This window comes from Peptoniphilus sp. BV3C26, from assembly GCF_000478985.1.
Classification (GTDB): Bacteria; Bacillota; Clostridia; order Tissierellales; family Peptoniphilaceae; genus Peptoniphilus_B; species Peptoniphilus_B koenoeneniae.
In genome coordinates this window covers 1-57671 of the sequence record NZ_AWXB01000058.1, presented here as the reverse complement: position 1 = coordinate 57671, position 57671 = coordinate 1, and the positions used below count along the sequence as shown (strand labels likewise).

Sequence of the window (57671 nt, the reverse complement as noted above, 5' to 3'; positions counted from 1 at the left end):
CAAAAATATGGCCAAGACCACGTTTCACAAATAGTAACTTTCGGAACCATGGCAGCAAGGGGAGCCATTCGTGATGTAGGTCGTGTAATGGGAATTTCCTATTCAAAAGTTGATTACATTGCAAAGCAAGTACCCCAACAATTAAATATGACCCTAGAAAAGGCCCTTGAAATTTCTTCAGAACTTAGAAATTTATACGAAGAAGATCAGGTAAAAAAACTTATTGATACGGCGCTAAAAATAGAGGGGCTTCCAAGGCACACTTCAACCCATGCGGCAGGAGTTGTAATTGCAGATAGACCTATAACAGATTATGTACCCCTTGCAAGAAATGATGATATCATTTTAACGGAATTTAATATGACAGAGCTGGAAGAACTTGGTCTTTTAAAAATGGACTTCTTAGGCCTTAGGACCTTAACAGTTATAAGAGATGCAGTAGACATGATTGAAAAAAATTATGGGGAAAAAATAGACTTTAAAGACCACTCCTATGATGATAAAAATGTTCTAAGACTTTTTGAAAAAGCCAACACCCTTGCAGTATTTCAATTTGAATCTCAAGGAATGAGAAATTTTTTAAAAGAGCTTAAACCAGATGCTTTTGAAGATTTAGTTGCAGCAAATGCCCTATTTAGACCAGGACCCATGTCGCAAATTCCAAAATTTATAGAATCGAAGCACGATAAATCTAAGATAAATTATATTCATCCTGCCCTGGAAGATATACTTTCTTCAACTTATGGTTGTATAGTTTATCAGGAACAGGTTATGCAAATTGTGCAAAAAATAGGGGGATACTCCCTGGGAGAAGCTGACATTTTAAGACGTGCCATGAGCAAAAAAAAGATGTCGGTTATGGAAGAAGAGAGAAAAAACTTTATTTATGGAAAAGTTGATGAAAAGGGAGAAATTTTACTTACAGGAGCTCTTCGAAATGGCCTTGATGAAAAAAGTGCCAATGCAATTTATGATTTGATGATAGATTTTGCAAACTATGCCTTTAATAAATCCCACTCCCTTGCCTATTCAGTAGTTGCTTATAGGACGGCCTATTTAAAATATTATTATCCAAAAGAATTTATGGCGGCACAGATTTCATCTTTTATGGATAGACCAAAACAAATTGCCCTTTATGTTGAAGAATGTAAAAGACTTGGCATAAAAGTCCTGTCTCCCCATATAAATAAGAGCTTTAAAAAATTTACTGTAGAAAAAGATTCTATAAGATTCGGCTTAAGTGCAGTAAAAAATGTGGGAGTAAATTTTATTGATGCAATAGTTGAAGCAAGAAAAAGCGGAGAATTTATTTCCATGACGGATTTTGTCAGAAGGGTTATAAAAATAAATTCCAATGCTATAAATAAAAGGGCCCTTGAGTCTTTAATAAAAAGCGGCGCCTTTGATTGCTTTAAGGGCAACAGGGCACAATATATGGCAGTTTATGAAAAAATTATAGATTTAATTACAGGCATAAAGAAAAATAATGTGGAAGGTCAATTTTCCATGTTTAAAGCTTCAAGTGACGAAGATAATTTGCCTAGACTTAAAGATTTTTCTCAATCTATGAAACTTGAAATGGAAAAAGAAATTTTAGGAATTTATGCATCGGGTCACCCCTTGGACTCCTATAGAAGTGCAATACAAATAAATTCCGACACTTCTACAGTTTTGATAAATGAAGAAGGGAAAAATAATGATAAGGTAAAAATTGCTGGAATCATAAAAACCAAAAGAAAATTGGTAACAAAAAATAATAAACTTATGTGTTTTGCAAGTTTGGAAGACTTTTACGGCAATGTGGAATTAATAATATTTCCAAATGTTTTTTCCCAATTTCAAGATTTGTTTGAAGAGGGAAAAGTCCTTGCCATTGAAGGATATATAAGTCTAAGCGATGTGGAAGAAGCAAAAATAATTGTGGATTCTGCAAGAAAAATAGACCTTGAAGAAAATAAAAGACTCTATATTTCAGTGGAAGATATAAATTCTGAAAATATAAATTCAATAAAAAATATTTTAAGAAGATATAAGGGCAAGGTCCCGGTTATAATTTACGATGAAAAAAGTAAAAAGCCCTATGGAGTTTCAAAAGATATGTGGATATCTCTTGAAAACTTTGATAATTTAAAAATAGAGCTTTTAAACTATTTAAATAATAATGACAATAAAATAATTGTTAAGTAGGTGTTTTATGAAAAAAATAGGAATACTTTGTTCCGGAGGAGATGCTCCGGGAATGAACAGCGCCCTTCGTGCAGTTGTAAGAAGTGCAATTTTTGAAGGAATTGAAGTTTTTGGAATAAAAAATGGATATGAAGGTTTAATAGACGGTAGTCTTGTGCCTATGGTAGAAAGTTCCGTTGCAGATATAATTCAAAAGGGAGGAACTATTTTAGGAACCTCCCGTTCTGAAAGATTTACAAAAAAAGAAGGAGTCTCCCAGGCCCTTAATGTTTTAAAAGTTTATGGAATAGAAGGCTTAATAGTCCTTGGAGGAGATGGGTCCATGAGAGGAGCATATAGCCTCTACAAGGAAGGTTTCCCTGTTGGCCTTATACCATGTTCAATAGACAACGATATGGACTATACAGACTATACTGTGGGCTTTTGGACGGCAGTTGATACTGTTACTGATGCCATTTCAAAAATAAGGGACACAACAGACGCTCACAACAGGGCAAATGTTGTAGAAGTAATGGGAAGAAATTGTGGAGATATAGCTCTTTATGCAGGAATATCAGGAGGAGCTGAATCAATTTTAGTTCCAGAGAATAAAGCAGACATAGATGATATAGCAAGAAAAATGCTCATGGGAAAAAATAGGGGCAAAAGACACCACATAATCCTTGTGGCAGAAGGGCTCGGCCATGCCCACGAAATTGCAGAAAAACTCCAAAAAATAACAGAAATTGAAACAAGGGTAACAATTCTTGGCTACATTCAAAGGGGAGGAAGTCCCTCATCAGTTGACAGAGTTTTAGCATCTGCAATGGGTAACGTCTTAGTAAAAAAAATGATTGAAAATGATGAAAATAAAGCCCTGGCTGTAGGAATAAGAAACGGAAAAATCTTTACAGAAGATTTTGAAAGAGCCTTTAATAGAAAAAAAGTTTTTTCAAAAAACTTATACGATATAATGAAAATAGTATCAATTTAAAATAAAAAGAGGTAAAAATGTCACTTAATATAGTTTTTTATGAACCTGAAATCCATTGGAATACAGGAGCCATAGCAAGGACCTGCGGACTTACTCACTCAAAGCTCCACCTAATAAAACCCCTTGGATTTTCCACTGACGATAAGCATTTAAAAAGAGCAGGCTTAGATTATTGGCACCTGGTAGATATAAGTTATTATGATTCCTATGATGAACTGTTAAAAAAATATCCAGACAGTAACTTTTATCTTGCCACAACAAAAGCAAAGAAAAAATATACAGATGTAAAATATAAGGACGGAGATTTTATAGTTTTTGGACCTGAAACAAGGGGATTGCCAGAAGATTTAATATTTTCAAATTATGAAAAGGCTATAAGAATTCCTATGCTTAAGGACTTTGGAAGAAGTTTAAACCTTGCAAACTCTGCAAATATAATTTTATTTGAAGCCCTAAGACAACTGAACTTTTTAGACTTAGAATGATTGGAGAAAAAATGATAGAAGCAAACACAATATATTTTGACTTTGACGGAACCTTGCACAACACAATGAAAATATATAAAAGCGCCTTAGATGATGGAGTAAAATTTTTAAAAAATTTAGGAATAGAACCTAAAAATTTAAGCCCTGAAACTTATCACACTTGGCTTGGCTATAATGCAGGAGAAATGTGGAAAAAAGTCTTACCAGATGCTGATGATGAGATAAGAAAAAAAGTAAAAATCCTTGTAGGCAAAAAAATGCAGGAAAATTTAAATGAGGGAAAGGGAACCTTATATGATGGAGTTGATGAGACTCTTTTAGAACTAAAAAAGAGAAATAAAACTTTAGTCTTTCTTTCCAACGCAAGAACTTCCTACTATGAAACAGTAAAAAAAGTATTTAAACTGGAAAAATATTTTGATGATTTTTTAACATCAGAAGCCTTTAAAGAGATTCCCAAAGAAGAAATTATAAAAAGAACAATGAAGAAATACAAAAGGAATTATATAGTAGTGGGAGACAGGTTTTTTGACATACAGGGTGGAATAAAAAACGGCTTGGACACAATATTTTGTAATTACGGTTTTGGAGAAAAAAAAGAAGGAAAAGAAGCAAGTGCGAGAATTGATGATATAAGAGAACTTTTAGAAATAATTGAATAATAAAAAAAGAGGATAGAATTTTTGAAAGAGAAATCAAAAATTTTATCCTTTTTTATTAAACAACTTTTAAGAAAATTTCAGCCATGGCAAAATAAATTAAAAGAGCTGCTGAGTCTATTATTGTAGTAATAACGGCAGAAGCCATAATGGCTGGGTCTATGTTTACTCTTTTTGCAAAAAGAGGTAAAAGAGCCCCTAAGAATTTTGAAAATACAACAGTAAAAAATACTGTAAAAGAAATTAAAAAGGCAATTCTTGGTGAAGATGAAGTAAATAAAATTACCCTTAAAAAATTCACAACAGAAAGAACCGCTCCTGCAATAAGTCCAACTCTCATTTCCTTAAAAATAACTTTTAAAGCATCAGCCATGGTAATTTCACCAGTTGCCATTGCACGAATAACAACAGTTGAGCTTTGAGCACCGCAATTTCCTCCAGTATCAGTAATCATGGGAATGAAAGTAGTAAGGATAATGAATTGAGAAATAATTCCGTTAAACCTATCTACAATATGACCTGTAACCGTTGCTGAAATCATTAAAATCAAAAGCCAAGGGATTCTGTTTTTTGCCAGTTGCCAAGGAGTTTGATCCAAATATTCATCATCGGAAGGATTAATAGCAGCCATCTTGTGAAAGTCTTCTGTGGCTTCTTCTTCGACAATATCCAAGATATCGTCAAAAGTTATAATGCCGCAAAGTCTGTGTTCGCCGTCAACAACGGGAAGAGCAAGATAGCCATATCTTGTGAACTTATCAGCAACTACTTCCTGGTCATCAAGAGTGTTAACAAAAATAACATCATCAGTCATTATATTTTTTATAAGTTCATTTTCATCACTTATAACTATTGTCCTTAAAGATACAAAACCAAGGAGCATTTTATATTCATTTTCAACATAGCAAGTGTAAATAGTTTCCTTATCTATACCTGTGGTCTTAATGTATTGAAGGGCTTCCTTAACAGTCATCTCAGGTCTTAAGCTTACATACTCTATAGTCATTATAGAGCCGGCAGAATCTTCAGGATATCTTAAAAATTCATTTACAAGTTTTCTTGTGTCTGGAGTGGAATTTTTAAGAACTTTTGTTACAACATTGGCAGGCATCTCTTCCAAGACGTCAATCATATCGTCAAAATACAATTCTTCTAAGATTGAACGAAGTTCTTCATCAGTTATGGAATTTACAATTCTAAGTTTGTTATACATTTCCATGTATGAAAAAACATCAGCCCCCATTTCCTTGGGAAGCATTCTGAAAATTAAAAGCATGGTCTTATCGTCAAAGTCTTCGATAATCTCTGCAATATCAACAACGTTCATTTCAGCCATTGTGCTTTTAAGTTCTTTTAAGTTTTTTTCATCAATGAGTTTTTTAAAATATTCTCTATTTTCCGAGTATTCACTATAGTCCATAAGTCACCTCCATAGTTTTTGTCCATATCCATTCTAACAGTAAAGATAAAAAAATAAAACTCCGCAAGAAGCGAAGTTTTAAATTAATTTAATTTATTTGCCATGGATTTAAAGAAAAGACCAACAATTTGAGAGAACCTATTGAGCTTTGTAATATAGGCAAAATCATTTCCATAAATAATTTTTTCCTTAGGTAAATCTTCTGGGTTTCCAGTAAAGACACCTAAGACATTAATGCCCTTAAGCTTAGCATTTAAGACTTCTTTTGAAGTATCGTAAAGGGCAAAATCATCAGTGTAATCTCTAACATCCAACTTTTTTCTTCCGAGAATGGCAAGATTAACTTCATCATTAGGTCTTCCATCAGATAAGACAATTAAAAATTTTCTATCTTCCTTGTTTTTATCAATTAGATAATTCATAAGCTTTATAGCAAGGCCATCCCTGTTTGAGCCTCTTGCCTGGTAAGAAAAAATATCCTTATTTTTTGAAATATCGTCATTATAGTTTCTATATTCACGAATGGTAAGATAATTAAAAAGATTATTAAAGGCTAAAACCCTATTTTTAATTTTCAACTGACAAAGGGCAGAAGAAATAATATAGGCTTGAATGGCAACCTGAGCTTCTCTTTCATTTTGACTGGCAGAAGAATCCAGCAAAATGTCCACAGTAATTTGTCCCTTGTCATCAATAAAATTCTTTTTAAAAACTTTTGGGTCCTCAATATAATTTATTTTCCAAAGTTTTGAAACCTCAAGAGAGCCGCTTTTTGAATAAAGACTGTATTCTTCACTTTCCTTTAAGAGAGAATTTTTTATAACTTCTCTTAAGTTTCTGATTCCACGAAGATATTTAAGCTTATTTTTTTCAAACTCACTATAATTTTCCTTAAACTTTTCAAGGCTTATTTCCTTGTAGTAAGTGTCCTCTTTAAACTGGCCCTTGGTCCAATAGATTTTAATATTGGAATGGATCCCCTTAGAAATGCTGTTTTCAAGTTTTTGAATTTGATTTTTCCCAAGAGAAAGCTGACCGTAATTTTTTTCTATTACAGAAAGAAAATCTTCATTGCCGGCACTTCCATCCTTTTTATCCTTAACAAGCTTTAAATTTTCATAATTTTCTTCAAAAAATTCAGAAGAGCCTATGTTAAATTTTTCCAATTCATAATCTTTTAAAAATTGAGAATTGGATTTAGAAGAAGTCTTTAAACCAAGAGTCTTTCTACTTTTAATTTTTTCCTTAGTATCTTCTATTTTTTCTTTGGAAAGAGTCTTATCAAGATGAAAATATTTAAGATAAATTCCACTTAAAAAATCCATAAGCTCATTAACATCTTTAATGGAGCTTTTGAAAATTAAATTTAAAATTTCAACTATATTTTTGTGAGCCTTGGGATAAATTCCCCTTTCAAACTGAAAATAAGAAAGAGTAAGCTCATGGGCAAAAGAAGTGTTTCTTGTAAAAGTTAAAGTTTTAAAAATTTCATCACAATAATTTTTCCTAATGGAAATAAGGCCAGGTCTTTCCTTAAAAAGCTCTTCCTTTAAATTTTTATCAAGAGTTAAAAAGGCAAGACATAAAAAATCATCTTTGTTATTAAATTTTAAAAAAGTGCTTCTTGCAAAATCAACAAAATAATCCATTTGATATTTTTTAAAAGCATAGCCTAAAAGACAAACTTGGTAAAAAGAATCGGGATTAAAAATTTCATAGCCCCTTGCAAGATAATTTTCAGACACCGTCCAAAACAAATTGTCCCGGCGGTCCTTATTAATTTTCAAAAAAATCCTCCGGTTTAATAGAAAAATCAAAAAGAGTTTTGCAAGTATCCATAACAATTTCCTTTTCATAGGGATCAAAAGCCTTGTCCATTATGCCCATTTCAAGAGAAGGAATAAGGCCGAGACCAATTTTCATAAGTTCAAGAGAAGCAATCATCCCTCTTAAATCTATGGTCTTTGAAGAAATTTCTGAATTTAAAGACTTATCCTGCAAATCTAAAAAGAGTCTTGCAAATCTTTCCAAAAATTCCTCTTTTAAATTGCCCTCTTTTTTTAAAATTTTCTTTAAATCTTCAAACTTTATCCTGGGCATATCAATAACTAAAAATCTTGAAACCAAAGCCTCATTTAAATCTCTTGTACCTATATAACCGTAGTTCATAGTAGCAATAAATCTTGTAGCTTCGTGTAATTTTAACTTATCATAGCCAGGAACATCTATTACCCTTCTGTAATCAAGAGCCGAATGGATAGCAGAAAGGCTTTCATTTTTCGCCATATTAATTTCATCTAAGATACCAAAGCCACCGTAAAATCCACATTGATAAATAGGACCCTTTTTTAAAGTAACCCTACCATCCTTAAAAGTATCAGATCCTATTAAAGAATCAGAATCAGTACTTACATTAAGAGAAATCGTCCAAAGGGGTCTTGAAAAAAGAAGAGCTAAATTTTCTGCCAAAACATTTTTTCCCGTTGCCTTAGGGCCACTTAAAAGCAAATGGTGGCCGGATAGGATCCCTGCTATTGCCTTTTCCCAAACCTCTTTACCGTAGTATACAAAACGTGGATCGGGAATACGGTCCTTAAGATTTTCTTCCAATTTATAAAAAGCCTTAAATTTATCAACTTCTTTTAAGAGGGATTCATTTACTCCCTCATTTATTAAAATATCTTTTAACATTTTTATCCTCCGATAAAATATTATAACAGAAATAAAAAGACCTTATATAGTTTTAATCTTGTAATAAAGTCTTAATAAGGAATCTGACAATTAAATGTTATAATTAAATTAATAAAAAATAGGAGGAGTGTAATGAAAAATTTTAAAAGACATTTGTCAATGTTACTTGCCTTTATAATGCTTGTAACAATAATACCCTTTAAAAGTTTTGCAGCAAATAATGTAAAAATTTATAATGTAAAAGTTACTAATGGAGAATTTGATTTAATGGATTCTTACATTAAAGATGAAGATGAAAGTAAAAAAATAACTTTCAACCAATTTAGAAGAGAATATAGTCAAGATCCTTGGAGTCAAGGTTGGGGAACTTATGATAACAATGGGCTTTCATACATCTATGATGATGGAAATAGGAATACTTATAAAATAATTGTTCCTTCAAAAAATGTTTATTATGGTGGAAATTATATTCTAGTTCTAAAAAATGGTAGGGCTGTTGATCAATTGCATATTAGTGAAGTTAATACAAGATTTGATAATATAGGTTCCGAAGAATATTTAAAAGAAAATACAAAATTTGAAGTTGAAGAGGGAATTTTATATCTTTATCTACCAATGCTTGCTAACGGACAAAAAGGAATCTATAAAATTGATGACAAAGAAGCCCAAGAATTTTATAGAGATAAAATAGAAGTTGATCGTATTTATAACTATGGCTATGACTATAGATATGGTCAAAGACCTGAATTAAAAAATCACACGGCAGAAATAACCGTAACTGGAAAAGATAAAAAAATTTCATACACAGTTAAGTATAATCCAAGTTATGATTCTTTGAGAATCAACTATGCCTATATAGTAGGAAATAATCTTGTTTTAAACATTACTTCTGACTTTGGAATAAATGAAAGAGGGATCCAATATAGGCCAAGAGGTGATAGAGATTACAAATATGTTGATGACAATCATGGTCTTGGATATTCCTCAAGCAATAGATATCTTTTAGGAAGTTATAACGAAAACTATTATGACCCCAATAAGATTTATGACAAAAATGATTATGTTATAAAAAATGTTTTAAAGCCATCTATTCAAGAAATAATGGTAACAGACAACGGCGGCGCACGAAGATATGCAGAAATACAAATAAACTCTGAAGATGATACAAAAGTTTTATATGGAACAGCACCAAAGCAAGTTTCAGACTTTTTAAATAAGATTAAAAACGGCATTGATGTTCCAAGAGTTAAAACAAAGGATTTAATCATCCTTAAAAAGGGTGAATACCTTGATACTTTTAGAGAATTTGGAAATGAAATAAAAGATACCTTTAGAAATTTCAGTCAATATGAACTTACTTTCTCTTCACCACAAATTAATAATTTCTCTTCAAACTATCAAAAATTTGACAGCGTGGGAAGATATGAAATTGAAATTTCAAGGACAAACTCTTCAGATAAATTTAAATTTACAGTTCTTGTAATTGATGGAAAAAATAATGTTTTAAATTATGAACTTGTTAAAAATCCAAAGGCAAAGAAAGAAACCTTTAAGCCTATGGAAGCTTTTAAATTTAACACATCAGACAAGAAAGATCCAAATCCAATAGGATACTATGCAATCTATGACGGAAAATATTACAGAATGAATGATGACATCAAATTTAAAGCAGGAGAAACAAAGGCAAAATTCACTGTAAGAGATATTATAAACAACAGAGACATTCAAGTAGAAATTGAACAAACAATGCTACAAACAATGACAAAAGCTGAAGCAAGAAATAAATTTACAGATATTTTCGGACACTGGGCTGAAGATAAAATTGTAACTATGGTTGCAATGGGTGTAATAAACGGATATCCTAACAACACCTTTAGACCAGAAAATAAAATTTCAGATAGAGAAGCTCTTTCAATGCTTGGACTTTTTGCTCAAACTCTTGATGAAAACAAAGTTAATAAAGTTGTAAATGAAAATCCTTATTTCTCATCATCAACATGGGGAAATGAAAATGTAAAATATGTTCTTCAAAGAATTCCTACAAATATTTTCTCAGGAAAGAATCTTGAAGATAATATTACAAGAGAAGAAGTTGCTTATGTAATGGCTCATCTATTTAAATATAACAACACAGGAAGCGACAAGGGCCTTTCAGACGTTTCAAGTTCAGCATACGCTCAAGAAGTTAGACAATTAATTTCTGCAGGAACTATAAGCGGATATCCTGAAGGAAAATTCAAACCTAAGAACAACATTAAGAGAAGCGAATTTGCAACAATGTTATTCTTTATTCCAGGAATCAACTTTGATTTTGTAAAATAATAAAAAATTAAGAAAAGGCGGACCTTAGGTCTGCCTTTTTTCATATGTAAAAAATAAATTTTAAAAATGCTTCACGTAGAGCGTAAAAAAATATTTTATAAAAAATTTTGTTTTTTTTCTCCCACCAAATTCACGCGGACCGGTAAACCGGTCCCTACAGCCCACAAAGGCCCACGCACAAATTTATTGTAATTTAATCCAAACATGAAATCCACACGCGAATGTGGGGTAATTTTATGCGAAGAGATTTCAAAAGATTAAAACCCTGCAATCGAATGTAGGGACCAATTTATTGGTCCGGCGGCGAAGCCGAATAATTTGAAACAAAATAAAAAAATGAAAAAGAAAAGTTGTGGAAAAAATATAAATTGAAAAAATTAAAAAAATAAAAAGATGCTCTACGTAGAGCGTAAAAAAATATTTTATAAAAAATTTTGTTTTTTTCTCTCACAAAAGACACGCGGACCAACAGCAAATATCTGCTATTGGTCTGGTGGAGAATCCGAATAAAAGAAAAAAACATAAAAATAAAAGACTCTAATGAGTCTTTCATTTTTTAGAGATTTATTATGCATTAGTTAGTCCGGTTAAAAATTAATGGACTTAAGATATTTGATTGGATAAATAACAAATCTTTTACAATATGTATTATTTATCCGGTAAAATCGGCTATAATCTGGTATTTTATTTGTATTAATTTATTTTTCATGGTTAATATAAAATATAATTTATGAGAGGTTCAGATTTATTTTACCTATCAAATAGCTTAAATATATGATAGCAATTATCACTAATCTTGTCAATCATTTTTTTTTAAAATTTTTGAAAATTTTTTATTTTAAATTTTATGATAGAAAATTGTTTTTATCCTTAATAGGGGTATATATTTAAAAATAAAACAAATTTGATGAGGAGAGAAAAAAATGAAGATTTTTCCTATAAAGGCCTTTGAAGATAATTATATTTGGCTTATTGAAAAAAATAATGGAGTAATTATTGTTGATCCTGGTCAAAGTAAAGATCTTTTAAATTATTTAAGGGACAAAAAGCCATATGGTATTTTACTTACTCATAACCATTATGACCACACAGGAGGGGTCATGGACATTAAAAAAGTTTATGGAGATATTTTGGTATATGGTCCAGAGGAAACTAGCCTTATAAACGATGTGAACCTTTCTGACGGAGATGTTTTTAGCCTTATGGGTTTGAATTTTTCAGTTATGGAAACTTCTGGGCATACCCATGGTCACCTTTCTTATTTATTTGATGACAATCTATTTTGTGGAGATGCTCTTTTTATGGCAGGATGTGGTAGGGTTTTTACAGAAGATTACCAGTTGGCTTTTAAGACTATTGAAAAGTTTAAGGGTCTTAGTGATTTTATAAAGGTTTATCCGGCTCATGAATATAGTCTTCATAATTTGGATTTTTCTAAAAAATTTATGCCCAGTGCTAGGGTGGATGAAGAGTATAAAAGGGTTAAGGCTCTTAGGGAAAACAATAAGGTAACTTTACCTACTAGCATAGGTCTTGAAAAGGAAATAAATCCTTTTTTTAGGGCTAAGAATTTTGAAGATTTTGTAAGACTCAGAAAGGAAAGGGACAATTTTTAATAAAAAATAAAAAAACGATGAGATTTTAATTTTCTCATCGTTTTTTGAATTATAAAAATCTTTATTTATCATCTTTCATTGAGCATGAACCCTTGTCGCAACCACAGCCACAGCCGCAGTCACAACCTTTAGTTTTTTTGACATGCTTTATAGCAAAAACTACTACGATTAAAAGGATGATACCTATAATCCAAGTTACCATTAGTTAAGCACCTTCTTATTTTTTAAATCTTTTTCATATAGATTTTCTTTTGTCCTGTCAGGTCTGAATATGAAGTATAGATAAACTATAAGGATAACCAAAGCTACTCCTGTTCCTAAGCTGAAGGCTTCTTTTAATACAAGAACTCTTCCGAATTGATAAATCATAAGAGCTATTGTATAAGAGAAAACGATTTGGTAAGCAGTTGCAAAGGCAAACCACTTCGCTGAACCCAATTCGGATTTTATTGAACCTAAAGCTGCAAAGCAAGGAACTGTAAGTTGGTTAAAGAATACAAAGGCAAAAATAGTTACAGGGTTAAATTGTGTGCTTAAAAGTTGTATAAGGGGAGCAACGTTATCTTCAACATCTCCAAGACCTGCAACAACTCCATAAGTTCCAACAACAACTTCCTTTGCAACAAGACCTAAAATTGTAGAAACAGTAGCCATCCAGTTTCCGAAACCTAAAGGTTTAAAGATAAAGGAAAGTTTCTTTCCTACAAAAGCAAGGATTGAATCTGCTGAAGCATCATCCCAAGAAAGAAATTGACCGCTTGTAGAAATATTTTGTAAGAACCAAATAACAATAGTCATAAGAAGGATTATTGTTCCGGCTTTTATAACGAAAGCCTTGCCTCTGAAATATGTTGCACGAAATACATTGTAGGCACTTGGCATATGATATTCAGGAAGTTCCATTACGAAAGGAGCAGGATCACCGTGGAATAGGTTTGTCTTTTTAAGCATAATTCCTGAAAGAATTACGGCAGTAATTCCTCCGAAGTACCAAACTGGACCATACCACCAAACACCTGGGAAAAATGCTGCAAAAAGTGCTATGATGGCAGTTTTTGCACCACAGGGCATAAAGGATGAAACCATAATTGTCATACGCCTATCATTGTTGTTTTCAATGGTTCTTGTTCCCATAATTGCAGGAACTGAACAACCTGTTCCGATTAAAATAGGAATAAATGATTTTCCTGAAAGTCCAAATCTCCTAAAAATTCTGTCCAAAATAAAGGCTATTCTTGACATGTAACCGCAGTCTTCCAAGATTGCTATACAAAGGAAAAGAGCAACAATTACAGGTAAGAATCCTAAAACAGCTCCAACTCCTGCGACTATACCATCAACAATAAGAGATGTAAGCCAAGGAGCAGTACCAGCACCTTCTAAAAACTTTTGAACGTTTCCTCCTACAATTTCTGCAAAGAATACATCATTTACCCAGTCAGTTACAGGACCACCAACGATTTTTACGGCAAAGTAATAAATACCTATCATTAGAATTGCAAAAATTGGAATTGCTAAAAATCTGTTGGTAACAATTTTATCTATTTTGTCAGATGTTGTAAGTCCTAGATTTTTTTTCTTTACTGAATTTTGAGTAAGCTTTGTTACAAAGTTATATCTGTTGTCAGTGACTATTCCTTCAGCATCGTCATCATAAGCTTCTTCAAAATCATCTCTTATTTCTTTAAGTCTTTTGCTTTCTTCAGAAGTAAGAGAATAATCTTCTAAGACTTTTTCGTCTTCTTCAAACATCTTTACAGCCAACCATCTTTTTGAGATATGGTCTCTAATGGAAGAAAAGTTTTCAATTTCCTTAAAAGCTTCTTCAAGTTTAGAATCAAAAGTTATAAGTTCTTCATTTTTAGTTGCTGCAAGCTTTCTTGCTTCTTCGATTAAAGTATTGATGTTTTTGTGGTGAAGAGCTGAAATTTCAACTACTTTACACTTTAAAATATTTTCAATTTTTTTTTGTATCTATTGTATCCCCGTTTTTTTCAACAACATCAATCATGTTAAGAGCTAAAATAAGAGGAATTCCTATCTCTATAAGTTGAGTTGCAAGATACAAATTTCTTTCTACATTTGAAGCATCAACAACATCTATAATTACATCAGGATGTTCATTAAGTAAAAAATCTCTTGATACAACCTCTTCAAGGGTATAGGGAGAAAGAGAGTATATACCAGGAAGGTCAGTAAAAAATACATCCTTATCATTTTTATAGCGTCCGGTCTTTTTTTCTACAGTAACTCCGGGCCAGTTACCTACATATTGATTAGCTCCGGTCAAAGCATTAAACAAGGTTGATTTACCACTGTTTGGATTGCCGGCAAGAGCAATATTAATTGTCATTTTCTCGTCCCAAAACTTGTTCAATTTCAATTAACTCAGCATCATCACGTCTTATACTAAGTTCATAGTTACGTACGTTAATTTGTACAGGATCTCCAAGAGGGGCAACTTTTCTTATAAAAATTTTGCTTCCCTTAGTAAGCCCCATGTACATAATTCTTCTTTTTAAAGGACCCTTGCCATTGATTTTTGTAATTGTGTAATAATTACCAACGACAGAGTCTTTTAAAGTAAGTTTTTCGTCCATTTTTATAACTCCTCTACAATTATTTTTTTGGCGATATCTTTTCCAAGAGCAAGTCTCGAATCTTTAATTTTAACTATTAAATTTCCGTCATTTTCAAAAACAACACGAACTTTAGCTCCCTTTACAAAGCCTAAATTGGCTATATGAGCTAAAATTTCATCCTTTGTTTTTTTATCTTTAATCATGGCAACTTTAAGATCCACATCCTTAGGAGCCATTATAAGACTAATCAAAACATCACCTCATTATTTAAAATTTAACTTTTAAAAGAATTTATTTAAATTTATAAAAAATTCCGAAATGCCTTTTAATAAAATTATCAATATTAAAAGGCATTAAATAATGTACTATAAGTGATACATAAAATAAGTGATACATAAAATCAATGATATTAATTATATTTTAGAATAAAAAATAAATAAAATTTTATAAAAAAGAAATTTTAATTTATAATATTTAAAACAAATTAAAAAAATATTTTTAAAATATAATTATATTTATTAAATAGGAGAAAAAATGAAAGGAATTAGTGCAAATTTAATAATAGCTTTAGGCTGTATTATTCCAGGCCTTATGACAGGGCTTGGAGCAATACCCATATTTTTTACAAAATCAGTATCACAAAAGGTCCTGGATGTACTTTTAGGAGCGGCAGCGGGAGTTATGCTTTCGGCGACCTGTTTTTCCTTAATACTTCCCAGCATAGAATATGGAGGAGGAGATTTAAAAGCAGTATTAATTGCATCGGCGGGTATATTTTTAGGGGCTTTAATGCTGGATATGATTGATAAGTATGCACCCCATGAGCATTTAATAGATAAAAGAGTTGAAGGGAAAAATACTGAAAGTTTAAAGAAAATTTGGCTTTTTGTAATTGCCATAACAATTCATAATTTTCCCGAAGGACTTGCAACAGGAGTAGGATTTGGAACGGAAAATATTTCAAATGGTATAGCAATAGCTTTAGGAATAGGACTACAAAATATGCCTGAAGGAATGGCAGTAGCCCTTGCCCTTGTAAGAGAAGATTATTCAAAGAAAAGCGCCTTTTTAATTGCATTATTTACAGGGCTTATTGAACCCCTTGGAGCTTTTTTAGGCTTTGGTTTAGTATCTATATTTAGACCCTTAATAGGATTTATCCTAGCCCTTGCAGGAGGAGCTATGCTTTTTGTAATAAGCGATGAAATAATCCCCGAAACCCATTCCAACGGTTTTGAAAGGGAAGCAACATATGGGATTATAATAGGCTTTATAATAATGATGATTTTAGACATACTTTTAGGATAAAAATAAGGAGGAAAAAATGAAAGACAAAAGATTTAAAAAAATTTATGGCCAAGGATTTGTAGACAATCTAAATATCTTTATAGATTTGGAAACTGGAGTAAATTATTTGTCCTTTGTAAACGGATACGCAGGAGGTCTTACACCCCTTCTTGATAAGGACGGAAAAGTAGTAATAACAGATCCAAGGGAATATGAAGATTAAAAAATAAAAATGCTTCACGTGAAGCGTAAAAAATATTTTGTAAAAAATATTGATTTTGTTTTCTCGCCATAGAGTCTTATAGAAGTTTTGTAGGGACCAACTTTGAAGACCTAACCCGATTTTTGAAAAAAATCGTGGTAGGTCTCATGCAACTATTTGCCCAAATCTTTGATTTGGCTGCAAATATCTGCTATTGGTCCGGCGGCGAAGCCAAATAAAAGAAAATAAAAAAACGAAAAAGAAAAAATATGGATAAAAAGTTTATTGAAAAATAAAAATAAAAATGCTCTACGTAAAGCATAAAAAACAAATTAAAAAAATGCCGAAAACTCGGCATTTTATTTTTTTATATTTGCTTTTTGTATTTACTTTTTTAGGATTCCTGAAATCCCCATAGCTCCAGGTCCGCCGTGACAGGCAATAACAGAGCCAGTATTAAACCAATCATAATCTTCAATCTTATGAAAAGAAAGAAGAGATTCTATATTTTTAATATGACCTTCGTTTAAATCTGGGACTTTCACAAGTCTTATGGAACCTTCTTCAAAATCATTTTCTCTGAAAAACTCATTTATCAATTTTCTATAGGCAATTTTAAAAGATCCCATATATTTTTTTCCTGCAACTAAATAGCCATTTTCAATATTTATAGTTGGAAAAATTCTTAAGAGAATGGCTCCTAAATATGCGGCGTTGGAAACTCTGCCTCCCGCCCTTAAAAATAAGAGGGTTTGAGGTAAAAATATAAAGCGAAGTCTTTCTCTTACATCTTCCACAAAAGCAATAATATCCTCGGGACTTGCATCTTTATTTTTTTCAATAAATTTTGCCGTTTCAATCACTAGGCTGCCAAGGCCCACGCTTACATTTTTACTATCTATTAAATAGACATTATCAAAGTTTTCAGCAGCAAGTCTTGCAGAATTAAAGGACACTGTTGTTACGGAAGAATAGGCTATATAAATAATTTTTGCATCTTTATTTTCCTCATTTATTTGTTTAAAAACTTTCTCAAAGTCACCAGGAGTTGCTCCTGATGTTGTGGCTAAGGATTTTTCCTTGTCATAGTAATCGAAAATTTTTTCAACTTGCACATCTTTGTCATCATAGGTTTTATCTCCCATAGTTACGTGCATTTGGACTATTTTTATCTTATATTTATCTAAATATTTTTGCGGCAAATCCGATCCACTTTCTGTTACTAATATATATTTATTCATAGTAACTCCCCGAATTCTATTAATATTAATTTTACAATTGTTTAAAAATTTTAAAATTTAAAATAATTGTAATATAGAAAAATTTTTCAAGCAAGGAATTTTATTTTATTTAGTAAAAAACAAACTTTATCTTAGATATTTTATACAAAAAGAATTATAAAACTAACTTTAAAAAATCGTGAAAATGTTTTACACTGTTCAGACCACTTACATGTTATTAAAATCAAAATTTTTAAAAACATAAAAAAATAACTATTTATAAAAATTTTTTTGATATTTATTTTTATAGAAGATAATTAATATAAGACTTAATAAGTATAGATATGATTTAAAAAACTTTAAAAAACTTATTGCTATATAAAGCCTTTATTGCGATGATGTGATGGAGATCACAAAAACAATATTTTAAACGAAAATTTAAAGTTATAAGCATTTTTAATGTTTATTTAAAATTTATATAAGTTAAAAGCTATACATTTTCGGACTTTAAAGCAAGATTTCGACAAATAAATAGAAAAATGCCATGTTAACATTTTCATTTAGTGTTATAATGAGATTAGCTCTAAGGAGTTAAAAATTTTTTTATAGGAGGGAACTATGGAAAACAGAGTTAAGCCAAAGGGATCGGCACTAATACCTTTCATAGTATTTATTGCATTTTATTTAGGCACAGGTTTTTATCTGAATGCTACTGGTGTAGAACTTGCATTCTACCAAATCCCGGCCCCAATTTCCGTAATTGTAGGTATTATCGTTGCCTTCATCATGTTTAAAGGAAGCGTTGATGACAAGTTTGAAGCCTTTATTAAAGGCTGTGGTGACGAAAACATCATTATCATGTGTATTATTTACATACTTGCAGGTGCTTTCGCATCAGTTTCAAAAGCCATGGGTGGTGTTGATTCTACAGTAAACTTAGGTATGAGCGTTATACCGCCGCAATTTTTAACAGCAGGTATATTTTTAATGGCTGCTTTTATTTCACTGGCAACAGGCACTTCAGTAGGTACAATTTCAACAGTTGGACCTATAGCAGTAGGTCTTGCTACTAAAGCCGGCCTTGATATGCCTCTTGTTCTTGGTGCACTTGTTGGTGGAGCAATGTTTGGAGATAACTTGTCAGTTATTTCAGATACTACTATTGCCGCTACAAGAACTCAAAATGTAGAAATGAGAGATAAGTTCAGAATGAACTTTAAAATCGCTCTTCCTGCAGCAATTATAACTTTTGTTTTGCTTTTAATTTTTGCAAGACCTGAAGTTATAGTTAAACAAGATAATTTGGAATACACCTTTATTAAGGTTGTACCTTACTTAGTAGTTTTAGTTGCTGCTATAGCAGGTATGAACGTATTCTTAGTACTTATGGCAGGTATTATTTTATCAGCTGTTATTGGTGTAGGTACTGGTTCCATTGCCCTTTTAGATGTTTCAGCAAACATTTGGGGTGGATTTACAGGTATGTTTGAAATCTTCTTACTTTCTATGTTAACAGGAGGACTTGCTTACATGGTTAGAAAAGAAGGTGGAATTGAATGGATTATTCAAAAGACAAAGAATTTCTTAGGTGGAGAAAAATCTGCTGAAGTAGGTACTTCAGTATTGGTATCTTTACTTGACGCTGCAGTTGCAAACAATACAGTTGCAATTATAATAGCAGGTCCTGTAGCCAAAGAATTTTCTAATGAGTTTAAGGTTGACCCAAGACGTACTGCATCACTTCTTGACACTTTCTCTTGCGTAATGCAAGGATTTATACCATATGGTGCTCAAGTTCTTATTGCAGCAGGTCTTACTGAAGGAGCAGTAGCACCTTTCCAAATTATGCCATATTTCTGGTATCAATTTATACTTGCTATTGTTGCTTTAATCTCAATATGGGTTCCATTTACTAAACCAAAAGAAACTTGGAACTTTGAATATGACATGAGGCAAGACGAAGCACAAAAATACATCGATCAAGGTGTAAAACCGGAAGATGTAGCACGTGTTTAATATTTTAAATTTATAGGAGGAAAAAATGAATTCAAAAGACGAAATGAAAAAATTAAACTTTGACACAAAGTGTGTACACGCAGGTTATGTAAAGAATGATGTTGGGGCACTTGCTTGTCCTATTTACCAAACTTCAACCTTTATATTTGATTCTGCTGAACAAGGCGGAAGAAGATTTGCTCTTGAAGAAGACGGATACATTTATTCTCGTTTAGGAAATCCTACAAACGCTCAAGTTGAAGCAAAGGTTGCCATGCTTGAGGGCGGTGAAGCTGCCCTTTCAACTGCTTCCGGAATGGGTGCTATAACTTCAGCAATTTGGACAAACTTAAAAGCAGGAGACCACGTTCTTGCTGCAAAAACTCTTTATGGATGTACATTTGCATTCTTAGAACATGCTCTACCAAGATTTGGAGTAGAAGTTGATTTTATAGACATGGCTAACTTAGATGAAGTTAAGAGTCACTTAAAACCGAATACAAAGATAACTTATCTTGAAACTCCTGCAAATCCAAACATGGATATTTCAGATATTGAAGCAATTGCAAAATTGTCTCATGAAAACAATAAAGAAGGTCTTGTAATTGTAGACAACACTTATTGTTCACCATACATTTCAAATCCACTATCTTTAGGTGCTGATATAGTTGTTCACTCAGCTACTAAATACATCAACGGTCACGGCGATGTCATTGCGGGATTTGTTATTGGAAGCCAAGAAATGATAACTAACATTAGATTTGTTGGTCTTAAAGATATGACAGGTGCAGTTCTTGATCCATTTGCTGCATACCTAATCAACAGAGGACTAAAAACACTTCCACTAAGAATGGAAAAACACTGTGCAAACGCAATGAAAGTTGCTGAATTCCTTGAAAATCATCCAGCAGTAGAAAGTGTTGCATATCCTGGACTTAAATCATTTAAATACTATGATCTTGCTAAAAAACAAATGAAACTTCCTGGTGCTATGATTTCTTTCGAACTTAAAGGTGGAATCGAAGCTGGAAGAACTTTAATGAACTCTGTTAAACTTTGTACATTAGCTGTATCTTTAGGAGATGCTGAAACTCTAATTCAACATCCAGCTACAATGACTCACTCTCCATATTCTAAAGAAGAAAGAGAAGCTGCAGGCATCACAGATGGTATGGTTAGACTTTCTGTAGGTCTTGAAAATGCTGATGACATTATTGCTGACCTTGAACAAGCTCTTGGACAAATTAAATAAGATTTGTTAAAGCTTAAAAAAGCAAATTAAATTAAAAAATTCGGTCTTTATTTAGTCTATTGGATTAAAATTAAAGACCGATTTTTTTATAGGGTAAAAATTTTTTAAAAAATTGCAAAATAATTGTAAAGAAATTTATCAATTGTAAAAAAATCTTGTATTAATGGGGTAAAAGTGGTTTAATTACAATAAATATCATAGTTAAAAAGGAGAAATTTCTTTATAGATGAATAGATTAAAAAAGAATGTATATTTAATACAATTATTACCTTCTTTAGTTTTAACAATATTTGTTATGTTTATATCAAGTTATGGCTTTAAAGATGGAATATTTTTTTCGTATTTTAAAGAACCCTTAATAATTTTATACAATTTTATTCCAATTTATCTTTTTGTATTAATTTTAAGTTTTTTATTTAAAAGTGAAACAATAGGATTCGGAGCAACAAGCCTTATAAGTCTTTTACTTGCCTTTACCAATGGGAAAAAAGTTTTGTATAGGTCTGAACCTCTTTATTTTTCAGACTTTAAATTTATAAAAGAAGCTTTTACCATGGTTAAAAAATATAAAGTTGCACCGGACAAGCAAGTTCTTATAGGCTTTGTCTTAGTTTTGGTACTCTTTGTATTTTTAATAAAATTTTTTAAAAATAACAAAGCTCTGTGGCGGTTCAGATTTTTACAATCCATAATTTTAACTTGCCTGCTTTTTATTTTTACAAATATTTATATTTTTGATGAGAATGTATACTCATCTCTTGGATCTCAAAGCAATTTAAATCTTTGGATACACCTTGATTCTTATGAGTCAAAGGGTTTTGTATATCCTTTTTTACACTCTATAAAATCTGCGGTAGGTTATAAATATAAAGACTTCAATGAAAAAAAGGCTGAAGAAATTTATTCAACTTATAAAAGCAAAGGAATACCAGATGAGAAAAAAGTAAATATTATTGCAATACAACTGGAATCCTTTAAGGATTTTTATATGTATAGAAATTCTAATCTTGAATTTACCCACGATCCCTATAAATATTTTCATGATTTACAAAATGAATCTATTTATGGGCAGACTATAGTTAATGTTTTTGGAGGTGGAACTTTTTATACTGAATCCAGTGTAATAAGTGGATATAGAAACACGCCGACCTATGATATACCAAGAAAAACTTATGCGAGATATTTAACAGATCAGGGCTACAAAATTGAAAGCTCCCATCCTTTTGTAGGAACTTTTTACAACAGGGTAAATGCTTATAAATCCATTGGTCTTGGGACTTTTTATGACATGGAAAACACCTTCAGCAAAATGAGTGATGACATTTTATTTGATAGGGAATATTTTAATTTTATTTTAGATAAGTTTGACGAGAACAGAAAAAACGGACCTTATATGAGCTTTAATGTAAGTTATGAAGGCCATGGCCCTTATAATGAAGAAGAGGGGCCTCAAAATGAAGCTTTAGTTTGGAATGATAATTATACAAGAGAAGATTTTAATTATTTCAACAATTATTTAAATCTTATGGAAGACACATCAAATCAACTTGAGATTTTAATAAATCATTTAAGACAGGTTGAAGAGCCAACTGTATTAATATTCTGGGGAGATCATTCTCCATCAATGCAAGAGCAAAACAGACTTTTTAAAATTTTTGGTATAAATGACAATTTGGCAACTGTTGATGGATTTTGGAATAATTATTCAACTCCTTATATTATTTGGGCAAATGAAAAGGCAAAAGAAGTAACTGGAAATGCTTTTAGGGGACAGGGTCCTGATCTTGATCCTTGCTTTTTGTTTAATTATCTTTTTAAACAGTTAGGTTATGAGGGAGATTGGTACAATCAATATCTAAGTGATTTTACAAGAAATATAGATGTTATAAAACCTCACTTTTTAAAGGTCAATGGTCAATTTCGTCTAAATGGAGATATGGAAACAGACAAGAAAATTCAAGAATTTTACAACATGGAATATTATCGAATGAAGGAAAAAGTTGAAGAATAATATTTAATAAAAAAAGGGATGATTTTAAAATCATCCCTTTTAAAATTTAAATTTTATTTTAAAAATGCAAGATAGGCTTTCATTGTCATATAGGCATCGGCCTTTGAAAGTATCTCATAAGGTGCGTGCATGGAGAGCATAGCAGTTCCGCAGTCAACTACTTCAGCGCCCTTTCCTGCAAGAATATAGGCGATAGTTCCGCCGCCACCTTGATCTGTTTTCCCAAGTTCTGAAGTTTGCCAAATAACATTGTTATCGTTAAATTTATTTACAACTTCTCTTAAAAATTCAGAGTTTGCATCATTGCTGCCGCTCTTTCCACGAGCTCCAGTATATTTTGCTATAGCAACACCGTATCCACTTAAGGCTGCATTTTTATCATCACTTACTTCTTTAAAGTCCGGGTCTAAGGCAACAATAACATCAGCTGAAAGAACTTTTGAGTTTGCAATGGAACGTCTTAAAAGTAAATCTGAATAATTTTTTTGATTTGCCAAAATTTCAGCAAGGGCATTTTCAAAAAATGCAGAATTCATGGAAGTGTTACCCACTGAACCGATTTCTTCCTTATCTACGAAAAGGCCCACTGCAGTAATTTTTGGATTTTCAACTTGAAGAAGGGCGTAGAGATTTGCGAAAGAGCAAACCCTGTCATCTTGACCGTGACCAGCTACCATAGCTCTGTCGAAACCAACATCTCTTGCTTTTGATGCAGGCACAACTTCAAGTTCTGCAATTGCAAAATCTTCTTCAACCATATTATATTTTTCATTTAAATATTGAAGAACAAATTTTTTTATGGGATTTTCTTTTTCCTTTGAACCGTAGCTGGAATGACCTACAATAACATTTAAACTTTCTGCAGTGATTGCTTCACTTAAAGGTTTTTTGTTTTGATCTGCACTTAGGTGGGGAAGTAAATCTGTTATATAAAAAATTGGATCATTTTCATCTTCTCCAATGGCAATTTCAAATTTTTCATTGTTTTTATTTATTATTATTCCGTGAATTGCTAATGGAATAGTCGGCCATTGATACTTGCGAATACCGCCGTAATAGTGAGTTTTAAGAAAGGCTAGTTCACTGTCTTCATAAAGGGGATTTTGTTTTACATCAAGGCGGGGAGAATCTATGTGAGATCCTACAATATTCATACCTTCTTCTAAGTCATCTCCTATTACAAAAAGAGCAAGGCTTTTATTTTTATTGTTTACATAAATTTTGTCACCCTTTTTAATTTTATTTTTAAGAGCTTCTTTAAGTTCAATAAAACCCTTTTCTTTTGCTTTTTCAATTATAAAAGAAGTGGCTTCTCTTTCAGTTTTTGCCTTATCTAAAAAATTTTTATAATCTTCACCGTAAGCATAAATTTTTTCTTTTTCATTTTCGTCAATTTGTTGCCATACTGATTTTTTAATTTTTTCCAAAATAAGTCTCCTTTCAAAACAATCATATTTTCTTATAGAATACACTTTAATTTAAGTTGAGTAAAGTTAAAGAAAATTATAATTAAAATGCAAAAATATTTGATATCTCTTAAACTTTGTGATAATATATAAAATTTACTTTTTTTAATTTCAATGTTATACTATAAATAGGCCATTTAAGGAGGTTAAAATGTTTGAAATTGGAGATAAAGTAGTATATCCCATGCACGGCGCCGGAATAATTGTAAATATAGACATTAAAGAAGTACTTGGCGAAGAAAGAAAATATTATATTCTCAGAATGCCCATAAACGGAATGAGAGTTATGGTTCCTGTAGAAAATGCTAAAGACCTTGGAGTTAGATATATTTATGGCCCTGCTGAAATGAATAAAGTTTTTGAAACATTAAAAGATGATGCTGAAGAAGATTTGCCATCAAATTGGAACAGGAGATACAGGTTTAATATGGAACGTATTAAGTCGGGAGATCTTACTGAAATTGCAAAAGTAGTCAGATGTCTTACTAAGATGGATGAAGAGAAAACTTTATCAACTGGAGAGAGGAAACTCCTTAATAATGCTAAACAAATCATAATATCCGAGATGGCCCTCGTTTATGATAAAAGCGTAAGCGAAATTGACAGCCTTGTTGAAAAGGCTATTTTAGCATGAGGAGGTAAAGACCATAAATAAAGAAGTATTTAAAAAAATTTTTAGGCTGCTTTGGTCATTGGTTGGCGCAGGCTTCGGTTTAATTTTAATTACCATTTTTAGATTAATCGGGCTTGAATTTTTTGATGGAAGGGCAAACTTAATTTTTAGGATATCCTTAATTATTTTATTTGCAATTATATTTTTTATAACGGGGCCCAAAATCTTTAAAGGTTTTGAGTCTTTACAGGATTTCTTGGAAGAAGAGTTAAAGGGTAGGAGCCTACCGGAGCTTATTTGGGGGCTTTCAGGTCTTATAATAGGTTTATTAGTTGCCTTTTTTATTTCCCAACCAATTTACAGAATACCAATACCATATCTTGGAAGTGTACTTAGTATTTTAGTTTATGTAATGTTTGGCTTTTTAGGGGTAAGACTTGCAGTTCATAACAAGGAAGAGCTTACGAACAGAATTAAAGAAGCCCTTCAAAAACCCTTTGAAAAAAAAGAAACTTTAAAACTTCCAAAAATAAGCGGCAAACCAAAAGTCTTGGACACATCTGTTATAATTGACGGCAGAATCAAAGATATTTGTGATAGTGGATTTTTAGAGGGGCCTGTAATAGTACCGGTATTTGTCCTTGAGGAACTTCAACACATTGCAGATTCTGCAGATAATTTAAAAAGAACCAGAGGAAGACGAGGTCTGGACATTATTCATGAAATGCAAGAAGATAAAGTTATTGAAATTATAGTTTCAGATTTAACTTATGATGACATAGCTGAAGTTGATTCAAAACTTTTAAAACTTACAAAGGATGTAAAGGGAAAAATTGTTACAAACGATTATAATTTAAACAAGGTGGCAAAAGTTCAAAACATAGAAGTTTTAAATATAAATGAACTTGCAAACTCTGTTAAACCTGTTTATTTACCTGGTGAAGAAATGTCCGTTTCCATAGTTAAAGTTGGAAAGGAATTAAATCAAGGTTTATCCTACTTAGATGATGGAACAATGATAGTTGTTGAAAATGGAAAAGATTATTTAGGCAAAAGCATAAAAGTTGAAGTTACCTCAGTACTACAAACTTCAGCAGGAAAGATGATTTTTGCAAAACCAAAGGCGGCTTAGCCGTCTTTTTTTATATTTTTTAAGATAAGCAAAATTAAAATATTTATACAAATAACTTATAATAATTGTATTAAAAAATTAAATTTTATATAATTTACAAGAAGGTGAAAAATGAAAAATTTATTTGATATATTAGTTGAAGCAAACAAAAAAGCGAAAGATAAATACGCAATTTTAACGGAAAAAAATAAATATACTTTTGCAGAATATTTGTCCAAGGCAAAAAAAGTTGCAAATTTTTTTAATCAAAGAAGACTTTGATTTAAAGAAACCCTTTCTTGTACTTATAGATGACAATGAATATGATTTATTTGCTTTTATGGGCATCTTAGGAGCGGGAGGATATTATGTTGCCATTAATTACAAAACTCCCAAAGAAAGACTTGAAGAAATAATAAAAAGATACGACTTTGCAGGCATCTTATCTTCAAAAGAAAGTTCAATTTTTTCAAAAGACATAAAAGAGATAATTGAAACTAATGAAGAAATAGACATGAAGTTTCTAAATAAAAGCATAAGGACATCCCCTGCTTTTGGTATGTTTACATCTGGATCAACAGGAAGCCCAAAACTGGTTTTAAAAAGTCACGGCTCTATAATTGATCAGTGCAGAAACTTTAATGAAGAATTTAATTTTACAAGGGAAGATATTTTTGGAAATCAAGTTAGCTTTGAATTTGATTCTTCCTGTAAAAGTATTTTTTTGTCGATTTATAACCTTGCAGCTATAGCCCTAATACCGCCTAAATATTTTATGTTTCCCAAAAAAATCCTTGATCTTATAAATTATTTTCAAGCAAGTGTTTTAATTTGGTCTACTTTTGCTTTAAGAATTATGGAAAATTTTAAGGCATTTTCTTATAAAAAAATACCAAGCGTAAAAAAAGTTATGTTTTCAGGAGAAATTTTACCAAAGAGAACGGCGATTTATTGGATGGAAAATTCTCAGGCAAAATTTTACAATCTTTATGCTCCTACTGAAGTAAGTTTTAATTGTCTTTATCATGAGATTTCAAAAGATGATGATCTTTTAAATATTCCTGCTGGAAAAGAAGTTCCTGGATCTAAAATATATATCTTAGATGAAGAAAACAAACCTTGTAAAGAAAATGAAGAAGGACAAATTTTTGTTGGAGGAGAAGGACTTGCCTTAGGTTATTATGATGATTTTGAAAAAACAAATATGACCTTTGTTCAAAATCCTCTACAAAATAAATATAGGGAAATTTTTTATAAAACGGGTGATTTTGGACTTATAAAAAATGGGGAAATTTATTTTAAGGGCAGAATGGATAATCAAGTAAAACACTTAGGATATAGAATAGAACTTGGAGAAATTGAAAATAGAATTAATGCCTTAGAAGGAATTGACATAAGCGGAGTTTTATTTGAAAAAGAAAAAGAATTAATAAGCGTATTTTATCAAGGTCAAATCGATGAAAAAAATATGTTTAGGCTCTTAAAAGATAAATTGCCAAGACACATGATGCCAAAAAAAATAATAAGACTTGACGTAATGCCATTAAATAGAAATAATAAAGTAGATAGAAATAAATTAAAAGAATATTTAGGAGAAAAAAATGACTAATTTAGACAAAATTATAGAAATTTTAAAGGATGTAACACCAGATCCTAATGCTGAAATCGAAGAAGATACTGAACTTATTGAATCAGGAGTAATAGATTCCTTTGATACTGTAAGTTTGATTTTGGAACTTAACGATGAATTCGGAATCGACATAGGAGTTGAAGACATCTTACCTGAAAATTTTGAAACTCCAAAAACTATTTTAGAACTTGTAGAGCATTTTTTTAGGAGAGCTTGATTGAATTTTACAAATCCCATTCTTTATTTAGGGTTAAGTATTTTTGTAGTTTTATATTACACAATTTTTAAAAAATTCCAGTGGTTATTTTTACTTCTGGCAAGTCTTGTTTTATATTTTGTCATGGAAAAATCCATGGCAATTTATATTATTATAACTAGTATAAGCATTTATTTTTTAGGTGTAAAAATACAAAAAATAAACGACCTCTACCCTAAGAAAGATAGAAAAAAATATTCAAAAAAATATTTAATAAGTGGGCTTTTAATTAATTTTGGAATACTTTTTGGCTTAAAATATCTGGGACTTTTAAAAGTATTTAAAATTGAAAGCTTTGATTTTATGTCAATTATTCCGCCCCTGGGAATATCTTTTTACACTTTCAAGGCAACTTCATATTTAATTGATCTTTATAGAAGTAAATATGATGCTGAGAAAGATTTTTTTAAATTTGCAACTTTTGTAAGTTATTTTCCAGCTCTTTTACAGGGCCCTATTGATAAATATGATGAACTTTCAAATACCTTATACACAAAGAAAAATTTTGACTATGAAAATCTTGTAAGAGGTTTTTATTTAATTTTATTTGGTATTATGAAGAAAACCGTAATAGCGGATAGATTGGTTGAACCTATAGGAAATGTTGTAAAATCTTACACTTCTTATCAAGGTTCTGTTTTATTTTTTGCTATGTTTGTTTTTGGAATTCAAATTTATGCAGATTTTTCCGGCGGTATAGATATGGTTAGGGGTTTTTCAAAAATCTTGGGAATTGATCTTGCAGAGAATTTTAATAATCCCTATTTTGCAGATTCAGTTGCAGAGTATTGGAGAAGGTGGCACATGAGTTTGGGAGCTTGGATGAGAGAATATGTATTTTATCCTATGAGTCTTTCAAAGAGTTTTGCTAACATAAATAAAAAATCAAGGAAAAAATTTGGACCTAAATATGGGAAAATTTTTACTTTGCTTATTTCAACTATTGTAGTTTATCTTTTAATAGGAGCTTGGCATGGTGCAAGGACCATATCTCTTTTATTCGGTTTATTTTATGGTATAGTTATATCTATTTCTCTTGTTTTGGAAAATATAAGAGCAGACATAGATAAGAAACTTCCTCTACCCTATAAATTTAAATATTCCTTAAAAATTTTATGGGTAATTTTTATTACCACCATAGGAAGATATTTTTCTAAGGCAAATACTGGAAGAGAACTTTGGATCATGCTTAAATATACTGTAAAGAATTATTTCGGAAAAAATTTTTGGGCAAACTTTTATTCTGCCATGAACATGAAACCTCTTTCATATGTGGTTCTTATTATTGGCATAACTATAATGATTTTTGCCGGAATATATAAGGAAAAATACGGAGATTTTTACGAAAAGATAAAGAGACTTAAACCTGTAAGTTTATATTTACTTTTAGTCTTTGTAATAGGATTTACAATTGTTTTCGGACTTATGGGCACAAACATAACTCAAATGGAATTTGTATATCAAAAATATTAGGAGAAAAATGAAAGCTAAAAAACAAATTAAAATAGTTATACTTTCAATTTTAAGTATTCTTATTTTAATAGGAGCAATAAATTTTTATATGGACCCCTTTGGAGTCTTTAGAAAAGATGGTTGGTTTGCATATAGGATGACAAGAAATCCTCGAACTGCAAAAATAACTTATCTAAATAATAAGGATAATTATGATGCTTATATAGTAGGGTCATCAGGTTCAAGTCCTCTTTTGACACAAAGCTTTAATAAATATGGCAAAAAAAATTATTATAACGCCTTTTATTATGGTGCCGATATGAAGGATGTAAAAGAAACTGTTAAATATTTGGTAAATAAAAGAGGTGCAAAAGAAATAGTCTTGCCTATTACTTTTTCTTTTGCTGAAAGTTATGATACAGGGGATAATGATCTTCACTACAAGATGAAGCCTGAAGTTGATGGTAAAAATAAATTTGAATTTTACTTAAATTATTTATTTTCAGATATGAGATATGCCTATGACATGTATAAGTCTTCAAAAAAGAAATCTTATATTCCATCGGGATTTGATGTATTTATACCTGATAGTGGCAATTATGACAAAAGAGTTAGAGATACAGAAAATATAGGCTCCCTTGAAAATTATTTAAATTTATATCCGGATTTTAAATTTGAAAAGGCAAAAATAGAAACAAAATATAAAGATCAATTTTTTTCAGACTTAGAAGATACAGTAAAGTTTTTGCAAGAGAAAAATGTTAAATTAAGACTTATAATGTATCCTCTTTATAAAACTGCCTTTAATGCTTACCCAAAAACAGATATTGATGAATTTTATAGAAGGTTAAATAAAATAAGCGACTATTGGGATTTTACTTATTCAAGTATAAGTCTTGATCCAAGATATTTTTATGATACCGCCCACTATAGAAATGATGTGGGAGATATGATGATATATAAAATATTTGGAGACAAAGAACATTTTATTCCTGAAGATTTTGGAACTTTTGTAAAGAAAGGACAAGATGTAAGACCTCAAATTGCAAAAAAAGAAAATTTTGAAGGTAAAATTTTAAATCTGATGCTCCATCATATAGGGCAAGATAAAAATAATCCTGCAATAATTGATGAAAATAAACTTATAGAACTTTTTGAAAAAATAAAAGAAAAAAATTATACTACAATAAGTCTAAAAGATATAAATGATTTTGTAGAAAAGGGAAAAGCCCTTCCTGAAAAATCAATTCTTTTAACTTTTGACGATGGCTATAAAAGTAACTATACAAAAGTTTATCCCCTTTTAAAAAAGTATAATTATAAAGCTTTGTATTTTCCCATAGGAGTTTCCATAGGCAAAGACACTTATAAAGAAAGCGGAATAAAAATTATTCCCCACTACGATTTAAATCAAATGGAAGAAATGAAAAATTCAAAACTTGTGGAATTTGGATCCCACACTTTTGATATGCACCAAGTGGAAAAATATGAAAAAGAAAATCCTGACATTCACACATCTCTTTTAAGGCAGGGGGATGAGAAAGAATATATTTCTTATTTAAAAAATGATATTAAAAATTTTGAAGAAAAGATGAATGGACTTATGAGTCCCTATAAGGCTATGGCATATCCTTTAGGTCTTCACGATAATTTAAGTGATGTTATAGTAAAAGAAAAGGGATATAACATTACATTTACAACAAATGAAGGAGAAAATATTATTTTAAAGGGATTAAAACAGTCTACTTTTTCAATGAATAGAATAAACATAGGTCCTGAAACGGATTTAGAACAAGTATTAAAATAACCCGAAAAATTCGGGTTATTTTTTTATGCTTTTTAAATATTCTTTTGCGCCGTTAAGATTCATGTAATAATTTGCAAAACTGGCATTTTCTGCAAGTTTATATATATTTAAATCCTTTAAATCTTCTTGATTTAACATTTCTTTTGAAAAAAGACTATAAGAAAGAAGAGCCTTTTTTCTAAATTTTAATTTTACAAATAAATTATCATAAGATTTTTCCTCTAGTTTTTCATTAAAGTTTGAAAGTCTTATGCAAAGATAAAAAACATATAAATTTTTTTCCATATCATCTTTTATTATCTTATAATTTATCTGATCTAAACCCTTTGAAGTGCCATAGATGTTTTTAATTAAGGCATCTATATCATCTATAATTTTAATTTTTGCAAGCTCACCTTCATCAATGGTTTTAAGCTCATAAGTAAGTTTTTTAAAATTTTCCTCATTTACAGGTAGAGAAAATAGTTCTCTTAAATATATTTTAAAAGTTTTTCTCTCAATAATACTTTTATCTGTTGAACTTTTTAAAACAATGGTGTTTATAGTGGGATTTAAATAAAAAATATAAACAAGTTCTTTTATATTTTGGTAAGAATTTTTAAAATAATCCTGGTCACTAAGCTCAAGAGTAAGAGTATCATCTTTTAAATTCATTATTTGTTCTGTTTTATTTAAAGCAACACTTAAATCTTTAATTTTTTCAGCAGAAGGCCTTGAGGAAAAATATTGAAAAATTTTTTCCCTTTCATCCATTTCTTTTGAAATCTCTTGATTTGAGCAGGCTGTTAAAAATATAAAAATTGAAATTAAAAATAAAAAATATTTTTTCAAAATATCACCAATCTAAGTTTATTAGCCTTTTATTTTTAAGTCAAGAATAAGAAAACATTTTCTGTATAAAGAGGATTGTGTGCTATAATTTACTTAGTTTAAAAATTAATTATTAGGAGGATAAAAATGGACAATAAAAAAGAAGCTATGAAGCTTCATAGAGAATTAAGGGGAAAATTTGAAATTAAACCAAGAGCAAAGACAGATAACGCAGAAGTTCTTGCCCTTGCATATACACCGGGAGTTGCAGAAGCTTGTTTAGCAATTAAAGAAGATCCTCACGAAGCTTACAATTTAACAAGAAAATGGAATCTTGTAGGAGTTGTAACTGATGGAACTGCAGTTTTAGGTCTTGGAGATATAGGTGCTATGGCAGGAATGCCAGTTATGGAAGGAAAATCAATTTTATTTAAAAATTTTGCTAATGTTGATGCCTTTCCAATCTGCCTTGCTACAAAAGATACAGAAGAAATTATAAAAACTGTAAAAAATCTTGAACCTACTTTTGGTGGAATAAATCTTGAAGATATAAAAGCACCTAAGTGTTTTGAAATAGAACAAAGGCTTGCAGAAGAAATGGACATTCCAGTTTTTCATGACGACCAACATGGAACTGCAATAGTTGTTATTGCAGCAATTTTAAATTCTTTAAAATTAGTAGGAAAAAAACTTGAAGACACAAGAATTGTAATGAGTGGTGCCGGTGCAGCTGGTATGGCAATATTACACCTTCTTACTCTTGAAGGAGCAAAAAATGTAATTTTTGTAGGAAGAAAAGGAATAATAGGTCCGGACTACTACGATGATGAATATAGACAAAAAATGCTTTCTAAATGTAATCCTGAAAATGTTAAGGGCGGCATGGCAGAAGCTTTAACAGGAGCTGATATTTTTATAGGAGTTTCAGGTCCAGGTCTTGTTACAAAAGAAATGGTAGAAAAGATGAATAAAGATGCAATTGTTTTTGCAATGGCAAATCCAGTTCCTGAAATTTATCCGGAAGAAGCAAAAAAAGGTGGAGCAAGAATTTGTGGTACAGGAAGAAGTGACTTTCCAAATCAAGTAAATAATGTATCAGTATTTCCGGGACTTTTCAGAGGAGCCCTTGATGTAAGAGCAAGAAAAATTACAGATAACATGAAACTTGCCGCAGCTCATGCAATAGCAGATGCAGTTGAAAATCCTATAGAAGAACGTGTACTCCCTGATGCTTTTGATTTAAGCGTTGCAGAAAAAGTTGCAAAAGCTGTAGCAGATCAAGCAAGAAAAGATGGAGTTGCAAGAGAATAATGGATTATAGAATTGAACATGACAGCATCGGTGAGATAAGAGTTCCAAAAGATAAATATTGGGCTGCTCAAACTGAAAGAAGTCATGAAAATTTTCTTATAGGTACTGAAAAGATGCCTGAAGAAATAATAAGAGCTTTTGCAATTTTAAAATATGGAGCTGCTGAAACTAATAAAAATTTAAATCTTATTGATGAAAAAAAAGCAGGAGCTATAAAAAAAGTTTGTGATGAAATACTTGAAGGAAAACTTGACGAACATTTCCCTCTTGTGGTTTGGCAAACAGGATCTGGCACTCAAAGCAATATGAATGTAAATGAAGTAATAGCTAACAGGGGAAATGAAATACTAAAGGAAAAAGTTCTTCATCCAAATGATGATGTAAATAAATCCCAATCAAGTAATGATACTTTTCCAACGGCTCTTCATATAAGTGCTTTACTTTCCATCGAAGAAAAATTAATTCCTGCTATAGATCAATTGGAAGAAACTTTTGATAAACTTTCAAAAGACTATATGGAAATTATAAAAACAGGAAGAACTCACTTGCAAGATGCAGTGCCCCTATCTTTAGGACAAGAAATAAGCGGCTGGCATAGAATGCTTGAACTTTCAAAGGAAATGATAAAAGATTCTCTTGAAAGACTCCGTGAAATTGCCCTGGGAGGAACTGCAGTAGGAACAGGACTTAATGCTCACAAAGATTTTGCAGAACTTGTAGCAAAAGAAATTTCAAAAAAAAGCGGCCATAAATTTATAAGCGCAAAAAATAAATTTCATGCTCTAACAAGTAAAGATCAACTTGTCTTTGTGCATGGAGCAATAAGAGCTCTTGCATGTGATATGCTTAAAATGGCCAACGACGTAAGACTTCTTGCATCAGGTCCAAGGTGTGGAATAGGAGAAATAACAATTCCTGCAAACGAACCTGGTTCATCAATAATGCCAGGAAAAGTTAACCCAACCCAAGCAGAAGCTCTTACAATGGTATGTGTTCAAGTAATGGCAAATGACACTGCAATAAGTATAGCGGCTTCTCAAGGAAATTATGAATTAAATGTATACATGCCTCTTATAGCTTATAATTTTCTTCAAAGTGTAAGACTTTTAAGTGATGCACTTATAAGCTTTAATAAAAATTGTGCAGTTGGAATAAAACCCAATATGGAAAAAATTAATGAAAATGTAAACAAATCTTTAATGCTTGTAACTGCACTTAATCCCTATATAGGCTATGAGAATGCAGCTAAAATTGCAAAAAAAGCTCACCAAGAGGGAACAACTTTAAAAGAAGCTTGTCTTAGTTTAAAACTTTTAACAGAAGAAGAATTTGATAAAATAGTAGACCCTAAGAAAATGGTAAATTTAAAAAGATAATATCAAAAAGAAACAGAGTAAAATCTGTTTCTTTTTTTTAAATTGGGTATAATTATATTAATAAATTATAGAAATTTAAGGAGGGCAAAATGAAATTTTTAGTACCTATAGATGGATCAAAATCCAGTAATGAATCCGTAAAAGTTGCAAGAAAATTAGGAGAAAAAGTTCAAGCGGATTTATTAATACTTACAGTAATACCTGAAACCAGCATATTTGAACAATATCCTACAAATTTCCCCTATACTTTGGAAATAGATAAGGCAAACACCGAAAGAGCGGAATTTGTCTTAACTGATGTAGATAAAGAACTGGAAAATTATCCCTACAATCATGAAACATTTTATACATCAGGAAATCCTGCAAGTCAAATTTGTAAATTTGCAGAAGAACATGATTGTGATTTAATAGTAATGGGAAACCGTGGTTTGGGAGCATTTTCAAGAACACTTTTAGGAAGCGTATCAAACAAAGTAATAAACCAATCAAAAGTAAGTGTCCTTGTAGTAAAAAGTGATTTAAAATAAAAAGAGATTGTTAAACAATCTCTTTTTTTATAGAAATTTTAAATTTATTTTAATAAAAGGGGAGTTACATAAGCTTCAATAAGAGCGGCGATTATCAGTAGGGGAATTACAATTTTAATAAAATTCATAATATTTTTTCTGAAAAGGTCTGAAAAATTTTCTCTGTCTTTTTTCAGAAATTTTTTTGTTATATTTAAGCAAAAAGTTACACCTAAATACATGGCATAAATAAGGGCGGGAATTTCAAATATTCCATGGGGAAGAATCCCAAAGACAAAAGCTCTAAGCAAGTTCATTTTTTTAAAAGAGAGCATTTTTCCTATTACCCCTATTATAAATCCATTTGCAAAAGAGCCTAAGTAAGGTAAAAACAAAAAAGGTATGAAGCCTATAATGACCATTATAAAGCTTGCTCTTACATTATTTATAAAAAGTCCCTTTGCGGAAATTTCTCCGTTTATTAAAATATTTTCTTTATTTTTAATAAATTCATAGGAAAATTTTTGCGCTAAGTCTTCATTTAAGAGAAAGTAACCCAACAAGATTGAAACTAAAAAAGTGAGACTTAGTGAGATAATTATATTTCTTTTTTTCATAAAGTCCTCCAAATTATTGTTTTGTTATTTATATACCCATAAAGTTTAACTTAATGTTAAAATAGATATGGGTGAGAAAATGATAAGAAAAGAAGAAAACAAAGACATTTTAAAAATTATATTAATTGCAATTACTTTTACTTTTTGCTTCATATATATAAAAAGTATTTTCAAATATTTTTTATTTTTACTTGGTATTGTAAGTCCTTTTATTGCAGGGGCGGCTCTCGCTTTTGTTTTAAAAATTCCAATGAATTTTTTTATAAAGCTTTTAAGTAAAGTTAAGAATGAAAAGTTTAAAAAATTTATAGAGCCTCTTGCTCTTTTAATAACTTTAATTATTTTAGGAGCCTTTATAACTCTTGTAACTTATCTTATAATTCCTCAACTTATAAATGCGGTTAAAGCTCTTGAAGAGAAGATACCTGAATTTATAAAAAGACTTGTAGAATTTTTAAAGAAAAATTCCTGGACTGCAGTTTATGGAGAAAATCTTGAAAAAACCATAAGCAAACTTTCTTGGGACAAAGTTTTTGACAAAGTTAAAGGATTTTTTGACGGGTCAAATTCAAAAATTTATACCTCAATTATAGGAACGGCATCGGGTATTTTCGGAGCCTTTATGGATTCTTTCTTAGCTTTTGTTTTTGCAATTTATATTCTTCTTGATAAAAAAGGTCTTGAAAGGCAATTTAAGAAATTGATAAAAGCTTTATTTAAGGAAAAGAGCGCCTATATTTTTCATGTTCTTTCAATTACTCACAATAATTTTTATTATTTTGTAAAAGGACAAGTTTTTGATGCAATTATACTTGGGCTTTTAACTTTTGTGGGCATGATAATTTTAAGACTTCCTTATGGACCTATGATTTCAGTTATTGCAGCTACAAGTGATCTGGTTCCTCTTGTGGGACCTTTTATAGGAACTGCTTTGGGAGTTGTGTTTATTTTAATAGAATCTCCTACAAAGGCCCTTATATATTTAATTTATTCTCTTGTTATCCAACAAATTCAAGGAAACTTTATTTACCCTAAAATTGTAGGTGGAGCTCTTTCTATACCTCCCATGTGGTCCTTATTTGCCATTATAGTTGGAGGAAGTCTTTACGGAATAATTGGGATGTGGGTTTTTGTTCCTCTTTTTGCAGTTGTATTTCAGCTCTTAAGAGAGTACACTAATAAAAGAATTACAAATATTTAATGGAAAGCTTCGGCTTTCTATTTTTGTATAAGGTGAGAAAATTTCTTGCCTTTTATTATGATATAATCTAAGAAATACTTATATTGAGGTTAAAATGGTAAATTTAATTTTGAAACTTGGAAAATTTGGAGGTCCTTACGAAGATAGGGCTAAAATTTCAACTTATACCGGATTTTTCGGCATTATCACCAATGTTATTCTTTCTATAATTAAAGTTACAATAGGTCTTGTTTCAGGCTCTATTTCAGTTCTTGCAGATGGGGTCAACAATATTTTTGATGTTTTTTCTGCAGTTGTAACTATTATAGGGGTTAAACTTTCAAGAAAACCTGCCGATAAGGAACATCCTTACGGCCATGGAAGAATAGAGTATTTATCAGCTCTTATTATTTGTATTTTTGTTTTAATAGTGGGAATTCAATTTTTATTCGCTTCCTACAAAAAAATAGTAAACGGATCAAAGGATGAATACAGTTTTATTTCCCTTATTCTTATGAACCTGTCAATTTTAATAAAGGTTTATATAGTTGTGGTTTATAAGACAATAGGAGAAAAAATTGATTCAAGTCCATTAAAGGCAACGGCAACAGATGCCATTGGAGATGTTTTAGTAACATCCATTGTACTTATAAATATTTTTACTAATAAGATTTTCAAAATTCATATTGACGGAATTATAGGGATAATTGTTTCAATATTTATTATTTTCTCAGCTTTTTCTCTTCTTAAGGATACGGTATCGAATATTATAGGAGAGGCACCTTCTGATGATATTATTAAAGAAATAAAAGATTCTATAAATTCTTACGAAGATGTTAAGGGCTGTCACGATGTAAGAGTTGTAAGCTTTGGTCCTGAAGATAAGTTTGCCATTGTGGATGTTGAATTTGATCATAACATGAGCATTTATGACGTTCATTCCATTGTTGACAATATGGAACATCAATTAAAAAATCAGCTTAAACTGAATTTTATTATTCATCCAGAACCAGCGGGTATGAAAGCTAAAAAATATAAGGATGCTGAAAGGGAAATTGAGAAGATTATGGAAACCACAAGAGCTTTTGTAGGCTTTCATGATTTAATAATAAGAGACGGAGTTATAAATTTTGATGCTGTAGTTGACGGAAATATAATAAAAAGTTACGGAGACAGAGATAAGATAGATAAAGAGATTGAAAATAAATTAAAAGAAAAATTTAAAGATTATACTTTTAATATTGAAATAAAAATGAGGTATTGATATGAAAGCTATAATTGTAGGTGGAGGAAAACTAGGTTCAAGATTATCTTCTGCTCTTTCGATAGAAAATTATGATGTTACAGTGGTTGATAAATCGGAAAAAGCAATTTCAGATATAAATTCCAGTTTAGATGTTTTAAAGGAGCTGGAAATATCAAGCTATGACCTATTAATTGCAACTACTACTTCTGATGAAGCTAATGTACTTATTTGTACTGTTGCAAAAAAATTAGGCTGCAATAAATGTATTGCAAGGGTAAGAAATCCGGAGTATCACAAGCAAGTTGGCTTTATTATTGATGAGCTGGGAATAGATCACATAATAAACCCAGACTATGCAACCGCCCTTAATATTGAAAAATATTTGCTTAAAAAATATCTTTTAATGACAGATGAATTTGCAGGTGGCAAGGTAAAACTTGCTGAGTTTAACATTCAAACGGATGAAAATTTTGTGGGAAGAGAAATAAAAGATCTTGAGGATTTTGAAAATCTTTTAATTGCAGCTGTGTCAAGAAACGGAGAAACAATCATTCCCTATGGTTCAACTGTTCTTGAAGAAAATGACGTTGTTCTTATATGTGGCCCAAGAAAAGAAGTTGATTTATTTGACGAGAAACATTCTGGCATAAGAAAGTCCAGAACCGTTCAAAGAGTAATGATCTTAGGCGGAGGAAAGCTGGGTTTATATCTGGGGCTTTTGCTAAAGGAAGATAAAATTGATACAACTATAATAGAAATCGACAGGGAAAGATGTATAAAATTAAAAGAGCGTCTTCCCAATGCAACTATTATTAATGGTGACGGAACCAACCTGACTCTTCTTGAAGAAGAGATGATGGATACAAATGATGCCTTTGTAGCTGCAACAGGCATTGATGAAACTAATTTACTTATGGCTCTTTCCGCTAAGCAAATGGGAATTTATAAATCTGTTGCCAAGATTTCAAGACCTAATTATAACCAGATTCTTGAAAAACTATCTCTTGATGGAGCTTTTAACACATCATTTATTACTGCAAGTGAAATTTTAAGGATATTAAGAGGTTCAGGTTCCCTATCTGTAAACCTTATGCTTGATGGCGATGCTGAGTTTACTGAAATCTTAGTTAAAGAGGGAGCAAAGATAATAAATAAAAAAGTTATGGACTTAAATCTTCCCCAAGGAATACTTCTAATTTCTGTTTTAAGAGATGAAAAAGCTTTTATTCCCAACGGAAATACGGTTTTGGTGCCGGGAGACAGGGTTGTTGTATTTTGTACTCATGAAAATATACAAACATTAAAGTCCATATTTTACAATAAAAAGAAAAAGAAGAGTGATTTTATAAATGAATTATTCAGTGGCATTTAGAATAATAGGATTTCTTGTGGGAATAGAGACCTTTTTTATGGTTCCTTCCCTCCTGATAGGATTTTTTAATCAAGAAGCCTCTCTTAATTCTTTTATCATTACTATTGGGATTATGCTGGTTTTCTCAGTGTTTACAAGTTTTATAACGGAAAAGAGCAGAAGGCTTACTCCTAAAGATGGGCTTTTGATTGTTTCTTTAGGTTGGATATTTGCAGCTCTATTTGGAGCTTTACCCCTATATTTGTCAAAAAGTGTACCAACTTATATAGATGCTTTTTTTGAAATTGTTTCAGGTTTTACAACAACTGGAGCAAGTGTTATAGATGATATAAGTAAGATTCCCAAATCAATAGTTCTTTGGAGAAGTGTAACTCACTGGATAGGGGGAATGGGAATTCTTGTATTTACTCTATCTCTTTTGCCGAAACTTGGTGTTGGAGGTTTTCAAATATTTAAAGCGGAAACCCCAGGACCTGTAGCAGGTAAAATTGAACCTAAAATGAGTGAAACTGCAAAAAGACTTTATATAATTTATATGGGTATAACAATCATTTTAATAACTCTACTGAAAATTGGAGGAATGACCCTTTTTGATTCTGTAGTTCACACTTTTGGAGTAGTGGGAACTGGAGGTTTCTCTTCTTACAGCGATAGCTTAATGAGCGTAGATGGAGCCTATATTCCTATTGTAATGAGTGTTTTTATGGTTCTTTGCGGAACCAACTTCACCATGTACTATTATCTATTAAAGGGAAAAATTAAAAACATTTTTACAGATGAAGAATTTATACACTATTATTTTATAATTATAGGGGCAATAATTTTAATAGGCCTTGATTTATTTTTCAGTGGCTATGGAAGTTTTGGAAAATCTTTTTTAGATTCAGCTTTTCAAGTTACATCCATAAGTTCAACATCAGGATTTGCCAGTGCAGATTATGACCTTTGGCCTGTTTTTTCAAAATACATTTTATATATTTTATTTTTCATTGGTTCCTGTGCAGGTTCTACTGCAGGTGGAATGAAGGTAATAAGAATTGTTGTTATATGGAAACTTATAAAAAGGGAAATTATAAAGGTTATCCATCCTAATGCAGTTGTGCCTATAGAAATAAACGGAAGAAATTTAAGCGATGAAGTTGTATTTGGAATAGCTGCCTTTGCAGGAGTCTATATTATAGTTCTTGTCTTAGGATCAGCCCTTGTTTCCCTTAGCGGTTTGGATTATGTCAGTGCTACATCTTCTGTAATGACCATGCTTTCTAACGTAGGTCCAGGTTTTGGAAGAGTGGGTCCTACACAAAACTTTTTGTTTTTTAATGGAGGATATAAGCTTATGTTTTCCTTCTTTATGCTCTTAGGAAGACTGGAATTTTTCACTCTCCTTGCTCTTGTAGCACCGGGAAGAAAATCATAGGAGTCAATATGAAAATAATTATTTTCGGCGCAAACGCCATATCTCAAAAACTTGTTGATGTTCTTCAGGTTTATGAAGACCAAGTTCTTGTTATAGATAGGGATTCTTGGGAATTTAATAATTTTAAAAAGAGAAATGCAAAATTAATTTCAGCTAATTTTTTTGACCAAGGTCTTATGGAGTCTTTAGAAATAAAAGATACAGACTATGTCCTAATTTTAACTGAAGATGACAAAATAAATCTTTTAATATCAAGACTTGTAAGAAATTATACAAAAGGATTTATTATAACTAAGATGAATTCTTATGACGATATTAATGATATTTTTGATTTAAAGAAAAGTTTAGGGATAGATTATATATTAAATCAGGATTTAGAAAGCTCAAGAAATATTTTAAAACTTGTTGAAGATGACATAGGAATAAAATCTGATGTCTTTGCAGGAGGCAAGGTAAGATTAATAGATTATAGCGTAGAGCTTGATCCGGAATTTATAGGAAACAAAATTTCTGAAATAGGAAGTCTTTCCACAATACTTGTAGTTGGAATTTTAAGAAAGAATAATCTTATTATACCTAACGGAAATACCGTTTTAGACGAAGAGGATAAGTTGTACTTAATGGGCCTTACTGATGATATTATTTCTTTCAGATCCAGACATTTCCATTTTACCAATGTAGAAAAAAAGAAAGATATGATAATTATTGGAGATTCGGGAATAACCAGATCTTTAATAGATACTGCCAAGGAAATAAATATAAAAGTAATTGAAGAAGATTCAAAAAAGGCAAAGGATTTAAGAAACAAATATGAAGATGCCTTTGTAATAAGAAATTCTTTTAAAGATGTTTTAAAAAAGAGCAGAGAAGAGTTTACTAGTTGTGATGCTCTTTTAGCCCTAACATCTCAAGATGAATTAAATATAGTAACCTGTCTTATGGCAGACGGAATTGGAATAAAAGATATAATTTTAAAAGTAGAATCTCAAACTTACAATAAATTTTTGGATAATTTGCCAGCAAGTGCCATTATAAATCCATCTATGATAGCTGCAGATAAAATCTTAAAACTAATGAAAAAAGATGGAGGGATGAATTTATACCACATGTTTGCAGATAGGGCTGAAGTTTTTGAGATTACCTTAAAAGAAGGCTCAAAAGTTGAAAATTTAACTTTAAAAGAATTAAGCCTTCCTGAAGGTATGATTATAGGTGCAGTTGTAAGAAAAGACGGTTCTGCAATTATACCAAGAGGAAATTCAAAAATTGAAAGAGGAGATAGACTTGTAATATTTTTTAAAAAGAAAAATAGGGATAATCTTATTCAATTTTTAAATGGAGAAAATAAAAAATTATTTCAATCTCTTTTCGAGTCATAAGGAGTCTTAAATGGATATTTTTAAAAATGATTGGAAAGAACTTTTAGAAGATGAATTTAAACAAAACTATTATAAAAGTTTAAGAAGTCTTTTAATAGAAGAGTATAAAAATCATCAAATTTTTCCTAAGGCAGAAGATATTTTTAATGCCTTTCACTATACGGCTTATAAAGATATAAAAGTTGTTATCTTAGGTCAAGACCCTTATCACAACTTAGGGCAAGCTCATGGGCTGGCATTTAGTGTGCAAGAGGGAGTAAAAATTCCACCATCCCTTTTAAATATTTATAAAGAATTAAAAGATGACTTAGGAATAGAAGAAGCCCATACAGGGTGTTTAATTCCATGGACAAGAGAGGGAATCATGCTTCTTAATACAACTCTTACAGTAAGAGCTCACAATCCTATGAGCCATTCAAAAATAGGATGGGAAATTTTTACTGACCATGTAATTGAACTTATTGATAAAAAAGAAGAACCCCTTGTTTTTATTCTATGGGGGTCCCATGCAAGATCTAAGAAAAAATTATTAAAGAATAAAAATCACCTAATAATTGAAGGACCACATCCCAGTCCTCTTTCAGCCTATAGGGGATTTTTCGGCTCAAGACCCTTTTCAAAAGCAAATTCATTTTTAGAAAGTAAGGGAGTAAGACCACCAAGCTGGAGGCTGGACTAATGATAAAATCAAAAATGTTTACTTATGATGAAATTTATATAGATGGAATACAAACTTATGTAATTAAACCAAAAAAATAGAAGACAAAATAAAAACCCTTATTTTTTATCATGGTTGGGGTTCAAATATAGAAAGACAAGTTTTTAGAGGAACAATTTTTGCAAGTTATGGCTACCAAGTAATAATTCCCGAAGAAAGAAATCATGGTTCAAGAGGAAACTTAGATTATGAAGATGCAAATACCATTAAGGAATATTTTTTCAGAACTCTTATGGGAAATGTAGAGGAATCTACAAGAATTTATAAGCATGCAATAAAAAACTTAGGAGCTGATGAAAATAATATAATTATAGGAGGCCATTCTCTTGGCGCCATAAGTGCCGGAGCAATTTTTACCTTTAATAAAAAAATCAAAAGTCTTTTGTCCTTTAATGGTTCTATGGAATTTGAAGAACTTGTAAAAGAAATATCTCAAATTCAAGGGGTAGAAACTTATGAAATGATGAGAAGAAATGAATTTATAAGAACTTTAAACCCAATCAGGTATCCAGAAAATTTAATGAATAGAAAAATTTGCCTTTTAAACGGTCAAGATGATGACACTGTAAGTAATTCAATGAACGAAAAATTTTACCAAAGCATAAAAGAAAAGTATAAAAATAAAAAAGACCTGTGTTTTGAAAAATTTGAAAAAACAGGCCACCAATTGACAACTCAAATGCTTGAAAGAGCTTTGGAATTTTTAGAAAATTAAAGAGCTAGGTCGGAACAAATCCGCCTAGGCTCTTATTTTTTTGTATATTTTTAAAATTTCTTCAGTAATATTTTCAATAGACTTTGTTCCATCGATTACATAATCGGAAATATCCCTATAATTTTCGGAAATTTTAATTCTTTTTTCAACAATTTCCCTTTTTTCTCCCCTTGTCATAAGTCTTTTAAAAATAATTTCTTTAGGAATTTCTAAATAAATTGTTGTGCAGGGGATTTTTTCCTTTAAAACTTTTGCACCATTACCATCAACGGTTAAAACAAAATTGTAGGAACTTTTTGCAGCATTTACAATGGATTCTTTACTCGTTCCATAATAATTATTTGCATAAATTGTATATTCAAAGAAAAAATTTTTTTTAATTTTATCTTCAAATTGTCCTTTATTTATAAAATTATAAGATTCGTGATTCTTTTCGCCCTCTCTAATGGACCTTGTTGTATATGTAACAATTTTTTTAAAATTATAAGACCTTTTTAAAATTTCAGCCTGAGTAGTTTTTCCACTTCCCGATGGCCCAAGCAAGATAAGTAACATAAAAATCTCCTCTCAGTCAAATAGACTTTGGTTATCAAATATATTATAATTCATTTTAGGAGGAATTTATGAAAAAATTAAGTATCATTTTACTTTCTTTTCTTTTAATATTGACAGGATGTTCTAAACCTGTTGAAAATACAAAAGAAAAAGAAGCGAATAAAGAAAAAGAAACAATAAAGATAGCAGCTCTTAAAGGACCTACAGCTATGGGTCTTGTGAAATTATTTAACGACAGCGATGAAGGAAAAACAGAAGTAAAGTATGAATATAAAATTTTAAACAGCCCCGATGAAGCCGTAACAGGCCTTATGAAAGGGGAATATGATGTTTGTTCTCTACCTTCAAACTTAGCGGCAATAATAAACAACAAAAAAGAAGACTTTATAAAAGTTGCAGCCATAAATACTTTGGGAGTTTTGTATATTGCATCAACAAATGACCATGTAAAAACAATTGCAGACTTAAAGGGAAAGACTCTCGTTACCAGTGGTCAGGGAGCTTCACCGGAATTTGTATTAAGACATCTTCTTATAGAAAATGGATTAGATCCAGATAAGGATGTAAACATTCAATATAAAAGTGAACATAGTGAAGTCGTATCAGACATTGTTCAAAATAAAGACCATATAGTAATGCTTCCCCAACCCTTCTTAACAGTAGCACAAAAAAAAGTTGAAGGTTTAAAAGAACTTATAAATCTTACGGAAGAATGGGATAAGCTTAAAGATTCAGGTAAGCTTATTATGGGAGTTACACTTGTAAGAAATGACTTCTTAAAAGACCATGAAGAAGCTTTCAAAACATTTTTGAAAGAATATAAAGAATCTGTAGATTTTACAAAAAATGACGAAGCTGCAAAGCTTGTAGGAAAATATGAAATAGTTCCTGAAGAAATTGCAAAAGAGGCACTGCCAAAGTGCAATATAACTTTTATTGATGGACAAAAAATGGAAGATGATCTGGCAAATTATTTAAAGGTGCTTTATGACCAAGATAAAAAATCAGTTGGAGGAAAACTTCCCGGTGAAAATTTCTACTACAAGTAAAAAAATTTTAAGGGGATTTTTTTGGATTTCCATTTGGTTTATAATTTCATATGTAAAAAGGAGGGAGATACTTATAGTGTCTCCCCAAGCTGTATTAAAAAGACTTTTTGAAATTTTAAGGGAAAAAGAGTCTTACCTTAATATTTTAAACACCTTTTTAAGCCTCATAGAGGGCCTTTCAGTGGCTTTAATAATAGCTTTAATCTTATCATACCTATCTTATAAATCTATGGCTTTAAAAGAACTTATAGAGCCTCTGATAAAGACAATAAAGTCCATACCTGTTGTAAGTTTTATTATTTTTGCCTTGATGTTTTTTAAAATTGAAAGCTTAGGTTTAATTATTTCTGCAATTGTAATAATTCCCCTTATCTATATAAATATTATGGAGGGTCTCGGCCAAATTTCTATGGATTACATTTTTATGGGTAAAATATTTAATGTAAGACCCTTTAAAAAATTTAAGTACATATATTTTGAAAGTTTAAAACCCTATTTTTTAAGTTCTCTTTTAATAAGTTTAGGATTCGGTTTTAAAAGTATAGTTGCGGCGGAAGTAATAGGCCATCCTAAATACGGACTAGGCTCGAGGATATATGATTCAAAAATTTATTTGGACATGGAAGGTTTAATAGCCTGGACAATAATAGGAATCAGCTTAAATTTTTTTCTTGAATTTATTATAAAAAGGATAAAAAGTAGATGGAACTGATCTTAAAAAATATTTGTAAATCTTATGGAGATAAAAAAGTTTTAGAAAACTTCAATTTACATTTAAAAGATGAAAAAATTTGCCTTATAGGTAGATCAGGATCTGGAAAGACCACCCTTATAAAAATAATAAGCGGTCAAATAAGACCTGATAAGGGGCAAATAATTTCTTCAGAGCCCCTTAAACCATCAATTGTTTTTCAAGACAATCTTCTTTTTGAAAATAAAAGTGTAAGAGAAAATTTAAGCTTTGTAAAAGAACTTACAGATTTTAAGTACGAAAGAGAATTAAATCAGGTTGGACTTTTTAATCTTTTGGACATGAAAGTTGGAGAGCTTTCAGGGGGCATGAAAAGAAGAATAAGTTTTATAAGAGCTTCTATATATGAGGGAAATATTTTGCTTATGGATGAAGCTATTCGTGAAGTTGATGAGGACACAAGGATTTTAATGCTTAATTATATAAATAAAAATTTGAAAAGTCCCTTAATTTATGTAAGCCACAGATTAGAGGATGCAGAAATTTTAGGGGCAAGAGTAATTAATATTGAATAAATGAAAATTTAAAGTTTTCATAAAAGGGGTATAAAAAACAATATGGCATTTATAGAAGTAAAAAATTTAGTTAAAAAATTCATAACTGGATCATCAACCGTGGTTGCAAACGACAACATTTCCTTTGAAATAAATAAGGGAGAATTATGTCTTATAATAGGTCCATCAGGGGCAGGAAAAAGCACACTCCTTAATATTTTAGGAGGTATGGACAGGGCAGATCAAGGTCAAGTCATAATTGATGGAAAAGATCTTGTAAAATTAAATGAAATGGAACTTACAACTTACAGAAGGGAAGACATGGGTTTTGTTTTTCAAAATTACAATTTAATTCCAAATCTTACGGCTCTTGAAAATGTTGAACTTGCATCTCAAATAATAGAAAAGCCCCTTGATGCTAAAGAAGTTTTAAAAGAAGTGGGCCTTGAAAATAGGATGGATAATTTCCCGGCACAACTTTCAGGAGGAGAACAACAAAGGGTTGCCATAGCAAGGGCAGTTTCAAAAAATCCCAAAGTTCTCTTATGTGATGAACCTACAGGAGCTCTTGATTATAAAACGGGAAAGCAAGTTTTGAAAATTTTGCAAAATACTGCAAGAAAAACGGAAACCACAGTTCTTATAATTACTCACAACACTATGATTGCTCCAATAGGAGATAGGGTTCTTGAAATAGTTGACGGCAAAGTGGGAAAATTAACTGTAAATGAAAATCCCAAAAATATAGATGAAATAGAGTGGTAGTATGAAAAGACCACAAGGTCTTAAAAAAGACACATTTAGAGAAATAACAAATACAATTTCAAAATACATTTCAATTATTTTAATTGTAGGCCTGGGAGTATTTGTCTTTGTAGGTCTTATTACAACAGGACCTCTTATGAGAGATACTTTGGAAAAAAGCATAAAAAAATCAAATATGGAGGACATAAGCATAACATCAGCTTTGGGTCTAAAAGAAAAAGATCTTCGTATACTTGAAAACCTTGAGGGCATAGACAAACTTTCATTAGACTATGACGAGGATCTTTTTGTCGTGGGAAAAGACTTTGCCATAAAAGTTTTATCTATGCCAAAATCCATAAGTCTTCCCAATATTATAGAGGGAAGGGACATAGAAAATGAAGGGGAAATAATTTTAGATAAGGCCCTAAAAAAAGAGGGCTACAAATTAAATGATTCCATAAGTTTAAAAAAAGAAGTTAATAAATTTACTTCTAAAGATGAAAAAAGGGACGATCATCTTAAAAATTATACTTATAAAATTGTGGGCTTTGCAGATTATATTGAAAATGTAAAAAATATTACAAGGGGCAACAGTCAAAGGGGTCTTGGAGAGCTTAAGGGTTTTGCCTTTGTTGAAAGATCCAACTTTTTATCTGATCCTACAATTGCAAGGATAATTTTAAAAGATACTGAAAATTTAAAAACATCTTCCAAAAAATATCAGGATCTATTAAAAAAATATGAAGATGAACTGGAAATAGATTTTAAATATAGGCCTAAGGAAAGGCTGGAAGAATTAAAACTTGACATAGAAGATAAGATTGTAGAGGGCGAAGACCAGATAGACTCTGCAAAAGTTAAGCTTTTAGACGGAAAAAACGAACTTGAAGAGGGCAGAGAAAAACTTTCAGATGCAAGAGAAAAATATAAAGACGGAAAAAATAAGTTTGATGAAGAAAGTCAAAAGGGCAGAGAAAAATTAAGTGAGGCTAAGGAAAAACTTGCTGACGCAAAGAAAAAAATAGACGAAAATCAAAGCAAAATTAACGATGGACAAAATCAGTTAGCAAATGGAGATTTAGATTTAAGAGGGGCTAAGGTCGAACTTGAAAAGGGCAAGGCTCAGTACAATAATGGAAAAGAAGAGCTTGAAAAGGGAAAGGGAAAATTAGAAGCCACAAAAATTTCTTTAGATCAGGCAAACAATCAACTTATTGAGGGAAGAAAAAAACTTGATCAAGGTTGGGAGAAGATTAAAAAATCTCAAGAGGAACTAAAAGAGGCTGAGGAAAAATTAAATCAAGGAAAAAAACAATATGAAGATGGAAAAGCTCAATATGAAAAGGGCCTTGAGGAGCTTCAAAACAGCGTTCCTGGTGGTAAAGGAAAAAGCCCCGAAACTATAAAGTCAGAGCTTCAAGTAATAAAAGACATTTTAGTAAATAATCCTGAAATTGAAAAAATTTTACCTGAATTAGGTAAACTAAATAAAAATATAGAAGATCTTAATAATAAAAAAAATAGAACTTGAAGGAAAATTAAATGAGCTTTTAAGCCTTCCTGAGGAAGAACAAAAAAAACATCAAGGAGAAATTTATCAGTTAAAAATTCAAATTGCAGCAATAGAAACTCAACTAAAGACCTTGGAAGAAATAAAAAATAAAATAAAGGACTTGGAAGATAAATATGGCATAGGAGATTTGGACTTATCCAAAATAAACTTAGAAAACATAAATGCTGGCATAGAGGGTGCTGATAAATTAATAGAGGCAAAAAAAGAATTAGATAAGGCACAAATTCAGTTAGCTGAAGGTCAAGCCAAGTACGATATGGGAAAAGATGCTCTTGATAGGGGCATAAAACAAGCCCAAGAAGGAGAACTTGAATATAAAGAAAATTACGAGAAATACTTAGACGGTCTAAGGCAGTATGAAGAAGGACTTAAAAAATTAGAAGATTCGGAAAAAGAATTAAATGAAGCTAAGGAAAAACTGGATAAGGGCGAAATAGACTACGATAGGGCAAAATTAAAATATGATGAAAACTATAAAAAATTTATAGAAGGTAAAAGTCAGTTAAAAAGCGGTCGTGAAGAATATGAAAGAGGCCTTGAAAATTATAAGTCTGGACTCAAAGATTTTGAAGAGGGAGAAACAAAGGGCAAAAAGCAATTAAAAGATGCCCTTTATGAAATAAATAAGGGCCAGAGAAAACTTGACAAGGGTCAAAGAGAATATGACGAAAAATCCCTTGAAGCAGATGAAAAAATAAAAGACGGCTTAGATAAAATTAATGATGCAAAGAGAATTTTAAAAATTTTATCCCAACCTTCCTATGAAATTACGCCAAGACACTTAAATGAAGACATAAACACTTACATTGATTATGCTCATAGAGTAGATCTTTTAAGTCTTGTCTTTCCTGTATTTTTCTTTTTAATATCAATGCTTGTATGTTGGACAACGATGACAAGAATGGTTGAAGAAAATAGAATAAATATAGGAACTTATAAGGCCTTAGGTTACAGCAACAGGCAAATTGCATCAAAATATTTCATTTACGGAGAATCTTCAGCCTTAATAGGTGGAATAATAGGAGCTTTAATAGGAGCCTTTGCCCTATCAAGATTAATAGGCAATTCTTATTCCGTTGATACGATTTTTGAAAAAAATTTAATTTTTAAATTTTACCCAATAAGAACTTTATTTGCCATTATAGTAGGGCTTTTGGCAACGGGAATAACGGCAATGATTTCCGTATATGCAAGCCTTAGAAATAATGCGGCAAATCTATTAAGAGGACCTGCTCCAAAGGGCGGAACAAGAATTTTAATAGAAAGAATAAAACCTCTTTGGAAGAGACTTTCTTTTTTACAAAAAGTAACTGCAAGAAACTTATTTAGGTACAAAAAGAGAATGATAATGACTGTAATAGGAATTATGGGTTGCAGTGCACTTTTAGTTTTGGGTTTTGGAATAGAGGGTTCCGTTAAGGGAATAAAAGACAAGCAATTTAAACAAGTTATGAAATATAATTTGGCAGTCTTTTACGATAGGGAAATTGACAAAAAAAGTTTTGATAAATTTAAAGAAGGAATAAAAAAAGACCAAAGAATAGAAAAATATGCCTCCTTTAATATGTCCAATTTTAAAAGTAAATTTAATAAAATTGATCAAGATGTAAGTCTTGTAGTTCCAGAAAACTTAGAAGAATTTTCAGAATTCTATACTTTAAGAACAAGAAAAAATAAAAAAGAAATAAAACTTACAGATAGGGGAGCTGTTATTACCGAAAAACTAAGTAAATTAAAAAAGGTAAAAATTGGGGACAGTCTTGAAATTAAAGATAAGGACGGAGAAATTTATAAAGTTCAAATAAGCGGAATTACAGAAATGTATGTGGGACATAATTTATTTATGACTCCAAAGTATTATGAAAAAGTATTTGGTAAAAATTTTGTGTCCAACTGTGAGGCTTTAAAACTTAAAAACCCAGAAGATATAAGTAAAATATCCAAGGACTTTATGGACTATAAATGTTCCACTTCAACAATGAATGTAAGCGTCCTTGAAAAAATTTTGGACAACTTTATGAGCTCCATATATCTTGTGGTAGCAACAATAGTCCTGGCATCATCAATGCTTGCGGTAATAGTATTATATAACTTGACAAACATCAACATAGAAGAAAGAAAGAGAGAACTTTCCACAATAAAAGTTTTGGGATTTTATCCAAAAGAAGTAACAAGTTATATTTATAGAGAAACTTGGATTTTAACAATAATAGGAATAGGAATAGGACTTTTAGTAGGAAAGATTTTACACTACGGAGTTCTTCAAGTTGTAGTACCCTATATGGCAATGCTGGATCCGGTTTTAGTGAAGAGAGCTTATTTATTTTCAGCCTTAATTACAACTATAGTAACATTTTTTGTAATGTTGATTTTCCACAAAAAACTTAAAAAAATAGATATGGTTCAAGCTTTAAAAGCACAAGAATAAAAAAAGCTTCCCTATTTCAGGGAAGTTTTTTAATTTAAAATAAAAATTTTTTCAAAAATCAATAAGATTAAACTTATTAAGAGACTTATTTTATTTGGAAAACAAAAGATTAAAGAAAAAATCAAAATATTAATAAAAAGAGCATCTCTGTCCTTAAAATAATTTTTCTTAAAACTTTTTCTTAGAACTTTTGAATTTGTGGACGAAATAAAAATAGCAAGGTCCTCCTTATCCCTAAAAGCGTAATAAGTTCCCCCGATATAAGCGCAGTAGTCATAGAAAATCGGATTGCTTATTACCATAAGATTTGAATTTTTTAAATAATTATTAAGATTTTCGATCTCTCTTTGAGAAAAAATAATTTCATTAAAGCTTTTGCCTTTGAAGAAAAGTTCAATTGATAAAGGGCTCATAAAATAGTCTCCTATCATTTAAAATAAAGATTAACTATATAAGTAAATTATAGACGATGATAATTGATAAAACAAGAAATTTTTAAATGATTGAATTATCAATTGAAAAGAAAAATGCAAATAAAATTTAATACATTAAAAGAAGCCTTAAAGCCATTTATTAAGGATGTAAAAATTTAGACCTAAGATGCAATGGAAAAAATTCTGTGGTACAATGGGGAAAGGAAAGAAAAATAAATAAAAATTTGGAGGGTTTTATGAGAAAAAAAATAATTTTAGTTTTTTCACTTATTATGACAATGCTTCTTACAGCATGTACACCTAATATGCAAGCATTTTTAGGAGTTTCTCAAAAATTAAACGCTTGGGAAGCAACTAAACAATCAGGAAAAGTTGAAGTTGAAGTTGAAGCATTTGACAAATCAACAAACAAAAAAGTGAAATTTGAAATGCCGGCAAAGTTTGAAGGTATTTCACAAAAAGAAAAAGCACAAATGTCTATTGAATATGATTTAAGCAATTTTAAAAAATTATTACAAGAAGATGAAAGTGCACCGGAAATAAAGGTTCCCGATAAATTTAAAGTTGAAATCTTTATAGACGGAAATAAGATTTATGTAGATAAGGCTGCTTTTAAGGTATTAGCTGACTTAAGTGGCAAAAAAATGGATATAAAAGAAGACTATGTTCTACTTGATGCTTCAGAAGACAAAAAAGAAATGGATCCAAGCTATGATAAGCTTATGGAATATTCTAAATCAGGAGAATTTACAGCTGATTTAATTAAATTTACAGACCAAGCTTTAAAGGGCTTTAAGCCAAGTAAAGATATGGAAATTAAAGGCAACACTTACAAATATGAAGCAAGCCTTGAAGAAATTTTAAAAGATGCTAATGCAGGTTTAAACATAGTTGCAAAAAATTGGGATAAGGCTTCTGAAACTTTAATTCCAATGCTTGAAAAGATGGGAATTAAGGCACCAAAAGAAGATATCAAGAAAGCTTTTGATAATTACAAAGAAAATGATTTAACAAAATCACTTCCTCTTGATGAAAAAGCTTTGAAAGATTCAAAAGTAGAATATTCACTTGAAGTAAAAAATGACAATGAATATGAAGCTGAATGTGAAATTAAACTTGTTATTCCTGAACTTATGACAATGACAGTTGAATCTGAAGTTAATTCAAAAAGAGAAAAAGACGTAACAGTTCAAATGCCTACATCTTTCAAAAAGCTTTCTCAAGCAGATCTTATGAAATTATTCAGAGCAGATAATTCTCCTATAATTTTAGTAAGCGTTGAAGGAAAGATGATAGAATTTGAAGACCAAGAACCTGTAATTAAAAATTCAAGAACTTTAATTCCCTTTAGAGGAGTTTTAGAAAACTTAGGAGCAGAAGTTAATTGGGACCAAGAAAAGAAAATGGTAACAACAAGTCTTGGAGATAAAAAAATTGAAATGACAATCGGACAAGAAACAATAAAAGTTGATGGAAAAGACGTTAAACTTGATGTAGCTCCAATGATTATAAACAACAGAACTATGATTCCTTTAAGAGGAGTTTTAGAAAACTTAGGTTATAAAGTTGGATTTGAAAAAGTTGGATCTGAAAAAGATGGTTTGATTTATTCAATTGATATTACAAAATAATTAAAAAAAGCAGCTCTATTTAGGCTGCTTTTTTATTTGTCTTAATTTTTTATAAATAAGATCCGTTAAAAACTTAGAAACATAAGAAAGAATAAGGCCTAAAAATATGCCGCCTATAATATCTGTAGGGTAGTGGACATAAAAATATAATCTGGAAAAGGCCACAAGGCTTGCAATTATATAAATTATTTTTCCAAATCTCTTATTGTAAAAATAAATGGAATTTGCACTTCCTATACCACTATAAGTGTGGCCTGAAGGAAAGGAAAAATCTTTTGGAGGATTTATTTTAGGAAAAATTCCTTTTACAACAAAGGGCCTGGGCCTTGCAATAAGAGGTTTTAAAATTAAATTTCCAAAAATTCCACATAAAATTAAAGTTATTAAAACATTTAAACCTATTTTTCGAGTTTTTTTCCAACTAAAGAGCCAAATACCTATAAAAATAAAAAATATTCCGCAATTTCCTAAACTTGTAATTAATAAAAAAATAAAATCCAATAGAGGATTTGTCATGTTTTGAATAAGATCAAGTAATTTAAGTTCCATGTAAATTATTATACTATAAAAAATTTACAAAAAATTTAAAAAATTTAAAAATTTTTTATAAAAGTGTTTTAAATAAAAAATAGAGGGTATATTAAAAATACCAAGAGATTGGTGAACAGAACCTTGAAATCCATCCAACTTTCTAAATAATTATTGACCGTTTAATCGCTTTAAGCGTTTATATAGAGTCTTGATGATTATAACTTGTTATTTTAAATAACAAAACAAAAGTAGGATTAGAGAATGAGATGAAATTTAATAAAAATTTTTTTCTCAAAAATTTAGAGTAGGATTTTTGAAAAAAGAAAAAAGTTTGATTTTAAATGTAATCACATTTGGCAACTAAAACGCGATTTGTAAGTTTGTTTAAAAGGATTTTGCAGCTGCAGTTTTACTTGTTATGTGAATTGCAAAAAGCAAAAGAAAGGTAGTAGAATGATAGAACCAAAAACATTTGGTTGGATGGATTCTTGGAATAACTGAAAAGAGAATGTAGTAATAATTGATTACACATTCTCTTTTTTGTTTATGGTGGACATGAGAGGAATCGAACCCCCGGCCTAAGCTTTAGGAGAGCTTCGCTCTATCCTACTGAGCTACATGTCCATGTGAAGTATATTTTAATTTACTGAAAGATTATTGTCAAATAGGTAAAATATTGGAGGCAAAAAATGAATTATCCCACAAAAGAAAAAGCTTTGAAACTTTTAAAAAAATATAATAAAGAAGAATTCCACTTAAGACACGCTTTCACCCTTGAAGAAGTCTTAAGATACTTAGCAAAAAAAGAAGGAGAAGATGAAAATTTTTGGGGTCTAGTAGGTCTTTTACATGATGTTGATTATGAAAAGTGGCCTGAAGAACATTTAAAAAGGACTCCAGATATTCTTAAAGAAATAGATGCTCCTCAAGAAATGATTCATGGAATATTAAGCCACGGACATGGAATTTGTAGTGAGGTTAAACCTGAGAAAAAAATGGAAAAATATCTCTATGCTGTTGATGAACTTACAGGTCTTATAGGTGCTTGTGCCTTAATGAGGCCAAGTAAATCCACAAAAGATATGGAACTTAAAAGTTTGAAGAAAAAATTTAAAGACAAAAAATTTGCAGCAGGTTGCTCAAGAGATGTAATAAAAAAGGGAGCTGAAAACTTAGGCCTTGAATTAGATGAACTTTTAAGTATTACTTTGGAAGCAATGAAAGATAGGGAAGATGCAATTGAAGACCATCTTAGAAAAAACTTATAAATTATTTATGATTGAAACAAGGATAATTTTGGTATAAATAAAATGTATATCTAATAAATTAAGAGGAGGTAAAAATATGGGTTGGCTTATGAGTATTATAGTTGGTGCAGCCGCAGGTTGGATTGCCAGCATGATAATGAATAAAAATGAAAAAATGGGAGCTCTTGCAAATATTTTTGTAGGTATCATAGGAGGTTCCATAGGTAGATTTGTTCTTGGTCTTGTAAATGTTCAAGCTGGTCAAGGAGCAGTGCCTTCACTTTTAGTGGGCGTTTTTGGAGCAGTTATCTTACTTTGGATAATTAACAAAGTAACAGGAAAATAAAATTAAAGGCTACTGAAAATTTTATATAAATTTTAATTTTAAATTATATTTGCTTTTTTAAAAAACTTACTATATAATTCATAATTAATTAAAAATTTAAAGTTTATAGTGTTTTGAGTAGAAAATCAGACTCTTTAGAGAAGGACCGGTTGGTGAAAGGTCTAGAGAAAAATTTTTGAACATGGATTCACTTTATCCCCAATCGGGGCGTTTTCCACGTTACGGACTTAGAGGCTTAATATAATTTAAGCAAATTAGAGTGGTACCACGTCCTCGTCTCTATCGAGGACGTTTTTATTTGTTAATTTTAGGAGGTTTTATGAGTAAAAAATATTATTTAACAACACCTATTTACTACCCAAGTGACAATCTTCACATAGGACACACCTATTGTACAGTTGCAGCAGATGCACTGAAAAAATTTAAAAAAATGCAAGGATACGATGTTTTCTTTACAACGGGTTCTGATGAACATGGACAAAAGCTTATGCAAAAAGCTCACGAATATGGAATGGAACCAAAAGAATATATAGACCACATAGTAGAAAACATTAAAGCTCTTTGGGCAAAAATGGATATTGATTATGATTCTTTTATTCGTTCAACAGATGAGCAACATGAAAAAAATGTTCAGGAAATTTTCCAAAAACTTTATGACAAGGGAGATATTTATAAGGGTCAATATGAAGGATATTATTGCACTCCTTGTGAATCTTTTTGGACTGAATCACAACTTGGAGAAAATCACACTTGTCCAGACTGTGGAAGGGAAACTCACTTATCTCATGAAGAAGCATATTTTTTCAGACTTTCAAAATATCGCGACAAACTTTTAAAACTATATGAAGACCATCCGGAATTTATTCAACCGGAATCAAGAAAAAATGAAATGGTTAAAAACTTCCTTGAAAACGGCTTGGAAGACCTTTCAGTATCAAGATCAAGCTTTGATTGGGGAGTAAAAGTTCCCTTTGATGACAAGCATGTAGTTTATGTTTGGATTGATGCTTTAAGTTGTTATTTAACAGGTCTTGGTTATGGCTACAACAATGAAAGATTTAATGAGTTTTGGCCTGCTGATGTTCACCTGGTAGGAAAGGAAATTGTAAGATTTCATACAATTATTTGGCCTGCAATTTTAATGGCCCTTGATATGCCTCTTCCAAAACAAGTTTTCGGTCATGGATGGATACTATTTGATGATGACAAGATGAGTAAGAGTAAGGGAAATGTAGTTTATCCAGAACCAATTATAGAACTTTACGGAGTAGATGCTTTAAAATACTTTTTACTTCGTGAATTTTCCTTTGGAAGCGATGGAAGCTTCACAAAAGAAAAATTTATGGCAAGATTAAATTCAGATCTTGCTAATGACCTTGGAAATCTTGTATCAAGAACTGTTTCCATGATTGAAAAATACAAGGGAGGAATAATTAAAAAGTCCTCTGCAAAAACTGAATTTGATGAGAATTTAAAAAATATTGCAGTTTCAGTTAAAGAAAAAGTAGATAAGGCAATGGAAACTTATCAATTTTCCGATGCCCTTGAAGAAATTTGGAAACTTGTAAGACGTGCAAATAAATATGTAGACGAAACACAACCATGGGTTCTTGCAAAAAATTCTGAAGATAAGGAAAAACTTGAAAATGTTTTATACAATCTTGCAGAAAGTATAAGAATTATAAGTGTTTTAATCTATCCCTTTATAACAAATACTTCAAAAGAAATCAGAAGACAACTAGGAATAAAAGACCAAGTTAAATGGGAAGATGCTAGGCAATTTGGACTTTTAGATGGCGAAAAAGTCCTAAAGGGAGATGTGATTTTCCCACGTCTTGACATTGAAAAAGAAATTGAAAATCTTGATAAGGCAAATAAAAAATTAGCTGAAGAAAGAGAAAAAGATCTAAATGATTGGATTAAGCAAGCAGGAAAAAAGCTTAAGAAAAATGAAAAAGAAGAAAAATCAACAATTGTTGGCTTAGGAAAAGAAGAAATAAC

Annotated in this window: 51 protein-coding genes, 1 tRNA gene and 1 pseudogene (1 of these 53 running past the window's edge); 38 read left to right on the top strand and 15 right to left on the bottom strand. The window is 30.8% G+C overall.

Going from position 1 to position 57671, the window contains the following annotated elements:
• The 4 genes in view from HMPREF1253_RS06875 to HMPREF1253_RS06860 are tightly spaced (at most 17 nt apart) and all read left to right on the top strand, a layout consistent with a single transcriptional unit that may run on beyond the window.
• A protein-coding gene (locus HMPREF1253_RS06875; protein ID WP_023056063.1) for a DNA polymerase III subunit alpha crosses the window boundary here: on the top strand, nt 1–2187 show its 3' portion. Its footprint begins 1233 nt before the window's first position; 2187 of the gene's 3420 nt are visible here — the last part of the coding sequence; the start codon falls outside the window, past its left edge; it ends in the stop codon at nt 2185–2187.
• A 7-nt stretch (nt 2188–2194) separates the two neighbouring features.
• A complete protein-coding gene (locus tag HMPREF1253_RS06870; RefSeq protein WP_023056123.1) occupies nt 2195–3160 on the top strand; it encodes an ATP-dependent 6-phosphofructokinase in 966 nt (321 codons plus the stop codon).
• Nucleotides 3161–3177: 17 nt separating this feature from the next.
• Nucleotides 3178–3645, top strand: a complete 468-nt coding sequence (locus tag HMPREF1253_RS06865; RefSeq protein WP_023056075.1) for a tRNA (cytidine(34)-2'-O)-methyltransferase — start codon at nt 3178–3180, stop codon at nt 3643–3645.
• An 11-nt stretch (nt 3646–3656) separates the two neighbouring features.
• Complete coding sequence (locus tag HMPREF1253_RS06860) at nt 3657–4307, top strand: HAD family hydrolase (protein WP_023056091.1); 651 nt, start codon at nt 3657–3659, stop codon at nt 4305–4307.
• 55 nt (nt 4308–4362) lie between these two features.
• Here HMPREF1253_RS06860 and mgtE read toward each other — a convergent pair whose 3' ends face one another.
• The 3 genes from mgtE to HMPREF1253_RS06845 form a co-directional block, all read right to left on the bottom strand.
• Entirely contained in the window at nt 4363–5724 is a 1362-nt protein-coding gene (mgtE, locus tag HMPREF1253_RS06855) for a magnesium transporter (RefSeq protein WP_023056093.1), read from the bottom strand.
• An 83-nt stretch (nt 5725–5807) separates the two neighbouring features.
• Nucleotides 5808–7511 (bottom strand): hypothetical protein, encoded by a 1704-nt coding sequence (locus HMPREF1253_RS06850; RefSeq protein ID WP_052648948.1) that lies wholly within the window; start codon nt 7509–7511, stop codon nt 5808–5810.
• Complete coding sequence (locus HMPREF1253_RS06845; RefSeq protein WP_023056112.1) at nt 7501–8415, bottom strand: AAA family ATPase; 915 nt, start codon at nt 8413–8415, stop codon at nt 7501–7503. Before HMPREF1253_RS06845 ends, HMPREF1253_RS06850 begins: the two co-directional genes overlap by 11 nt.
• 132 nt (nt 8416–8547) lie before the next feature.
• Between HMPREF1253_RS06845 and HMPREF1253_RS06840 the strand changes: the two genes are divergently transcribed.
• Together HMPREF1253_RS06840 and gloB are read left to right on the top strand one after the other, a co-directional pair.
• The gene (locus HMPREF1253_RS06840) at nt 8548–10737 is read left to right on the top strand and encodes an S-layer homology domain-containing protein (RefSeq protein ID WP_023056109.1); all 2190 of its coding nucleotides are present in this window, start codon (nt 8548–8550) and stop codon (nt 10735–10737) included.
• 923 nt (nt 10738–11660) lie between these two features.
• Entirely contained in the window at nt 11661–12353 is a 693-nt protein-coding gene (gene gloB, locus HMPREF1253_RS06835) for a hydroxyacylglutathione hydrolase (RefSeq protein ID WP_023056043.1), read from the top strand.
• A 61-nt stretch (nt 12354–12414) separates the two neighbouring features.
• On the opposite strand, the gene HMPREF1253_RS09960 is transcribed toward gloB, so the two are convergent.
• From HMPREF1253_RS09960 to HMPREF1253_RS06820, 4 genes and pseudogenes are all read right to left on the bottom strand, one after another.
• Nucleotides 12415–12555, bottom strand: coding sequence for a FeoB-associated Cys-rich membrane protein (locus tag HMPREF1253_RS09960; RefSeq protein WP_023056012.1), 141 nt, complete (start codon nt 12553–12555; stop codon nt 12415–12417).
• Nucleotides 12555–14706: pseudogene (gene feoB, locus HMPREF1253_RS06830) on the bottom strand (ferrous iron transport protein B). Before feoB ends, HMPREF1253_RS09960 begins: the two are co-directional and overlap by 1 nt.
• A complete protein-coding gene (locus HMPREF1253_RS06825) occupies nt 14696–14953 on the bottom strand; it encodes a ferrous iron transport protein A (RefSeq protein ID WP_023056120.1) in 258 nt (85 codons plus the stop codon). The pseudogene feoB and the gene HMPREF1253_RS06825 overlap by 11 nt, the downstream one beginning before the upstream one ends.
• 2 nt (nt 14954–14955) lie before the next feature.
• Nucleotides 14956–15186 carry a FeoA family protein gene (locus HMPREF1253_RS06820; RefSeq protein WP_023056029.1) on the bottom strand — a complete coding sequence of 77 codons (231 nt, stop codon included), beginning with the start codon at nt 15184–15186 and terminating at the stop codon, nt 14956–14958.
• 283 nt (nt 15187–15469) lie between these two features.
• Here HMPREF1253_RS06820 and HMPREF1253_RS06815 point away from each other — a divergent pair, with 283 nt between their 5' ends.
• Nucleotides 15470–16243: a ZIP family metal transporter gene (locus HMPREF1253_RS06815; RefSeq protein ID WP_023056020.1), complete on the top strand. Its 774-nt coding sequence runs from the start codon at nt 15470–15472 to the stop codon at nt 16241–16243.
• 16 nt (nt 16244–16259) lie between these two features.
• Nucleotides 16260–16445, top strand: coding sequence for a DUF6440 family protein (locus tag HMPREF1253_RS06810; RefSeq protein ID WP_023056094.1), 186 nt, complete (start codon nt 16260–16262; stop codon nt 16443–16445).
• A gap of 365 nt (nt 16446–16810) precedes the next feature.
• On the opposite strand, the gene HMPREF1253_RS06805 is transcribed toward HMPREF1253_RS06810, so the two are convergent.
• Complete coding sequence (locus HMPREF1253_RS06805) at nt 16811–17665, bottom strand: DegV family protein (protein ID WP_023056016.1); 855 nt, start codon at nt 17663–17665, stop codon at nt 16811–16813.
• A gap of 597 nt (nt 17666–18262) precedes the next feature.
• Between HMPREF1253_RS06805 and HMPREF1253_RS06800 the strand changes: the two genes are divergently transcribed.
• The 3 genes from HMPREF1253_RS06800 to HMPREF1253_RS06790 all read left to right on the top strand — a co-directional run bounded on the left by HMPREF1253_RS06800 (nt 18263) and on the right by HMPREF1253_RS06790 (nt 22902).
• Nucleotides 18263–19660 (top strand): Na+/H+ antiporter NhaC family protein, encoded by a 1398-nt coding sequence (locus HMPREF1253_RS06800; RefSeq protein WP_023056050.1) that lies wholly within the window; start codon nt 18263–18265, stop codon nt 19658–19660.
• Between the two features lie 25 nt (nt 19661–19685).
• The gene (gene megL / locus HMPREF1253_RS06795) at nt 19686–20891 is read left to right on the top strand and encodes a methionine gamma-lyase (RefSeq protein WP_023056066.1); all 1206 of its coding nucleotides are present in this window, start codon (nt 19686–19688) and stop codon (nt 20889–20891) included.
• 226 nt (nt 20892–21117) lie between these two features.
• Nucleotides 21118–22902 (top strand): sulfatase-like hydrolase/transferase, encoded by a 1785-nt coding sequence (locus tag HMPREF1253_RS06790; protein WP_023056001.1) that lies wholly within the window; start codon nt 21118–21120, stop codon nt 22900–22902.
• Nucleotides 22903–22955: 53 nt separating this feature from the next.
• On the opposite strand, the gene HMPREF1253_RS06785 is transcribed toward HMPREF1253_RS06790, so the two are convergent.
• Nucleotides 22956–24329, bottom strand: a complete 1374-nt coding sequence (locus HMPREF1253_RS06785) for an aminopeptidase (RefSeq protein WP_023056102.1) — start codon at nt 24327–24329, stop codon at nt 22956–22958.
• 190 nt (nt 24330–24519) lie between these two features.
• Here HMPREF1253_RS06785 and HMPREF1253_RS06780 point away from each other — a divergent pair, with 190 nt between their 5' ends.
• The 7 genes from HMPREF1253_RS06780 (at nt 24520) to HMPREF1253_RS06755 (ending at nt 31237) form a co-directional block, all read left to right on the top strand.
• On the top strand, nt 24520–25002 hold the full coding sequence (locus HMPREF1253_RS06780) for a CarD family transcriptional regulator (protein ID WP_023056110.1): 483 nt from the start codon (nt 24520–24522) through the stop codon (nt 25000–25002).
• Between the two features lie 58 nt (nt 25003–25060).
• Nucleotides 25061–26113 (top strand): PIN/TRAM domain-containing protein, encoded by a 1053-nt coding sequence (locus HMPREF1253_RS06775; protein ID WP_023056019.1) that lies wholly within the window; start codon nt 25061–25063, stop codon nt 26111–26113.
• 111 nt (nt 26114–26224) lie between these two features.
• Nucleotides 26225–26374 (top strand): hypothetical protein, encoded by a 150-nt coding sequence (locus HMPREF1253_RS10135; protein ID WP_155803749.1) that lies wholly within the window; start codon nt 26225–26227, stop codon nt 26372–26374.
• The gene (locus tag HMPREF1253_RS06770) at nt 26343–27701 is read left to right on the top strand and encodes an AMP-binding protein (RefSeq protein WP_036739720.1); all 1359 of its coding nucleotides are present in this window, start codon (nt 26343–26345) and stop codon (nt 27699–27701) included. The genes HMPREF1253_RS10135 and HMPREF1253_RS06770 overlap by 32 nt, the downstream gene beginning before the upstream one ends.
• Entirely contained in the window at nt 27694–27939 is a 246-nt protein-coding gene (locus tag HMPREF1253_RS06765) for a phosphopantetheine-binding protein (RefSeq protein WP_023056106.1), read from the top strand. The genes HMPREF1253_RS06770 and HMPREF1253_RS06765 overlap by 8 nt, the downstream gene beginning before the upstream one ends.
• Nucleotides 27940–29451, top strand: a complete 1512-nt coding sequence (locus HMPREF1253_RS06760; RefSeq protein WP_023056003.1) for an MBOAT family protein — start codon at nt 27940–27942, stop codon at nt 29449–29451.
• Between the two features lie 7 nt (nt 29452–29458).
• The gene (locus HMPREF1253_RS06755; RefSeq protein WP_023056104.1) at nt 29459–31237 is read left to right on the top strand and encodes a polysaccharide deacetylase family protein; all 1779 of its coding nucleotides are present in this window, start codon (nt 29459–29461) and stop codon (nt 31235–31237) included.
• Between the two features lie 15 nt (nt 31238–31252).
• Here the strand turns inward: HMPREF1253_RS06755 and HMPREF1253_RS06750 are convergent, their stop codons facing one another.
• Nucleotides 31253–32068 carry a hypothetical protein gene (locus tag HMPREF1253_RS06750; protein WP_023056081.1) on the bottom strand — a complete coding sequence of 272 codons (816 nt, stop codon included), beginning with the start codon at nt 32066–32068 and terminating at the stop codon, nt 31253–31255.
• Between the two features lie 126 nt (nt 32069–32194).
• Here HMPREF1253_RS06750 and HMPREF1253_RS06745 point away from each other — a divergent pair, with 126 nt between their 5' ends.
• The 3 genes from HMPREF1253_RS06745 (at nt 32195) to HMPREF1253_RS06735 (ending at nt 35261) form a co-directional block, all read left to right on the top strand.
• Complete coding sequence (locus HMPREF1253_RS06745) at nt 32195–33358, top strand: NADP-dependent malic enzyme (RefSeq protein ID WP_023056031.1); 1164 nt, start codon at nt 32195–32197, stop codon at nt 33356–33358.
• The gene (fumC, locus tag HMPREF1253_RS06740) at nt 33358–34734 is read left to right on the top strand and encodes a class II fumarate hydratase (RefSeq protein ID WP_023056036.1); all 1377 of its coding nucleotides are present in this window, start codon (nt 33358–33360) and stop codon (nt 34732–34734) included. The genes HMPREF1253_RS06745 and fumC overlap by 1 nt, the downstream gene beginning before the upstream one ends.
• Before the next feature lie 89 nt (nt 34735–34823).
• Nucleotides 34824–35261, top strand: coding sequence for a universal stress protein (locus HMPREF1253_RS06735; RefSeq protein ID WP_023056095.1), 438 nt, complete (start codon nt 34824–34826; stop codon nt 35259–35261).
• A 44-nt stretch (nt 35262–35305) separates the two neighbouring features.
• Here the strand turns inward: HMPREF1253_RS06735 and HMPREF1253_RS06730 are convergent, their stop codons facing one another.
• Entirely contained in the window at nt 35306–35857 is a 552-nt protein-coding gene (locus tag HMPREF1253_RS06730) for a stage II sporulation protein M (protein ID WP_023056006.1), read from the bottom strand.
• 79 nt (nt 35858–35936) lie between these two features.
• On the opposite strand from HMPREF1253_RS06730, the gene HMPREF1253_RS06725 reads away from it, so the two are divergent.
• The 7 genes from HMPREF1253_RS06725 (at nt 35937) to HMPREF1253_RS09710 (ending at nt 43884) form a co-directional block, all read left to right on the top strand.
• Nucleotides 35937–37058, top strand: a complete 1122-nt coding sequence (locus tag HMPREF1253_RS06725; protein WP_023056059.1) for an AI-2E family transporter — start codon at nt 35937–35939, stop codon at nt 37056–37058.
• 94 nt (nt 37059–37152) lie between these two features.
• Entirely contained in the window at nt 37153–38301 is a 1149-nt protein-coding gene (locus HMPREF1253_RS06720) for a cation diffusion facilitator family transporter (RefSeq protein WP_023055995.1), read from the top strand.
• A 1-nt stretch (nt 38302) separates the two neighbouring features.
• Nucleotides 38303–39655, top strand: coding sequence for a Trk system potassium transporter TrkA (gene trkA, locus HMPREF1253_RS06715; protein WP_023056058.1), 1353 nt, complete (start codon nt 38303–38305; stop codon nt 39653–39655).
• Nucleotides 39633–41072, top strand: coding sequence for a TrkH family potassium uptake protein (locus tag HMPREF1253_RS06710; protein ID WP_023056107.1), 1440 nt, complete (start codon nt 39633–39635; stop codon nt 41070–41072). The genes trkA and HMPREF1253_RS06710 overlap by 23 nt, the downstream gene beginning before the upstream one ends.
• An 8-nt stretch (nt 41073–41080) precedes the next feature.
• Nucleotides 41081–42451 carry an NAD-binding protein gene (locus tag HMPREF1253_RS06705; RefSeq protein WP_023056044.1) on the top strand — a complete coding sequence of 457 codons (1371 nt, stop codon included), beginning with the start codon at nt 41081–41083 and terminating at the stop codon, nt 42449–42451.
• Nucleotides 42452–42461: 10 nt separating this feature from the next.
• Entirely contained in the window at nt 42462–43130 is a 669-nt protein-coding gene (locus HMPREF1253_RS06700) for a uracil-DNA glycosylase (protein ID WP_023056004.1), read from the top strand.
• A gap of 271 nt (nt 43131–43401) precedes the next feature.
• On the top strand, nt 43402–43884 hold the full coding sequence (locus tag HMPREF1253_RS09710) for a prolyl oligopeptidase family serine peptidase (protein ID WP_023056065.1): 483 nt from the start codon (nt 43402–43404) through the stop codon (nt 43882–43884).
• A 24-nt stretch (nt 43885–43908) separates the two neighbouring features.
• Here HMPREF1253_RS09710 and HMPREF1253_RS06690 read toward each other — a convergent pair whose 3' ends face one another.
• Entirely contained in the window at nt 43909–44439 is a 531-nt protein-coding gene (locus HMPREF1253_RS06690; protein WP_023055996.1) for a guanylate kinase, read from the bottom strand.
• Between the two features lie 68 nt (nt 44440–44507).
• Here HMPREF1253_RS06690 and HMPREF1253_RS06685 point away from each other — a divergent pair, with 68 nt between their 5' ends.
• The 6 genes from HMPREF1253_RS06685 (at nt 44508) to HMPREF1253_RS09700 (ending at nt 51481) form a co-directional block, all read left to right on the top strand.
• On the top strand, nt 44508–45488 hold the full coding sequence (locus HMPREF1253_RS06685) for an ABC transporter substrate-binding protein (protein ID WP_023056082.1): 981 nt from the start codon (nt 44508–44510) through the stop codon (nt 45486–45488).
• Entirely contained in the window at nt 45466–46200 is a 735-nt protein-coding gene (locus HMPREF1253_RS06680) for an ABC transporter permease (RefSeq protein ID WP_023056085.1), read from the top strand. Before HMPREF1253_RS06685 ends, HMPREF1253_RS06680 begins: the two co-directional genes overlap by 23 nt.
• Entirely contained in the window at nt 46191–46754 is a 564-nt protein-coding gene (locus HMPREF1253_RS06675; protein WP_023056013.1) for an ATP-binding cassette domain-containing protein, read from the top strand. Before HMPREF1253_RS06680 ends, HMPREF1253_RS06675 begins: the two co-directional genes overlap by 10 nt.
• A 42-nt stretch (nt 46755–46796) precedes the next feature.
• The gene (locus HMPREF1253_RS06670) at nt 46797–47498 is read left to right on the top strand and encodes an ABC transporter ATP-binding protein (RefSeq protein WP_023056103.1); all 702 of its coding nucleotides are present in this window, start codon (nt 46797–46799) and stop codon (nt 47496–47498) included.
• A 1-nt stretch (nt 47499) separates the two neighbouring features.
• On the top strand, nt 47500–49011 hold the full coding sequence (locus HMPREF1253_RS09705) for a hypothetical protein (RefSeq protein WP_023056074.1): 1512 nt from the start codon (nt 47500–47502) through the stop codon (nt 49009–49011).
• 112 nt (nt 49012–49123) lie between these two features.
• A complete protein-coding gene (locus HMPREF1253_RS09700) occupies nt 49124–51481 on the top strand; it encodes an ABC transporter permease (RefSeq protein ID WP_023056079.1) in 2358 nt (785 codons plus the stop codon).
• A gap of 29 nt (nt 51482–51510) precedes the next feature.
• On the opposite strand, the gene HMPREF1253_RS06660 is transcribed toward HMPREF1253_RS09700, so the two are convergent.
• A complete protein-coding gene (locus HMPREF1253_RS06660) occupies nt 51511–51894 on the bottom strand; it encodes a hypothetical protein (protein WP_023056039.1) in 384 nt (127 codons plus the stop codon).
• Between the two features lie 257 nt (nt 51895–52151).
• On the opposite strand from HMPREF1253_RS06660, the gene HMPREF1253_RS06655 reads away from it, so the two are divergent.
• The gene (locus HMPREF1253_RS06655) at nt 52152–53546 is read left to right on the top strand and encodes a copper amine oxidase N-terminal domain-containing protein (RefSeq protein WP_023056042.1); all 1395 of its coding nucleotides are present in this window, start codon (nt 52152–52154) and stop codon (nt 53544–53546) included.
• Between the two features lie 15 nt (nt 53547–53561).
• Here HMPREF1253_RS06655 and HMPREF1253_RS06650 read toward each other — a convergent pair whose 3' ends face one another.
• Nucleotides 53562–54095: a phosphatase PAP2 family protein gene (locus HMPREF1253_RS06650; RefSeq protein ID WP_023056108.1), complete on the bottom strand. Its 534-nt coding sequence runs from the start codon at nt 54093–54095 to the stop codon at nt 53562–53564.
• Nucleotides 54096–54624: 529 nt separating this feature from the next.
• Nucleotides 54625–54701, bottom strand: a tRNA-Arg gene (locus tag HMPREF1253_RS06645).
• 65 nt (nt 54702–54766) lie between these two features.
• On the opposite strand from HMPREF1253_RS06645, the gene HMPREF1253_RS06640 reads away from it, so the two are divergent.
• From HMPREF1253_RS06640 to metG, 3 genes are all read left to right on the top strand, one after another.
• Nucleotides 54767–55345, top strand: coding sequence for a hypothetical protein (locus tag HMPREF1253_RS06640; RefSeq protein ID WP_023056045.1), 579 nt, complete (start codon nt 54767–54769; stop codon nt 55343–55345).
• 76 nt (nt 55346–55421) lie between these two features.
• Nucleotides 55422–55670, top strand: a complete 249-nt coding sequence (locus HMPREF1253_RS06635) for a GlsB/YeaQ/YmgE family stress response membrane protein (RefSeq protein ID WP_023056060.1) — start codon at nt 55422–55424, stop codon at nt 55668–55670.
• Between the two features lie 319 nt (nt 55671–55989).
• Nucleotides 55990–57671, top strand: a 1682-nt coding sequence (gene metG, locus HMPREF1253_RS06630; RefSeq protein ID WP_023056008.1) for a methionine--tRNA ligase, incomplete at its 3' end; no start/stop codon positions are given.

Excerpts from the sequence above, each read along its gene's own strand:
- HMPREF1253_RS06870 (WP_023056123.1), top strand. The coding sequence starts at position 2,195 with ATGAAAAAAATAGGAATACTTTGTTCCGGAGGAGATGCTCCGGGAATG.
- HMPREF1253_RS06865 (WP_023056075.1), top strand. The coding sequence starts at position 3,178 with ATGTCACTTAATATAGTTTTTTATGAACCTGAAATCCATTGGAATACA.
- HMPREF1253_RS06860 (WP_023056091.1), top strand. The coding sequence starts at position 3,657 with ATGATAGAAGCAAACACAATATATTTTGACTTTGACGGAACCTTGCAC.
- mgtE (WP_023056093.1), bottom strand. The coding sequence starts at position 5,724 with ATGGACTATAGTGAATACTCGGAAAATAGAGAATATTTTAAAAAACTC.
- HMPREF1253_RS06845 (WP_023056112.1), bottom strand. The coding sequence starts at position 8,415 with ATGTTAAAAGATATTTTAATAAATGAGGGAGTAAATGAATCCCTCTTA.
- HMPREF1253_RS06840 (WP_023056109.1), top strand. The coding sequence starts at position 8,548 with ATGAAAAATTTTAAAAGACATTTGTCAATGTTACTTGCCTTTATAATG.
- gloB (WP_023056043.1), top strand. The coding sequence starts at position 11,661 with ATGAAGATTTTTCCTATAAAGGCCTTTGAAGATAATTATATTTGGCTT.
- HMPREF1253_RS09960 (WP_023056012.1), bottom strand. The coding sequence starts at position 12,555 with ATGGTAACTTGGATTATAGGTATCATCCTTTTAATCGTAGTAGTTTTT.
- HMPREF1253_RS06825 (WP_023056120.1), bottom strand. The coding sequence starts at position 14,953 with ATGGACGAAAAACTTACTTTAAAAGACTCTGTCGTTGGTAATTATTAC.
- HMPREF1253_RS06815 (WP_023056020.1), top strand. The coding sequence starts at position 15,470 with ATGAAAGGAATTAGTGCAAATTTAATAATAGCTTTAGGCTGTATTATT.
- HMPREF1253_RS06810 (WP_023056094.1), top strand. The coding sequence starts at position 16,260 with ATGAAAGACAAAAGATTTAAAAAAATTTATGGCCAAGGATTTGTAGAC.
- HMPREF1253_RS06805 (WP_023056016.1), bottom strand. The coding sequence starts at position 17,665 with ATGAATAAATATATATTAGTAACAGAAAGTGGATCGGATTTGCCGCAA.
- HMPREF1253_RS06800 (WP_023056050.1), top strand. The coding sequence starts at position 18,263 with ATGGAAAACAGAGTTAAGCCAAAGGGATCGGCACTAATACCTTTCATA.
- megL (WP_023056066.1), top strand. The coding sequence starts at position 19,686 with ATGAATTCAAAAGACGAAATGAAAAAATTAAACTTTGACACAAAGTGT.
- HMPREF1253_RS06790 (WP_023056001.1), top strand. The coding sequence starts at position 21,118 with ATGAATAGATTAAAAAAGAATGTATATTTAATACAATTATTACCTTCT.
- HMPREF1253_RS06780 (WP_023056110.1), top strand. The coding sequence starts at position 24,520 with ATGTTTGAAATTGGAGATAAAGTAGTATATCCCATGCACGGCGCCGGA.
- HMPREF1253_RS10135 (WP_155803749.1), top strand. The coding sequence starts at position 26,225 with ATGAAAAATTTATTTGATATATTAGTTGAAGCAAACAAAAAAGCGAAA.
- HMPREF1253_RS06765 (WP_023056106.1), top strand. The coding sequence starts at position 27,694 with ATGACTAATTTAGACAAAATTATAGAAATTTTAAAGGATGTAACACCA.
- HMPREF1253_RS06755 (WP_023056104.1), top strand. The coding sequence starts at position 29,459 with ATGAAAGCTAAAAAACAAATTAAAATAGTTATACTTTCAATTTTAAGT.
- HMPREF1253_RS06745 (WP_023056031.1), top strand. The coding sequence starts at position 32,195 with ATGGACAATAAAAAAGAAGCTATGAAGCTTCATAGAGAATTAAGGGGA.
- fumC (WP_023056036.1), top strand. The coding sequence starts at position 33,358 with ATGGATTATAGAATTGAACATGACAGCATCGGTGAGATAAGAGTTCCA.
- HMPREF1253_RS06735 (WP_023056095.1), top strand. The coding sequence starts at position 34,824 with ATGAAATTTTTAGTACCTATAGATGGATCAAAATCCAGTAATGAATCC.
- HMPREF1253_RS06730 (WP_023056006.1), bottom strand. The coding sequence starts at position 35,857 with ATGAAAAAAAGAAATATAATTATCTCACTAAGTCTCACTTTTTTAGTT.
- HMPREF1253_RS06725 (WP_023056059.1), top strand. The coding sequence starts at position 35,937 with ATGATAAGAAAAGAAGAAAACAAAGACATTTTAAAAATTATATTAATT.
- HMPREF1253_RS06720 (WP_023055995.1), top strand. The coding sequence starts at position 37,153 with ATGGTAAATTTAATTTTGAAACTTGGAAAATTTGGAGGTCCTTACGAA.
- trkA (WP_023056058.1), top strand. The coding sequence starts at position 38,303 with ATGAAAGCTATAATTGTAGGTGGAGGAAAACTAGGTTCAAGATTATCT.
- HMPREF1253_RS06710 (WP_023056107.1), top strand. The coding sequence starts at position 39,633 with ATGAATTATTCAGTGGCATTTAGAATAATAGGATTTCTTGTGGGAATA.
- HMPREF1253_RS06705 (WP_023056044.1), top strand. The coding sequence starts at position 41,081 with ATGAAAATAATTATTTTCGGCGCAAACGCCATATCTCAAAAACTTGTT.
- HMPREF1253_RS06700 (WP_023056004.1), top strand. The coding sequence starts at position 42,462 with ATGGATATTTTTAAAAATGATTGGAAAGAACTTTTAGAAGATGAATTT.
- HMPREF1253_RS09710 (WP_023056065.1), top strand. The coding sequence starts at position 43,402 with ATGGGAAATGTAGAGGAATCTACAAGAATTTATAAGCATGCAATAAAA.
- HMPREF1253_RS06690 (WP_023055996.1), bottom strand. The coding sequence starts at position 44,439 with ATGTTACTTATCTTGCTTGGGCCATCGGGAAGTGGAAAAACTACTCAG.
- HMPREF1253_RS06685 (WP_023056082.1), top strand. The coding sequence starts at position 44,508 with ATGAAAAAATTAAGTATCATTTTACTTTCTTTTCTTTTAATATTGACA.
- HMPREF1253_RS06675 (WP_023056013.1), top strand. The coding sequence starts at position 46,191 with ATGGAACTGATCTTAAAAAATATTTGTAAATCTTATGGAGATAAAAAA.
- HMPREF1253_RS06670 (WP_023056103.1), top strand. The coding sequence starts at position 46,797 with ATGGCATTTATAGAAGTAAAAAATTTAGTTAAAAAATTCATAACTGGA.
- HMPREF1253_RS09705 (WP_023056074.1), top strand. The coding sequence starts at position 47,500 with ATGAAAAGACCACAAGGTCTTAAAAAAGACACATTTAGAGAAATAACA.
- HMPREF1253_RS06660 (WP_023056039.1), bottom strand. The coding sequence starts at position 51,894 with ATGAGCCCTTTATCAATTGAACTTTTCTTCAAAGGCAAAAGCTTTAAT.
- HMPREF1253_RS06655 (WP_023056042.1), top strand. The coding sequence starts at position 52,152 with ATGAGAAAAAAAATAATTTTAGTTTTTTCACTTATTATGACAATGCTT.
- HMPREF1253_RS06650 (WP_023056108.1), bottom strand. The coding sequence starts at position 54,095 with ATGGAACTTAAATTACTTGATCTTATTCAAAACATGACAAATCCTCTA.
- HMPREF1253_RS06640 (WP_023056045.1), top strand. The coding sequence starts at position 54,767 with ATGAATTATCCCACAAAAGAAAAAGCTTTGAAACTTTTAAAAAAATAT.
- HMPREF1253_RS06635 (WP_023056060.1), top strand. The coding sequence starts at position 55,422 with ATGGGTTGGCTTATGAGTATTATAGTTGGTGCAGCCGCAGGTTGGATT.